38 protein-coding genes are annotated in these 41,267 nt (G+C 68.2%); 13 read left to right on the forward strand and 25 right to left on the reverse strand.

The annotated features are described in order from the left end of the window. The 5 genes from INE98_RS03525 to INE98_RS03545 form a co-directional block, all read right to left on the reverse strand. Positions 1–620, reverse strand: a 620-nt coding sequence (locus INE98_RS03525; RefSeq protein ID WP_293536624.1) for a Clp protease N-terminal domain-containing protein, incomplete at its 3' end; no start/stop codon positions are given. Between the two features lie 5 nt (positions 621–625). Continuing rightward, positions 626–955 (reverse strand): ATP-dependent Clp protease adapter ClpS, encoded by a 330-nt coding sequence (gene clpS / locus INE98_RS03530; RefSeq protein WP_110449765.1) that lies wholly within the window; start codon positions 953–955, stop codon positions 626–628. A 159-nt stretch (positions 956–1,114) separates the two neighbouring features. After that, on the reverse strand, positions 1,115–2,392 hold the full coding sequence (locus INE98_RS03535) for a DNA polymerase IV (RefSeq protein ID WP_293536626.1): 1,278 nt from the start codon (positions 2,390–2,392) through the stop codon (positions 1,115–1,117). Then, positions 2,389–3,276, reverse strand: a complete 888-nt coding sequence (locus tag INE98_RS03540; protein ID WP_293536628.1) for an ROK family protein — start codon at positions 3,274–3,276, stop codon at positions 2,389–2,391. Before INE98_RS03540 ends, INE98_RS03535 begins: the two co-directional genes overlap by 4 nt. Then, complete coding sequence (locus tag INE98_RS03545; protein WP_293536630.1) at positions 3,273–3,965, reverse strand: hypothetical protein; 693 nt, start codon at positions 3,963–3,965, stop codon at positions 3,273–3,275. The genes INE98_RS03540 and INE98_RS03545 overlap by 4 nt, the downstream gene beginning before the upstream one ends. 83 nt (positions 3,966–4,048) lie before the next feature. Between INE98_RS03545 and INE98_RS03550 the strand changes: the two genes are divergently transcribed. Together INE98_RS03550 and INE98_RS03555 are read left to right on the forward strand one after the other, a co-directional pair. After that, positions 4,049–4,414 carry a response regulator gene (locus INE98_RS03550; protein ID WP_293536631.1) on the forward strand — a complete coding sequence of 122 codons (366 nt, stop codon included), beginning with the start codon at positions 4,049–4,051 and terminating at the stop codon, positions 4,412–4,414. Between the two features lie 3 nt (positions 4,415–4,417). Continuing rightward, positions 4,418–5,782 (forward strand): PleD family two-component system response regulator, encoded by a 1,365-nt coding sequence (locus INE98_RS03555; protein ID WP_293536633.1) that lies wholly within the window; start codon positions 4,418–4,420, stop codon positions 5,780–5,782. A gap of 72 nt (positions 5,783–5,854) precedes the next feature. Here the strand turns inward: INE98_RS03555 and rpmG are convergent, their stop codons facing one another. The 10 genes from rpmG to ruvX all read right to left on the reverse strand — a co-directional run bounded on the left by rpmG (position 5,855) and on the right by ruvX (position 17,199). Next, a complete protein-coding gene (gene rpmG / locus INE98_RS03560) occupies positions 5,855–6,022 on the reverse strand; it encodes a 50S ribosomal protein L33 (RefSeq protein ID WP_110449769.1) in 168 nt (55 codons plus the stop codon). Positions 6,023–6,107: 85 nt separating this feature from the next. Then, positions 6,108–6,821, reverse strand: coding sequence for an NUDIX hydrolase (locus tag INE98_RS03565; RefSeq protein ID WP_293536634.1), 714 nt, complete (start codon positions 6,819–6,821; stop codon positions 6,108–6,110). Positions 6,822–6,883: 62 nt separating this feature from the next. Then, a complete protein-coding gene (gene rnr, locus INE98_RS03570; RefSeq protein ID WP_293536635.1) occupies positions 6,884–9,199 on the reverse strand; it encodes a ribonuclease R in 2,316 nt (771 codons plus the stop codon). A 21-nt stretch (positions 9,200–9,220) separates the two neighbouring features. After that, positions 9,221–11,836 carry a type I DNA topoisomerase gene (gene topA / locus INE98_RS03575; RefSeq protein WP_293536636.1) on the reverse strand — a complete coding sequence of 872 codons (2,616 nt, stop codon included), beginning with the start codon at positions 11,834–11,836 and terminating at the stop codon, positions 9,221–9,223. A 95-nt stretch (positions 11,837–11,931) separates the two neighbouring features. Continuing rightward, positions 11,932–13,041, reverse strand: a complete 1,110-nt coding sequence (dprA, locus tag INE98_RS03580; RefSeq protein WP_293536637.1) for a DNA-processing protein DprA — start codon at positions 13,039–13,041, stop codon at positions 11,932–11,934. Continuing rightward, a complete protein-coding gene (gene plsY / locus INE98_RS03585; RefSeq protein WP_293536639.1) occupies positions 13,038–13,694 on the reverse strand; it encodes a glycerol-3-phosphate 1-O-acyltransferase PlsY in 657 nt (218 codons plus the stop codon). The genes dprA and plsY overlap by 4 nt, the downstream gene beginning before the upstream one ends. A gap of 121 nt (positions 13,695–13,815) precedes the next feature. Beyond that, complete coding sequence (gene pyrC / locus INE98_RS03590; protein WP_293536641.1) at positions 13,816–15,117, reverse strand: dihydroorotase; 1,302 nt, start codon at positions 15,115–15,117, stop codon at positions 13,816–13,818. Next, a complete protein-coding gene (locus tag INE98_RS03595) occupies positions 15,114–15,695 on the reverse strand; it encodes a TIGR00730 family Rossman fold protein (protein ID WP_293536643.1) in 582 nt (193 codons plus the stop codon). Before INE98_RS03595 ends, pyrC begins: the two co-directional genes overlap by 4 nt. Further along, positions 15,695–16,672, reverse strand: coding sequence for an aspartate carbamoyltransferase catalytic subunit (locus INE98_RS03600; RefSeq protein WP_293536645.1), 978 nt, complete (start codon positions 16,670–16,672; stop codon positions 15,695–15,697). Before INE98_RS03600 ends, INE98_RS03595 begins: the two co-directional genes overlap by 1 nt. Before the next feature lie 47 nt (positions 16,673–16,719). Continuing rightward, positions 16,720–17,199, reverse strand: a complete 480-nt coding sequence (gene ruvX, locus INE98_RS03605) for a Holliday junction resolvase RuvX (RefSeq protein ID WP_293536646.1) — start codon at positions 17,197–17,199, stop codon at positions 16,720–16,722. 141 nt (positions 17,200–17,340) lie between these two features. Here ruvX and INE98_RS03610 point away from each other — a divergent pair, with 141 nt between their 5' ends. The 4 genes from INE98_RS03610 to INE98_RS03625 all read left to right on the forward strand — a co-directional run bounded on the left by INE98_RS03610 (position 17,341) and on the right by INE98_RS03625 (position 21,376). Then, entirely contained in the window at positions 17,341–18,189 is an 849-nt protein-coding gene (locus INE98_RS03610) for a DUF6544 family protein (protein WP_293536648.1), read from the forward strand. A gap of 30 nt (positions 18,190–18,219) precedes the next feature. Further along, positions 18,220–19,260 carry an FAD-binding oxidoreductase gene (locus INE98_RS03615; RefSeq protein ID WP_293536650.1) on the forward strand — a complete coding sequence of 347 codons (1,041 nt, stop codon included), beginning with the start codon at positions 18,220–18,222 and terminating at the stop codon, positions 19,258–19,260. A 19-nt stretch (positions 19,261–19,279) separates the two neighbouring features. Further along, positions 19,280–20,449, forward strand: a complete 1,170-nt coding sequence (locus INE98_RS03620) for an acyl-CoA dehydrogenase family protein (protein WP_293536652.1) — start codon at positions 19,280–19,282, stop codon at positions 20,447–20,449. Between the two features lie 75 nt (positions 20,450–20,524). Beyond that, positions 20,525–21,376, forward strand: a complete 852-nt coding sequence (locus INE98_RS03625) for a transglycosylase SLT domain-containing protein (protein ID WP_293536654.1) — start codon at positions 20,525–20,527, stop codon at positions 21,374–21,376. A 6-nt stretch (positions 21,377–21,382) separates the two neighbouring features. On the opposite strand, the gene INE98_RS03630 is transcribed toward INE98_RS03625, so the two are convergent. Then, positions 21,383–22,579, reverse strand: coding sequence for a CoA transferase (locus INE98_RS03630; protein WP_293536655.1), 1,197 nt, complete (start codon positions 22,577–22,579; stop codon positions 21,383–21,385). 173 nt (positions 22,580–22,752) lie between these two features. Between INE98_RS03630 and INE98_RS03635 the strand changes: the two genes are divergently transcribed. Both INE98_RS03635 and INE98_RS03640 read left to right on the forward strand, forming a co-directional pair. Continuing rightward, a complete protein-coding gene (locus tag INE98_RS03635; RefSeq protein ID WP_293536675.1) occupies positions 22,753–23,298 on the forward strand; it encodes a DUF2336 domain-containing protein in 546 nt (181 codons plus the stop codon). A gap of 47 nt (positions 23,299–23,345) precedes the next feature. Then, entirely contained in the window at positions 23,346–24,131 is a 786-nt protein-coding gene (locus tag INE98_RS03640; protein ID WP_293536656.1) for an NUDIX hydrolase, read from the forward strand. Between the two features lie 15 nt (positions 24,132–24,146). Here the strand turns inward: INE98_RS03640 and INE98_RS03645 are convergent, their stop codons facing one another. From INE98_RS03645 to INE98_RS03655, 3 genes are all read right to left on the reverse strand, one after another. Further along, the gene (locus INE98_RS03645) at positions 24,147–24,587 is read right to left on the reverse strand and encodes an Hpt domain-containing protein (protein WP_293536657.1); all 441 of its coding nucleotides are present in this window, start codon (positions 24,585–24,587) and stop codon (positions 24,147–24,149) included. An 82-nt stretch (positions 24,588–24,669) separates the two neighbouring features. Then, positions 24,670–25,446 carry an NAD kinase gene (locus tag INE98_RS03650; protein ID WP_293536677.1) on the reverse strand — a complete coding sequence of 259 codons (777 nt, stop codon included), beginning with the start codon at positions 25,444–25,446 and terminating at the stop codon, positions 24,670–24,672. A 21-nt stretch (positions 25,447–25,467) separates the two neighbouring features. After that, entirely contained in the window at positions 25,468–26,550 is a 1,083-nt protein-coding gene (locus tag INE98_RS03655; RefSeq protein WP_293536658.1) for a DUF2336 domain-containing protein, read from the reverse strand. 146 nt (positions 26,551–26,696) lie between these two features. Here INE98_RS03655 and glpK point away from each other — a divergent pair, with 146 nt between their 5' ends. Both glpK and INE98_RS03665 read left to right on the forward strand, forming a co-directional pair. Then, positions 26,697–28,196: a glycerol kinase GlpK gene (gene glpK, locus INE98_RS03660; protein ID WP_293536659.1), complete on the forward strand. Its 1,500-nt coding sequence runs from the start codon at positions 26,697–26,699 to the stop codon at positions 28,194–28,196. A gap of 113 nt (positions 28,197–28,309) precedes the next feature. Continuing rightward, positions 28,310–29,080, forward strand: a complete 771-nt coding sequence (locus INE98_RS03665; RefSeq protein ID WP_293536661.1) for a class II aldolase/adducin family protein — start codon at positions 28,310–28,312, stop codon at positions 29,078–29,080. 236 nt (positions 29,081–29,316) lie between these two features. On the opposite strand, the gene INE98_RS03670 is transcribed toward INE98_RS03665, so the two are convergent. The 5 genes from INE98_RS03670 to INE98_RS03690 form a co-directional block, all read right to left on the reverse strand. Next, on the reverse strand, positions 29,317–30,291 hold the full coding sequence (locus INE98_RS03670) for a nitronate monooxygenase family protein (RefSeq protein WP_293536662.1): 975 nt from the start codon (positions 30,289–30,291) through the stop codon (positions 29,317–29,319). A gap of 150 nt (positions 30,292–30,441) precedes the next feature. Beyond that, positions 30,442–31,083, reverse strand: a complete 642-nt coding sequence (locus INE98_RS03675; RefSeq protein WP_293536664.1) for an MBL fold metallo-hydrolase — start codon at positions 31,081–31,083, stop codon at positions 30,442–30,444. 221 nt (positions 31,084–31,304) lie between these two features. Beyond that, on the reverse strand, positions 31,305–32,312 hold the full coding sequence (locus tag INE98_RS03680; RefSeq protein ID WP_293536666.1) for an NADP-dependent oxidoreductase: 1,008 nt from the start codon (positions 32,310–32,312) through the stop codon (positions 31,305–31,307). Positions 32,313–32,341: 29 nt separating this feature from the next. Next, the gene (locus INE98_RS03685) at positions 32,342–33,319 is read right to left on the reverse strand and encodes a zinc-binding dehydrogenase (protein WP_293536667.1); all 978 of its coding nucleotides are present in this window, start codon (positions 33,317–33,319) and stop codon (positions 32,342–32,344) included. A 372-nt stretch (positions 33,320–33,691) separates the two neighbouring features. Continuing rightward, positions 33,692–35,089, reverse strand: coding sequence for a carotenoid oxygenase family protein (locus INE98_RS03690; RefSeq protein WP_293536669.1), 1,398 nt, complete (start codon positions 35,087–35,089; stop codon positions 33,692–33,694). Positions 35,090–35,326: 237 nt separating this feature from the next. Between INE98_RS03690 and INE98_RS03695 the strand changes: the two genes are divergently transcribed. From INE98_RS03695 to INE98_RS03705, 3 genes are all read left to right on the forward strand, one after another. After that, entirely contained in the window at positions 35,327–35,995 is a 669-nt protein-coding gene (locus INE98_RS03695) for a TetR/AcrR family transcriptional regulator (RefSeq protein WP_293536670.1), read from the forward strand. Positions 35,996–36,353: 358 nt separating this feature from the next. After that, on the forward strand, positions 36,354–37,517 hold the full coding sequence (locus INE98_RS03700) for an efflux RND transporter periplasmic adaptor subunit (protein ID WP_293536672.1): 1,164 nt from the start codon (positions 36,354–36,356) through the stop codon (positions 37,515–37,517). Next, positions 37,514–40,756, forward strand: coding sequence for an efflux RND transporter permease subunit (locus INE98_RS03705; RefSeq protein WP_293536674.1), 3,243 nt, complete (start codon positions 37,514–37,516; stop codon positions 40,754–40,756). The genes INE98_RS03700 and INE98_RS03705 overlap by 4 nt, the downstream gene beginning before the upstream one ends. Positions 40,757–40,762: 6 nt before the next feature. On the opposite strand, the gene INE98_RS03710 is transcribed toward INE98_RS03705, so the two are convergent. Next, on the reverse strand, positions 40,763–41,267 hold a 505-nt coding region (locus INE98_RS03710), incomplete at its 5' end, for a c-type cytochrome (RefSeq protein ID WP_367120161.1).

The raw sequence follows: 41,267 nt of genomic DNA on the forward strand, positions 1-41,267 counted from the left end.
CAGAGGATCTGAATGCAGCGCTCGACTTCAGCCGAACGACCGATCAGGGGGTCGACCTTGCCCTGCTTGGCCTTCTCGTTGAGGTTCACGCAGTAGGCGTCGAGGGCCTCGCCGCCCGTCTTGACCGCCGCCTTCTCCTCCTCCTCAGAGCCCTTGACCGGCTTGGCCTCGCTGGCGCCAGCCTTCTTGGCGATCCCGTGGGCGATGTAGTTGACCGCGTCATACCGCGTCATCTCCTGCTCCTGCAGGAAATAGGCCGCATGGCTCTCGCGCTCGGAGAAGATGGCGACCAGCACGTTGGCGCCGGTGACCTCATCGCGTCCGGAGGACTGGACGTGGATCACGGCCCGCTGGATCACCCGCTGGAAGCTGGGGGTGGGCTTGGCGTCCTCGCCATCGTCGACCACGAGGGACTTGAGCTCGTTGTCCACGTAGTTGGTGAGGGTGGTCTTCAGGACATCGAGGTCGACGTCGCAGGCTTTCATCACCCCGACGGAGTCCTCGTCCTCGGTGAGGGACAGGAGCAGATGCTCCAGGGTCGCGTATTCGTGCTTCCGCTGGTTGGCGAAGGCGACGGCCCTGTGCAGGGACTCTTCGAGCTGGCGCGAGAATGACGGCACGGTCGCTAGTCCTTTTCCATGGTGCACTGCAGGGGGTGCTGGTGACGGCGGGCGGTGTCGATCACCTGCGCCACCTTGGTTTCGGCGACTTCATAGGTATACACGCCGCAGACCCCGACGCCCGTCTGATGGACGTGCAGCATGATCCGCGTCGCCTCTTCACGCGACTTATGGAAGTACTGCTCCAGGACGTAGACCACAAACTCCATCGGCGTGTAGTCATCGTTCAGGATCAGGACCCGGTACATCGACGGCCGCTGGGTGCGTGTCTTGGTCTGGGTGATCACCGCAGAGCGATCCCCCGTGCCCTGATCCCCCTGCTTACGCTCGGCCATCCCCATCCACTCCTCGGGCGCCCGCAGACGGCGTCCTCCAGACTCAGATTAGATATGCCAACCCCTCAGGAATGAAAGAGGCTTCACAGAGCCGCGCGGCCGGGCGCAGGCCGGCGCCCGGGTTTTCCACACCTGCGTTGGAGGCCGAACGGCGCTGGGTCAGTCCCGACCCCGGGGTCGACGGCTCGCAAGATCACGACCAGATCCAAGGGCCGATGGACCGAATCGCGCCCGGATCGCGTCGGCGGCGCGTTCAGCCGCCAGGGCGCGGGGATCGTCAGCTGCGAAAAGGTCTGCCGACCCGGCGGAGTCCGAGAGGTCCGACAGGCCCACCCCGACCAGACGAAAGGCCCGCCCGCCGCCCGTCGACAGCTCCGTGGCCAGGAGCAGCCGGGTCGCGGCGATCAGGGTTCGCGCAGTTTGCGTGGGCGCCTCCAGGGTGCGTCGTCGGGTCAGGATCCGGAAGTCCGCTCCCTTGAGCTTCAGGGTGGCGACACGGCCCGCCTGGCCTGCGGCGCGCGCCTGCCGGGCCACCCGCTCGGCAAGGTGGACCAGATGGCCATCGAGGTCCTCCGGTGTCCGTAGGTCGGCCTCGAAGGTGGTCTCCGCGCTGATCGACTTGCGCGCCTGCCCGGGGTTCACGCCGCGGGCGTCCTCGCCCCGGGCCATGGCGTGGAGGCGCAGGCCGAACTCCCCGAACCGTGCGGCGAGGGTGCGGACATCGGCGCGGGCGAGCTGCCCGATCCGTTCGAACCCGGCCCGCTCCAGGCTCCGCGCCATCACCGGCCCCACCCCCGGGAGCAGGCGGACAGGCCGCCCGGCCAGGAAGTCCTGCGCCTCCGCGGCTCCGATCACCGAGAATCCCCGGGGCTTGTCCAGGTCAGAGGCGATCTTGGCCAGGAACTTGTTCGGTGCGAGCCCCACCGAGACGGTCAGGCCTGTTTCAGCCTCGATCCGCGACTGCAGGCGGGCCAGGGTCAGGGCGGGCGGGGCGCCGTGCAGGCGCTCGGTCCCGGACAGGTCCAGCCAGGCCTCGTCCAGGGACAGGGGCTGAACCAGCGGTGTGAGGTCGCGCATCATGTCCATGAGGCGACGGCTCTCCGCCCGGTAGCGCGGGAAGTCCGGCGGCAGGACCACCGCCTGGGGGCAGGCGGCCAGGGCCTTGAACATCGGCATGGCCGAGCGGACGCCGAAGGTCCGGGCGATGTAGCAGCAGGTCGTCACCACCCCGCGCCGTCCGCCGCCGACGATCACCGGCCGGTCCCGCAGCTCGGGCCGGTCCCGCTTCTCCACCGAGGCGTAGAAGGCGTCGCAGTCGATGTGGGCGATGGACAGCCCGTCCAGCTCAGGATGGGCGGCCATCCGCGGCGAACCACAGGCGGGGCATCGCGCCGCCGGCGGGGCCGGCGTCAGGCAGTCGCGGCAGAGGGCCTTCACCGGTCCCACAGCCAGGCCGCCCCGCGGACGCCCGAGGAGTCGCCGAACCTCGGCCGGACCACCGCGCAACGCCAGTCGTCGGCGAAGACGTGGGGGCGGATCCGGGCCTCCAGGCCTTCCGCCAGGCCCGGGATCCCGCCGACGCCGCCGCCCAGGATGATCACTTCCGGGTCCAGCAGGTTCACCACCCAGCCCAGCCCCCTCGCCAGGCGATCCGCATGACGGTCCAGTGTTGCGGCGGCGTGGGGGTCCCCTCCCGCCGCCTGCAGGGCCACCGCCTTCGCCGTAAGCGACCGGCCGTCGTCCCTGGCGAGCCCCGGTCCGGACAGCCATGTCTCGAGGCAGCCCCTTCGGCCACACCAGCAGGCCGGTCCCGGCCTCTCCGGGGCCTCGGGAGCGGGCAGGGGGCTATGTCCCCACTCGCCGGCGATGCCGTTGGCGCCGCCGACCAGGCCGTCGCGCAGCCACAGCCCGCCCCCCAGCCCCGACCCCAGGATCACGGCGAAGACCGATCCCGCGCCTTCAGCCGCGCCGTCCCGGGCTTCGGAGGTCGCGAGACAGTCCGCGTCGTTGGCGTAGCGCACCGGCCGTCCCAGCCGCCGGGCGAGATCTTCCGGGAAGGGCCTTCCGTTCAGCCAGGTCGAATTGGCGTTGCGGATCCAGCCGGTGCGAGGGTTGACGGATCCCGGGCCGCCGACCCCCAGCCGCTCGGCCTGCGCGCCGGCCTGCCGCTCAGCCTCCTCCAGGGCCTCGGCGACGGCCTCCAGGCCCGCCTCGTAGCCCCCGGGCGTCGGGCGCCGCACCCGGGCGAGGAAGCCGCCCTCCGGCGCGAGAGCCGCCGCCTCGATCTTGGTTCCGCCGAGGTCGAGCCCGAAGGCGATCATCGGGCCTTGGGCTCCAGCGCCGCGAGGATGGCGGTCTCAAGCGCGTCCCAGCCGTCGACGCGGGGATGCAGGTCCGGCCGGCTCGGCGCCATCGGGCGAAGCCGGATGTCGGCGACGGTCTGGAACCGGGAGATCTCGGGGCCGTGCTCGGCGACGGAGTCGAGGTTCGGAATCATGTCGTCGATGAAGACGCACGGGCCGTCGGCCTGCGCGGCCAGCCCCGCCGCCACCGGGCCCTTCAGGCCGCTGTTGACAAGCAGCGGATAGTCCATGCCGTGGGTCTTCAGCCATCGCCTCCGCCCCTCCAGCGCCTGGCCCGGCGCATTGGTCAGGATCACGATGTCCGCCCGCCGGGACAGCCGCGCCAGCGCCTGCGGCCCGCCTTCCGCCACCGGCATGTCCTCAACGGCATCCCGGAAGAAGGTCTGGAAATGCGCCTGGCCGGTCTCGATGTCGATGTGCCGGTCCTCGCCCGGCCGGTAGATGTTCTGGAACAGGGCGAAGCGATCAAAGCGCATTTCAAAGCCGTGGGTCGCCAGGTACCGCGCAAACCCCTCCATGAAGAGGCCCAGCACCTCATCCACGTCGACGATCAGCAGCGGGCGGTCCGTACGGAGTCCCAGGTCCCTGAGGTCGGGTGTCGGGTGATCGGGCGAGGTAAATGTCATGATCAGGGGCTCGGCTAACACGTGCTTAAGGATATCCGTGGGATAGCCGTCTGCGAACGGTCTTCCGGACGGGTCCGGCGGAGCGATTTCAGGCTGGGAAACGGATGCCCAAGAAGGTCCTCATCGTCGAGGATAACGAGCTGAACATGAAGCTCTTTCATGATCTGCTCGACGCTCAGGGCTATCAGACCCTCCAGACCCGAGAAGGCCTGGAGGCGCTGACCATCGCCCGGGAAGAGCGGCCTGACCTCATCCTGATGGACATCCAGTTGCCGGAGATCTCGGGCCTAGAGGTGACCAAGTGGCTCAAGGAAGACGAGGAACTCTGTTCGATACCCGTGGTCGCCGTGACCGCCTTCGCCATGAAGGGCGACGAAGAGCGCATTCGCCAGGGGGGCTGCGAGGCCTACATCGCCAAGCCCATCTCCGTGTCGGGCTTTCTTGAGACCATTCGCCGGCTGCTGGACTAGGCCATGACCGCACGGGTTCTTCTGGTCGATGATGTGGAGGCGAGTCGCTGCGTCCTCGAAGCCAAGCTCGTCGCCGAGTACTATCAGGTCACGACGGCTCCGGATGGGGCGAGCGCCCTTCAGATCGCCGCCCAGGATCCGCCGGACATCGTCCTTCTGGACCTCCTGATGCCGGGCATGGACGGGCTGCAGGCCTGTCGTCTCTTCAAGGCGGATCCTCGTCTGAAGCACATTCCGGTTGTCCTCCTGACGGATCTCGACGGCCGTGAGGCGCGTCTCGAGGGACTTGAGGCGGGCGCCGACGAGTTTCTGTCCAAACCGTTCGATGATGTCGTCCTGTTCGCGCGCCTTCGCAGCCTGGCGCGGCTGAAGGTCATGATCGACGAGTTGCGGGAGCGTGAGGACACCAGTCGCCGTCTGGGCATGACCCCCATGCCGGGCTCACGCCTCGGGGCGTCGGGCGGCCGGATCCTGGTGATCGATGACGATCGGGAAGAGGCGATGGCCCTGGCCCATGACCTCGCCTCCGAGCATCGGCCGGTCATCGAGACCGATCCCGCCAAGGCGCTCCAGTCCGCCCGGGGTCCGATCGATCTGGCCGTGATCAATGTCGGCAGTACGAGCTTCGACGCCCTGAGGCTGGTCGCCGGGCTCCGTTCGGGGGATCACTCCCGCCAGGCGCCGATCCTCGCGGTCGTGAACCCGTCGGATCGCAGCCGGTTGCTCAAGGCTCTCGATCTCGGGGTCAATGATCTTCTTCCCCAACCCTTCGATCCCCTCGAGCTCCGCGTCCGGGTCCGGGCTCTGATCCGGCGCAAGCGCTATGCCGACTATCTTCGAGACACCGTCGCCCAGTCCATGGAGCTTGCGGTCATCGATCCCCTGACCGGGCTCAACAACCGCCGTTACATGATGGGTCAGTTGGACGTCCTGTTCGAGCGCCTCGCCCCCGGGATCGAGCCGGTCGCCCTCCTGATGCTCGACATTGATCACTTCAAGCATGTCAACGACACCTGGGGTCATGTCCTGGGCGACGAGGTTCTGCGAGAGGTGGCCGTTCGCCTCGCCGCCAGCGTCCGCGCCATCGACCTGCCCTGCCGCTACGGCGGAGAGGAATTCGTGGTCGTCATGCCTGGCACGCGCCTGAGCGATGCGGCGCGGGTCGCCGAACGTATCCGCGAGGAGATCTCCGGCAAGGTCTTCGTCTCTGGCGACCAGGAGATTCCAGTCTCGGTCTCCGTGGGGGTCTCCGCCAGCGACGGCGCTGAGGATCGCCCGGAGTCCCTGCTTCGCCGGGCCGACGAGGCGCTCTACGAGGCCAAGTCCGCCGGTCGCAACCGGGTGGTGATCCACACCCCTCGGAGTTGAGGCGAGGCTACCCGCAAACGAAAAACGCCCGGCCAGTGCCGGGCGCTTTCATGGTCGGAGGCCTTTGACGGCTTACTTGATCTTGCCTTCACGGAACTCCACGTGCTTGCGCGCAATGGGGTCGTACTTCTTCAGGACCAGCTTTTCGGTCATGGTCCGCGCGTTCTTCTTGGTCACATAGTAGAACCCGGTGTCGGCCGACGAGTTCAGCTTGATCTTGATGGAGGCGGGCTTCGCCATGGTCGGTCCTCGCGGGGCCGGGCACGCCGGCAGGGTTCGTAAAGAGCGCGGGAAAATACGAATCCCCGGCGCAAAGTCAATGTGCCTAGAGTTCCCGGGGCCGGGCGGGGCCCATGCGGAAGCGCATGTAGGGAATCGGCCGGTTCGGGTTGTCCAGGCGCTCCCGGGTCTCCTGGATCACGGCGCGCGTGACTGTGGGCAGGGGAAGCTCAAGGGCGTCCTCCAGCTCGAACCAGGCGATCTCTTCAAGTTCGCCGCAGTCCGGCTGTCGCTCCAGGCTGACCAGCCGTTCGGCGTCCGCCATGAGGAACCATGTGTCGAAGCGCTTGCCGACATTGGGCGGGGTCACCGCCCGGTAGATGATCGACAGGGCCTCAAGGTCCGGCTGCACGCCCTGTTCCAGGAACTCCCGCCAGGGGCCGGCGATCGGACGCGGCTCCGTGGGGCGGCCCAGAAGCAGGCCCGCCTCTTCCCAGGTTTCGCGGATGGCCGCCTTGCCCAGGGCGCGCCCCTTGGTCAGCGGCATGTAGGCTTCGAACTTGCCCGCGACCTCGGGGCGAAGGTCCGTCGCGGCGGGAGCGCGGAAGTCGGCCCGGTCAATCCGACCGCCCGGGAAGACCCAGAGGTTGGGCATGAAGTTATGCCCGCCATGCCGCTTGCCCATAAGGACCCGGGGTCGGGGCCCATCCCTGCGGATGATGAACAGGGTGGCGGCGTTGCGCGGACGGACGGCCTTGGCCCCCTCCGGGCGCATGGGCGTACGTTCAACTGTGCGGTCGGGTTGCAAGGCGTCGGTCATCTGCGGAGTTTAGGCCTTGCCGTCCCTGCCGCAAGCGCGACCTCACGGAAACCTTGAGGTCCTCATCGCCGCCTTCCCTTGCGCACACCCGGCGGAGGTCCCCCCTTCCTCCGGGCGTCCATGGCCCCCGGGCGCCGCGGCCCGCGCCCCCGGGGCGGAGGCGGGGTCCCCTGCACGGGGTCGCTCAGCATGTCGAAGAGCAGCCCTCCGGTCACCGGCGTCGCCTCCACCAACCGTACCTCGACAGGCAGTCCAAGGGGCCAGTGGGCGCCGGACCGCTCGCCCACCAGGGCGTGCGACGTCTCGTCGTGGACGAAGAACTCGCCCCCAAGGCGCGAGATGGGAACGAGGCCGTCGGCGCCGGTCTCGTCCAGGCGGATGAACAGGCCGAACCGGGTGACGCCGCTGATCCGCCCGGTGAAGGTCGCGCCGACCCGGTCGGCGAGGAAGGCGGCGACATAGCGATCGATGGCGTCGCGCTCCGCCGCCATGGCCCGCCGCTCCGCCGCCGTGATCATCTCGGCGGTGCCCTTCAGCTGGGCGATGTCGCGGTCGGTCAGGCCGTCCTCCCCCAGTCCCAGGGCGCGGATCAGGCCCCGGTGGACGATGAGGTCGGCGTACCGGCGGATCGGCGAGGTGAAATGGGCGTAGCGGTCGAGGTTCAGGCCGAAGTGGCCGATGTTGTCGGTGTCGTAGATGGCCTGCATCTGGCTGCGCAGCACCACCTCGTTGATGATCGCTGCGCTGGGGCTCTCGCGGGTCTCTTCCAGCAGTCTGTTGAACCGGTCGGTGCGGGGCGCCTCGCCCTTGGACCAGGGCAGGCCCAGGGTCGCCAGGAAGTCGGCCAGGGCGTGGACCTTCTCCTGGCTGGGGGTGTCGTGGACCCGGTAGATCAGCGGCGTCTTGCGAGCCTCAAGGGTCTGGGCGGCGCAGACATTGGCCTGGATCATCATCTCTTCGATGAGCTGGTGCGCAGGCAGCACCGCCCGCGCCCGGATGGCGGTGATCTGGCCCTCGGCGTCCATCAGGATCCGCCGCTCGGGGCTCTCGATGGCCAGGGGAGAGCGTCTGCGCCGCGCCGCCAGCATGACGGCGTAAGCGGCGTAGAGGGGCTTCAGCACCCCGTCCAGGAGCGGCCCGGTGGTATCGTCCGTCTGTCCGTCGATGGCCGCCTGCGCCTGCTCGTAGGAGAGTTTGGCCGCAGACCGCATCAGGCCCCGGACGAAGCGGTGACCTGTCTTCCGCCCGCTGGCGTCAAAGACCATCCGTACCGCCAGGCAGGCCCGGTTCTCGCCGGCGCGGAGGCTGCAGAGCCCTGCAGAGAGGCGCTCCGGCAGCATGGGCTCCACCCGGTCGGGGAAATAGACGCTGTTGCCCTTGTCCCGGGCGGTGCGGTCCAGAGCCGAACCCGGCCGGACATAGGCGGCGACGTCGGCGATGGCCACCCACACCACCCAGCCGCCCGGGTTGCCCGCGTCTGCGTCGGGTTCGGCGTAGACCGCGTCGTCGTGATCCCGGGCGTCCGGCGGATCGATGGTCACGAGGGGCAGGGCGCGCAGGTCCTCGCGGCCGGAGAGGTCCGCCTCGCGGGCGGCCTCCGCCTCGGCCTCTGCGGCCTCGGGGAAGCCGGTGGGTATCCCGTGGGCGTGGATGGCGATCAGGGAGGCGGCCCGCGGATCGTCCTCCCGGCCTACGCGCTCCAGGATCTCGCCGCGGTGGAGGCCGAACCGCCTGCCTCCGGGGGTCAGGCGGGCCACCACCAGGTCGCCGTCCCTCAGGCCCGTCGGGCCCGCGCCCTCGATGAGCACCTGGTCCTTCGAGCGCCGGTCGACAGGCTCGACCCGGACCTGCCGCGCCGACTTGCGCACGACGCCAAGCATCCGGTGGACGGCCGCGCCCAGGCGCTTGATCAGCCGGGCCTCGACCTCTCCCGCCTCGGTCCGCTCAAACCGGACCAGAAGGCGGTCGCCGACGCCGGGAGCCCCGGCGGCGGCCTCGCTGGGGTCCGGCGCAAGGCGCACCAGTGGGGCGTCCTCGCCCTTGGTCAGGCGAACCATCAGCTCGCCGTCCGTATCCCGTTCGATCACCTCGGCGACGCCGACCGGCGGTAACTCGCCGGGAAGGGCGACGCCCTTGCGTCCGCGACGGCCTAGCTCGCCGGAGTCCTGCAGGTCACGCAGCATGTCCCGCAGGGCGATCCGGTCGGCGCCCTTCAGGCCAAAGGCGCGGGCAATGTCGGACCGGTCGGCCTCCCCGGACTCACGGATGAAGGCGATGAGGGTGGCGCGGTCCGGCAGGCCCTGCGGCGGGCGGCTTGTGGATCGGGGCGCACGATGGGCGCCGCGGCCGGGGCCGCGAGGGGGGCGGGGTCTTGCCATGCAGGCAGACTAGACCGGTTCTCAGGATTCCGGTGAGGACTTCCTGACGGCCGCGCCCCTGGGCTTGGCCGCCGCTTTCGCCTTTGCCTTCGCCTTCGGGGCCGCCTTCGCCTTGGCCGGCGCCTTTGGCCTTGCCGCCGTCTTCGCCGTGCCCTTGGCGGGCGACTTGCCGGCGCGGGCGGCGATCAGGGCCACCGCGGCCTCCAGGGTCAGTGTCTCGGCGTCCTCGCCCCTGGGGATGTTGGCGTTGGTCGTCCCGTGCTTGACATAGGGGCCAAAGCGGCCGGCGAGGATCCGCACCGGCGCGCCGTCCCCGGGATGGGCGCCCAGTTCGCGCAAGGCCGCCGCCGCGCCTCGGCCGCCCCGCCCGCCGGCCTTCTTCTCGGCCAGCAGGCTCACGGCCCGGTTGACGCCCACCTCGAAGACTTCGTCTACGCCCGGCAGGTTGGCGTACACCCCCGCATGCTGGACGAAGGGCCCATAGCGCCCGATCCCGGCCAGGATGACGCCGCCATCCTCCGGGTGCAGGCCCACCTCGCGGGGGAGGCGCAACAGACGCAGCGCCTTTTCGAGGTCCATGGCCTCAGGCGACCAGCCCTTCGGAAGGGAGGCGCGCTTCGGCTTCTCTCCCTCGCCCAGCTGGACGAAGGGCCCGAACCTGCCGGACTTCAGGAAGACGGTGAGGCCGGTTTCCGGATCGGTCCCCAGCTCGCGGTCGCCCGAAGGCGCGTCGCCTTCCTCGGAGGGCGGCCCGAACTTCCGCGTGTAACGGCATTCCGGGTAGTTGGAGCAGCCGATGAAGGGTTCGAACCGGCTGGGCTTGAGCGAAAGCTCGCCCGTCCCGCACTTTGGGCAGGTCCTGCCCCCTTCGCCGGGGAAGAGGAAGGGGCCAAGGGTGGTGTTCAGGGCCTCGATGACGTCGCGGGTGGGCTGCTTGAGGACCTCGGCGGTGGCCGGCTGGAACTCGCCCCAGAACTCCCGGAGCAGGGCCTTCCAGTCGAGGTCGCCGGCCGAGACCTGGTCCAGCTTCTCCTCCAGCGCCGCCGTGAAGTCGTACTCGACATAGCGGTTGAAGAAGGACTCCAGGAAAACCGTGACCAGGCGCCCCTTGTCCTCCGGGATGAAGCGGTTCTTGTCCATCCGCACATAGCTGCGGTCCCGCAGGACCGACAGGATGGAGGCGTAGGTCGAGGGCCGGCCGATCCCGAGTTCCTCCATCTTCCGGACCAGGCTGGCTTCGGAATAGCGCGGCGGCGGTTCGGTGAAGTGCTGGTCGGCCTTGGCCTTGCGCACCTGCGCCACGGCGCCCTCGTTCAGGACCGGCAGGCGGCCCCCTTCCTCGTCCTCGGGATCGTCCCGTCCCTCCTCGTAGACCTTGAGGTAGCCGTCGAAGAGGATGACCTGACCCGTCGCCCTCAGGCCGGTCCGGCCATCGGGGGTGGAGAGGTCCACCGTCGTCCGCTCGATCCGGGCCGACTCCATCTGCGAGGCCAGCATCCGCTTCCAGATCAGCTCGTAGAGGCGGCCGAGGTCGCCCTCCAGCCGGAGGGAGCCAGGGTTCCGGGCGAGGCTGGTGGGCCGGATCGCCTCGTGGGCCTCCTGGGCGTTGCGGGCCTTGGTCCGGTACTGGCGCGGGGCCTCCGGAAGATAATCCCCCCCGAACAGGCCGGAGATGACCTGCCGGGCCTCCTGCAGGGCCTCGGGCGCCGACTGGACGCCGTCGGTCCGCATGTAGGTGATCAGGCCGACGGTCTCGCCCCCGATGTCGATGCCCTCGTACAGCTTCTGGGCCGCCTGCATGGTGCGCTGGGCCGAAAAACCGAGCTTGCGCGCCGCCTCCTGCTGCAGGGTTGAGGTGGTGAAGGGCGGGGCGGGCGATCGACGGGCGGGCTTCTTCTCCACCGCGGAGATGGTGAAGGCCCCGGCCTCCACCGCCTTGAGGGCCGCGTCTGCGGCGCCGGCGTCGGGCAGGTCGAACTTGGCGAGCTTACGGCCCTCGTGCACCGCCAGCCTGGCGGTGAAGGGGGCGCCGGCGGAGGCCATGTCCGCCTCGACGGTCCAGTACTCCCGGGTGACGAAGCGCTCGATTTCGATCTCGCGGTCGACGACCAGCCGCAGGGCGACGGACTGCACACGTCCCGCCGAACGGGCGCCCGGCAGCTTGCGCCAGAGGACAGGCGAGAGGTTGAAGCCCACCAGGTAGTCGAGGGCCCGGCGGGCCAGGTAGGCCTCCACCAGCTCCATGTCGATCTGGCGCGGCGACTTCATCGCCTCGGTCACCGCCGACTTCGTGATGGCGTTGAACACCACGCGCTCAACAGGCTTGTCCTTCACCGCCCGCTTCTGACGCAGCACATCCAGGACGTGCCATGAGATGGCCTCGCCCTCGCGGTCCGGGTCGGTGGCCAGGATGATGCGATCGGACGCCTTCGCCGCCTCGGCGATTTCCGACAGGCGCTTTGAGGCCTTGGCGTCGACCTCCCAGGACATGGCGAAGTCCTCGTCCGGGCGGACCGAGCCATCCTTGGGCGGCAGGTCGCGGACATGGCCATAGCTCGCCAGGACCTTGTAGTCTGACCCCAGGTACTTGTTGATGGTCTTGGCCTTGGCGGGGCTCTCGACGATGACGAGGTGCATGCAGTTCCTTGGGGGCCGCTGGCCCTGTGAAGGGGGCGGAAAGTGGGCTGCGGAAGGGCCGGCTGTCAACTTGGCCCGGTCGGGAAGCTGCAGGATCAGGCGAGGGCCGCCCCGCCGCCGGCGGTGAAGACGACCTCTCCGGCCAGCTCCAGCTCGGCGAGGGCGGCGTTGACTTCCGAGGTGGACAGCCCGGAAAGGCGAACGATTTCATCACGGGCGGCGGGAGAGGGCGACAGGAGATGCAGGACCCTGTCCCGGGTCGTGTCCCGTCCGGGGCCATCGGTTTCCAGCCCGACCTGAGCCGGCGGGTCGAATTCCAGCCCCGGATCCGACAGTCCGTTCAGCCCGGAGAGGGTCCGGAGCACGTCCTCCGCGCCTTCGCAGACGGCGGCGCCCTGCCGGAGCAGGTCGTTGCCGCCACGGGAGCGGGGGTCGAGGGGCGATCCGGGGACGGCCAGCACTTCGCGGCCCATCTCCGCGGCCAGCCGGGCGGTGATCAGGGAGCCGGACCGGAGTTCGGCCTCCACGACCACAACGGCGCGGGAGAGGCCGGCGATGATCCGGTTGCGGCGCGGGAAGTCCGCCGCCGAGGCCGTCCGGCCGGGCGGGGCTTCGGAGACAATGCATCCGCCGGCCTCGAGGATCTCCTGGTAGAGATCGGCGTGCTGAGGCGGATAGACGTCGTCCACGCCTCCAGCGAGGACCGCCGCCGTGCCGGTCTCAAGAGCGCCGCGGTGGGCGGCGCCGTCGACGCCCCTCGCCAGCCCCGAAATGACGGTCAGACCGGCGGCGCCCAGTTCTCCGGCCAGGGCTCCGGCGAACCGCAGGCCGAGGGCGGAGGCCGCCCTGGCTCCCACGACGGCGACGCAGGTCCGCTCGAGCGGCCGGATATCGCCTAGCACCCAGACCAGGGGCGGCGGTGGGTCGAGGGCGGCCAGGAGCGGCGGGAAGTCAGGATCGCAGGCCAGGAGGAGCCGGGCGCCCAGGGCGTCCCCGGCGGCCATTTCCGCTTCACCGGCGCTCACCGAGGCCGTAGAGAGGGGGCTGACCCGTCCCGAGCGTCTGGCGAGGTCGGGCAAGGCTTCCAGTGCGAGGCTGGGATCGCCGAAACGCCTCAAGAGTTCGCGGAAGGTCACCGCGCCGACGCTGGGCGTTCGCGCCAGCCGCAGCCAGTCTCGTCTGAAGGCGGCTGGCCGCCCCGTCACGGGGCCCCGGCGGGAGGATCTGCAGGCTTGCGCGCACCGCCGATGCGGGGCTCTTCGCCCTTGAGGATACGACGCAGGTTGTCCTGGTGGCGCACGTAGATGAGGGCGCCCATGAAAAGGGTCAGGGTGACGAGGGCGTGGGGAGACTGGAAGACGAAGAGGGCGAAGATCGGGGCGAGGGCCGCCGCCGTCAGGGCGGCCAGGGACGAAATCCGGAACAGGGCGGCTGTGACCAGCCAGGTCGCCGCCGCGGCGGCGCCCACCGGAAAGGACGCCGCCAGCAGGGTGCCGAAGAAGGTCGAGACCCCCTTGCCGCCCTTGAATCTCAGGAACACCGGGAAGAGGTGGCCGAGGAAGGCCGAGCCCGCCGCCAGGGCCACCATCATGTGGCGGGTCGCATCGGGCGCCCCGCGGGTGAGGAGATAGGCGCCCAGCACCGCCAGCGCGCCCTTGCCGCCGTCCCCGAGAAGGGTGAGCAGGGCAAGGTCCTTGCGGCCGGATCTCAGGACATTGGTCGCTCCGATATTGCCCGAGCCGATCTCGCGCGGATCGCCGGCGCCGGCCAGCTTCATGCTGATCACGCCGAAGGGCGTCGATCCCAGGAGATATCCTCCGACCATGACGGCGGCGATGACGAGAGGTTCGTTGGGCATCAGGGCGGGCTCCTCAAACAGCCCGTGCAGTTTAGGTCGCCGCCACCCCCGCGTCACCCTCGCGAACCAGACAAGCACGGCCCGGCGTGTTCGTCAAATGTTCTCTCGCCCCAGGGCGGGCTCAGGACCGGAACACGGACCTTCCGGCGACAAAGGTCCCCTGCACGGCGCCCTGCAGCCGCCTGCCGTCGAAGGGCGTGTTCCGGGAGCGGGACTTCAGGACATCCGGGTCCACGACGACCGGCGCATTGAGGTCGCACAGGACGAGATCCGCGGGAGCGCCCCTGGAGAGCCGCCCGCAGGGCAGGCCCAGCAGATCGGCCGGCCGCACGGTTACCGCGGCGATGAGGTCCATCAGGGAGATCCGGCCCTCATGGTGGAAGGTCAGGAGGGCGGAGAGCAGGGTCTGCAGTCCGACAGCCCCCGGGGTCGCCTCCGAGTAGGGAAGGCGCTTGTCCTCGGGCGGGGCCGGGGCGTGGGCCGAGACGACCACGTCGATCAGGCCACTGGACAGGGCCTCGATCACAGCCTGTCGGTCTCCCTCGCTGCGGACCGGAGGATCCAGCTTGAGGAAGGTGCGGTAGTCGCCGATGTCGATCTCGTTGAAGGTCAGGTGATTGATCGAGGTCGAGGCGAAGACGGGCAGGCCGCGCCGCTTGCCGCGTTCCAGCGATTCCAGGGCGCAGGCGGTGGTGACCTGGTCGGCCAGGAGGCGCGCGCCGGTCATCTCCACCAGGGCGAGGTCCCGCTCCAGCATGATCTTCTCCGCCTCGGGCGGGGCGCTGGGCAGGCCCATCCGGCCGGCGAACTCCCCGGAAGTGGCGGCGGCGCCCTCGCTCAGCCAGGGATCGGCGGGGCGGTGGGCCACCAGCATGCCGAATCCCTTCGCATAGGCGAGCACCCGCCGCATGACCTTGGAGTTCATGATCGGGCGATCGGCGTCGGTGACATAGACGCAGCCGGCCTCGGCCATCAGCCCGATCTCGGCCATGCGCTCGCCCAGGCAGCCCTGGGTCGCGGCGCCGGCGGGCAGGATGTTGACCAGGCTGGAGTCCCGCGCCCGGCGGCGGATGAAGTCCACCACCGAGGCCTCGTCGATCACCGGATCCGTGTCGGGCTGGACCACGAAGGTCGTCACGCCGCCCGCCGCCGCCGCCTCGGAGGCCGAGCGCAGGGTCTCGCGGGTCTCGAAGCCCGGCTCGCCGGTCTTGGCGCGCAGGTCGACGAGACCCGGGATCAGCAGCGACCCTCCCGCGTCGATGACCTCATGGTCCGGGCCGACTGCGCCCGGATCGGACCCGGCCACGACGGCCTCGATGACTCCGTCCCGGGCGAAGAGGGCCCCGCTGGCGTCGAGGCCGGACGCCGGGTCGAGAATCCGCGCGTTCAGGATGGCCAGGGGGCGGTGGGCGGAGGCGCTCACAGCTGGAACCTTTCGAGCCACTTCTCCTGGGCCGGCGCGACATATCCGGCCAGGTGTTCCAGCAGCTGCGCCGGGTCCTCGCCGAAGACCAGCATGTCGCGGTGGGTCTCGCGTACGAAACCCTCCTCGACGGAGTGGTCGAGGAAGCGGCGCAGGGGATCGTAATAGCCGTCGACATTCAGAAAGGCCGCCGGCTTGGCGTGGATGGCCAGCTGGCCCCAGGTCCAGATCTCGAAGACCTCCTCCAGGGTGCCGGCGCCGCCGGGCAGGGCGATGAAGGCGTCGGAGAGTTCGGCCATGCGCGCCTTGCGCTGGTGCATGGTCTCGACGATCTCGAGCCGGGTCAGGCCCTCGTGCTCCAGCTCCTTGCGCGCCAGGGCCCGGGGCAGGACCCCGAACACCTCGCCGCCGGCGGCCAGGGCGGCGTCGGCCGCGGCGCCCATCAGGCCGACCTTCGAGCCGCCGAAGACCATGGCCAGCCCCTGCTCCGCCAGGATCCGGCCGGTTCGCGCCGCCGCCTCGGCATAGACGGGGCGGAAGCCCGGGCTGGAGCCGCAGAAAATGCACACGGCGCGCATCAGGCGTTCTCCAGCCGTGCGGCCAGGGCGGCGAGTATGGCCATCCGCGCGGCCACGCCCATCTCGACCTGGTCCTGGATGAGCGAGACGGTCAGATCGTCGGCCACGTCGGAGTCGATCTCGACGCCCCGGTTCATCGGGCCGGGATGCATGACCTTCACGTGATCGGCGGCGGCGCCCAGCTTCTCGCGGTCCAGGCCCCAGAAGCGGAAGTACTCGCGCGGGGAGGGGGCGAAGGCGCCGTCCATGCGCTCCAGCTGCAGGCGCAGCATCATCACCACGTCGCAGCCGGCGATGCCCTGGCGCATGTCGTTGAAGACCTGCACCCCCCAGCGGTCGGCCTGGGCGGGGATCAGGGTGGGCGGGCCCACCAGCCGGACCTCGGCGCCCATCATCTGGAGCAGGCCGACGTTCGAGCGGGCGACCCGCGAGTGCAGGATGTCGCCGCAGATGGCCACCCGGAGCCCCGCAATGCGGCCGAAGGCGCGGCGCATGGACAGGGCGTCCAGCAGGGCCTGGGTGGGGTGTTCGTGCTGTCCGTCGCCGGCGTTGATCACCGAGCACGACACCTTCTGCGCCAGCAGGGAGGCCGCGCCCGAGGCGGCGTGCCGGATCACCAGGATGTCCGGCCGCATGGCGTTCAGGGTCACCGCCGTGTCGATCAGGGTCTCGCCCTTGGCGATGGAGGAGCCGCCGGGGCTCATGTTGATCGTGTCGGCGCCCAGCCGCTTGGCGGCCAGCTCGAAGGAGCTCTGGGTCCGGGTGGAGTTCTCGAAGAACAGGTTGATGAGGGTCCGGCCCTTCAGCAGGTCGAGCGACTTGGCCGCCTGCCGGTTCAGCCTTACGAATCCCTCCGCGAGGTCCAGCAGGGCTGCGACATCGACGGGGTTCAGGTCGAGAACGGAGAGGAAATGCCGGCGGGGAAACGGGAAGGTTCTTCCCAGGACCTCGTTCAGACCGTGTTCGATGCCGCTCATTAAAGCGCCGTCTTAGGCGGCTTTCCCGCGCAAGCCAAGGAAAAGGCTCAGGCGCCGCTCAGGACCCGGAGCCGGTCCAGCGCCGCATCCAGGATCCAGGCCGCTGCGGCGCGGTCCACGACCTCGGCCCGCTTGCCCCGCGACAGGTCGGCCTCGCCGATCAGGGTGCGCTGGACGGCGGCGGTGGACAGCCGTTCATCCTGGAAGACGATGCGCAGGTCGGGGCGCAGGCGCAGGAGGTTCCGGCCCAGGGCGCGGCAGGACTGACAGCGGGGGCCCTCCGTTCCGTCCATGTTGAGTGGCAGGCCGATCACCAGGATGTCGGAACCGCGTTCGTCCATCAGCCGGAAGAGGGCCTTTGCATCGTCGGTGAACTTCGTCCGGCGGATGACCGAATGGGGGGTGGCGAGGGTCCAGAGAGCGTCGCTGAAGGCGACCCCTAGTGTCCTCTCACCGGCATCCACACCCGTCAGGGGGGTGGTCCGGGTGCGTTCCGTCAGGAGGTCGCCGAGGTCGATCACGGGCATGTCGCCTCCTACGCCTAAAGCCGTCCGGCCTCCAGTCCATACCGTCTGCTCAGATCCTCGCCGCCGCGACCGTCGCCCAGCCCAGACCCCTGGGGATGATCCCGACTGGCGCCCGTCCGGCGATCGCGGCAGAGATCCGGCATGATCTTGCTGTGGCTCCTTCTGGGCGGAATCGCCTGTTCGCTTCTGGGACTGTCGGCCCTCCGCGTCCTGGACGCGCGGGACGACCGGGCCCAGTGGCGAAGGCTCGCCGCCCTGCAGCCGGCCGATCCGGTCCGGTTTGATCCGCGCAGGGTCGAGGGGCTGCCGGAGCCCGCCCGGCGGTTCTTCGGCTTCGCCATCGCCCCGGGGACGCCCCTGCTGACCGTCGCCGAGCTTCACATGGGGGGCGAGTTCAGCCTCGGCCCGCCAGACAGGCCCGTCTACCAGCCGATGGACGCCCGCCAGATCCTGGCCGCCCCGGAGGGCTTTCTGTGGACGCTCCGACTGCCGAACGGAGTGTCCGGGTCCGACTTCGGCTCGCCCGCCCGCGGCTGGACCCGGTTCCGGATCTTTGGCCTCGTCCCGGTGGCCCGGCTGGGCGGCGCCCGGGATCACACCCGCGCCGCCTTCGGGCGCTATGTGGCCGAGGCCCTCTTCTGGACCCCCGCCGCCCTCCTGCCGCGGCCGGGAGTGACCTGGGAGGCCCTCGGCGAGGACGCCGCCCGGGTGACCGTGACCGCCGGCGACCTGTCCCAGGCGGTGGACGTGCGCCTCGACGCCGAGGGCCGCCCCCTCGTGGTCGAGTTCCAGCGCTGGAGCGACGCCAATCCCGAACGCCGCTACCGGCTGCAGCCCTTCGGCGGTTTCCTCTCCGACTTCCGGGAGGTCCAGGGGTTCCGCGTGCCCTTTGCGGTGGAGGCCGGATCGATGTTCGGAACCGAGCGCTACTTCCCCTTCTTCCGCGCCCGGCTCAAGTCCGTACGGTTCCCCCCTTCGCCCCACCCTTGATTTCCCCGCCGGAATCCGGCGCCTGAGAGCATGTCCTCGACGTCGCCCTTTTCGGTCCGTGTCGTTGGCGCCGGCGTGTTCGGCCTGGCGACGGCCCTGTCGCTGGCGGAAGCCGGGCTGAAGGTGCGGGTCGTGGCGGATGTGGAGCCGGGGCGGACGGCCTCGGGCGTGGCGGCGGGCATGCTGGCGCCGGCCTTCGAGACCCTTCTTGATCCGCCGGGGGGCGATGCCCTGGACCTCCTCCTCACCGCCCGCGACCTCTGGCCCGAGCTGGCGGCGCGGCTGGGCCTGACCCTCGACCGGAGCGGGACGGCGGCCACGGGCGGGGCGGACTGGACGGACCGGCTGGAGGCGGGGTTCCGGGCCCGGGGGCTCCGGATCGGCCGGGTGGGCCGTTCGGAGATGGAGGCCTGGCTTCCGGGGCTGAACCCCCGATACGCCGGGGGGCTCCTGACCCCCGAGGACTGGCGGATCGAGCCCCGGGTCGCCCTCGCCGCCATGGCGGCGCGGCTGGCTGAGCTTGGCGGAATCCTTGAGCGGCGGCGGCTGGCGCCGGAGGACCTGCGAGGGGAGACCGGCCCGGTCGTCCTGGCCACCGGCGCAGACCCCGCCCTGGGAGCGGCGGCGCCCGAGCTGCAGGGGCTGGCTCCGATCAAGGGGCAGATCCTCTGGCGGGGCGACCTGCCGCCGCCGGCCCGGGTGATCCGGACCGAAGGCGCCTATGTCCTGGGGTCGGAGGGCGGCGTGCTGGCCGGGGCGACCATGGAGCCCGGACGGCGCGACCTGACGGCGGACGCCGGGGCGCAGGCGGGGTTGCGGGCCGCGGTCGGGGCGCTCCTGCCCGATGCGCCCCCGGAGGGCTGGAGTGCGCGCGCGGGCGTTCGGGCGGCGTCCGCGGACGGCCTGCCCCTGGCCGGGTCCGCCTCGCAACCCGGCGTCTTCCTGGCCGTCGGCGCCCGCAGGAACGGGTGGCTCCTGGCCCCGCTGGTCGCCAAGATTGTCACCGCGGCGGTGACCGGCGAGGATGCCGGGCCCTGGGCGGTGCGACTCGATCCCGCCCGGTTCGGGTGAGGGCGGAGAGCGGCGGCCGATGACGGGGTTCGACTTCACGGAGGCGCAACTGGAACTGCGGGAGGGCGTGCGCCGTCTCTGCGCGGGCTTTGACGCCGATTACTGGCGCCAGGTCGACGAGACCGGCGACTTTCCCGAGGCCTTCGTGTCCGCCATGGCGTCCGGAGGCTGGCTGGGCGCGGCCATGCCAGACGCCCTGGGCGGGGCCGGCCTGGGACTGACCGAGGCCGCGCTGATCATGCAGACCGTGGCCGAGTCCGGGGCGGGTTTCTCAGGCGCCAGCGCGGTGCACCTGAACATTTTCGGGCCCATGCCGATCGTGAAGTTCGGATCGGACTCCCAGAAGGCGCGCGCCATTCCGCGGCTGATCGAGGGGCGCGACCGGATGTGCTTTGCGGTCACCGAGCCGGACTCCGGCCTGGACACGGCGAGCCTGACCACACGCGCCGAGAGACGCGGAAACGGCTGGGTGATCAACGGGCGCAAGGTCTGGACCACCATGGCCCAGCGGGCGAACAAGATTCTGATCATCGCCCGGACCACGCCGCGGGACGCCGTGAAGAGGCCGACCGAGGGCCTCAGCCTGTTCTATACGGACTTTGACCGCAGCCGCATCACGGCCACGGTCATCCCCAAGATGGGCCGCAAGGCCATCGAGTCGAACAGCGTCTTCATCGACAATCTCGAGGTTCCGGCCGAGGACCTTGTGGGAGAGGAGGGCAAGGGCTTCGCCTACCTTCTGGCGGGCCTCAACCCCGAGCGCGTACTGATCGGCATCGAAGCCGTGGGCCTGGGTCGCGCAGCGCTGGCGCGGGCGGCGGACTATGCGCGGGAACGGCGGGTGTTCGGCCGGCCGATCGGGCAGAATCAGGGGATCGCCCATCCCCTGGCCCGGGCCTGGATGGGGCTGGAGGCCGCGAGCCTCATGGCCTTCCGCGCCGCCGCCCTGTTCGACGCCGGAAAGCCCTGCGGGGCGGAGGCCAATGCGGCCAAGTACCTGGGAGGGGAGGCGGGCTTCGCCGCCTGCGAGGCGGCGGTCCTGACCCACGGGGGCATGGGCTACGCCAGGGAGTACCATGTGGAGCGATATTTCCGGGAGGCGATGATCGCCAGGATCGCCCCCGTGAGCCGCGAAATGATCTGCAATTTCATCGCCGAGCAGGTTCTGGACCTGCCCCGGAGTTATTGATATTAATGTTTCCGTAACCCCGTCTAAACAGGTATGGTTAAGCACCCGTTTACCATACCGGGGCAGGTTGCGGTCATGTCGATCAGTGGAATCAGATCCGCCGTCCAGACCATCATCCAGCGCGCGAGCGCTGCGACCGGAGTCGATTCCGGATACCTGATGAAGACCGCCCAGCGGGAAAGCAGCTTCAATCCCGCCGCCCGGGCCTCCACCTCCACCGCCACCGGACTTTTCCAGTTCACCGAGCAGACCTGGCTCGCCACGCTCAAGCAGTTCGGGGAACGCCACGGCTACGGCGCCTATGCCGACCAGATCCGCCAGAACGGGGAGGGGCGCTATGTGGTGGCGTCCGGGGCGCGCCAGACGGTTCTCGACCTCCGTCTCGACGCCCGGGCCGCCTCGGTGATGGCGGGCGAGTTCACCTCCCAGAACGCCGCCTACCTGAAGGGCCGGATCGGCAGGGACCCCTCGCCCGGGGAACTCTACATGGCCCATTTCCTCGGGCCGGTCGGATCGGCGCGGTTGATCGAGGCCCTTGAGAGCCAGCCCATGGCCCCGGCGGCAAGCCTGTTCCCGGACGCCGCCCGGGCGAATCCGACCATTTTCTACAAGGGTGGCCGAGCCGCCACCGTCCAGGAGCTCTACGCCAATCTCGCCCGGACGGGGGCCGTGCCGCCGCCGCCGCCGAACTCGGAGATGGCCGACTTCATCCAGGTGGCGAGCAGTTCCCGCGCCAAGGACGTCGAGCGTGAACAGGAGGTCCTGATGGCCATGATCCTGGGCGACTCCCGCGATGACGTCGGCGTCGGTCCCGGTTCCCGCCTGGGAGGCTCGCTGTTCTCGACCGAGATGCTGCGGATCCTGTCTGAGGCCTCAGTAAGCGGCGCCCAGCAGCCCCGCCGGAGCGAAACGTCCCTCCTGAGCTGACCCCGGTCAGGCCGCCGCGCCGCTGGCGTAGAGGGCCTCGATCTCCTCCGCCGAATACCCGAGTTCGGACAGGACCTCTCGCGTGTGTTCGCCTAGTCCGGGGGGTGAGGGGCGCAGGGACAGGTCGGCGCCGGGAAACCGCGCCGGCGCCGCTGGCGAGCGGAACCGGCCGCCATGGCCGTCTTCGACCTCGACCCATCCCCCGGCGGCGGCGACCTGGGGGTCGGCGACGACCTGGGCGGGTGTCTGCACGGGCGCCCAGACAAGGTCCTCAGCGTCAAGGCGGGCGCGGACCTCCTCGAAGGTGAAGCCCGCGAAGGCGGCCTCAAGCTCCTGGACGAGGGCGGAGCTGTTGATGCGGCGGGAGCGTCCGCTGGCGTACCGTTCGTCGTCGGCGAGGTCCGGCCGGCCGCAAGCCCGGGTCAGGGCCTTCCAGTCGGCGCCCCCGCCGCGGGGGTTCAGGACAAACCAGTGATCGTCCGAACTGCGGTAGAAGTTGGCGAGAGGATCGAAGGGGTCGGTCCTGGGCCGGTTCGACGCCAGCCGGCCAAAGGCCAGCTGGACCGCCATGTCCGAGGAGACGGTGTAGACCCCCGTGGCCAGCAGCGAGGTCTGAACCAGTCGCCCGCGTCCCGTCCGGCCCCGCTCGTAGAGCGCGGCGAGTATGGCCGAGACGGTCGCCATGGAGGTGGTGTGGTCCCCCACGCCGGTGCGGAGGATGAAGGGGTCGGTCCCCTTTGGGGCATGCATGCGGGCCACGCCGGAACGGGCCCAGAAGGCGGTGACGTCGAAGCCGGGAAGATGGGCGTCCGGTCCCTCGAGGCCGTAGCCGGTGACCATGGCGTAGACGAGGCCCGGATTGTCCTTGCGGAGGGTCTCTTCATCGAGGCCGGCGCGCTTGAGGGCCGCCGGGCGGACATTGGTCAGGAACACATCCGCCGTGGCCGCCAGACGGGCGAGGGCGTCCCGACCTTCGGGACGTGAGATGTCCAGGACAATGGCGCGCTTGCCGCGGTTGTCGACGGCGAAGGTCGGGTTTCCGGCGACAGCGTTCTTGGTGTCGGCGAAAACATGCCGCATGGGGTCGCCCTCGGGACGCTCGACCTTGATGACCTCGGCCCCCCAGTCGCCGAGTATCCCCGCCGCGCCCGGAGCTGCGATATACGACGCAAACTCTATGACTTTCAGACCGTTAAGCAGCATTTCCGGATCTCATCCCCCGTGTACTCCGACCGGCGCGAAGAACGATTCGCCGGCGGCGGCCGTTGAATTTCCACTAAACCTGACGCGACATTAGTCGAAGCCCTTGTGAGGTTCGAGCATCCGTCGAAGGCGGATGTCCGGAGAAGCGTCAGGAGGCCGTTATCCGCACTATTCTGAACGGCGGGGCGTCCGACGAGCGTGCGGAGGCCGCCGGGCAGGTCTGCCTGACCATCGAGCGGACGACGATCGACCTGGTCGACCAGGCCGGCCTGTCCGGGGATCCGGCGCGGTTCGCGGCCCACCTGAACAAGCACGAGCGCCTGACCCCCTCCCTCCTGCTGCGGGCCCTCGCCAACGGCCATATGACCTTCTTCGAGCACGGCCTCGCAGAGCTGGCCCGGGTTCAGCACCGGGGCGCCCGGCTGATGGTGCACGACGCCGGTCCCCTCGGACTGCAGGCGCTGTACGAGAAGGCTGGCCTGCCGATGCGGCTCTACCTTGCGTTCCGGGCCGGTGTGGACGCCTGGCGCGCCCTTGAGGCGGAGGGCGGGGGCCTGGACCGCGCTCGCCTTCAGGCGAGGATGCTGGAGCGCTTCCTGAGCTGTGAGGCGGTGAAATACAACGTCCTGCAGGAAGACGTCGTCTACCTGATGGAGCGTCTTGACCAGACGCTTGAAACGGCGCCGTCACCGCAGGAGGAGCGTCTCGTCTCGGTCTGAGACGGTCCCCCTTGCCAGCCTGCGCGCCTGCGCCTCATCATGCCGCCATGACCGAGATCGCCCCCGACAGCGCTATCAAGCCCGCCGCCACGATCCTCCTGCTCCGGGATGATCCCGAGTTCGAGGTGCTGATGGTGAAGCGCCACCATCAGATCGACTTCGCTTCGGGAGCCCTGGTCTTTCCGGGTGGCAAGAGCCACGAGAGGGATCACTCCGAGGCCTGGGCGCAGTACGCCCTGGGGTTTGAGGCCCATGACGACGTGCAAAGGCCGCTGCGGATTGCGGCCATCCGGGAGGTCTTCGAGGAGGCCGGAATCCTTCTGGCCCGAACAGCCGACGGCGACATGTTCCGGGGCGAGGCCGCGCCGATGGATATCCGCAAGGCGGTCGATGCCGGCGACCTGGCCTTTCTCGATGTCGTCCGGGATCTAGGGGTCCGCCTCGATCTCTCCGCCCTGACCGTCTTCGCCCGGTGGATCACGCCTCCTCTTACGCCCAAGCGGTTCGACACCTGGTTCTACGCGGTCAAGGCCCCGGCCGATCAGCTGGCCGCCTGCGATGGGCGGGAAACCGTGGACGCCGAGTGGATTTCGCCGCGAAGAGTGCTGGACCTGGCCGAGAGCGGCGCCCGCAAGGTCATCTTCCCCACCCGGATGAACATCCAGCTGCTGTCGGAGGCCTCGAGCGCCGATGACTGCCTTGGGCGCGCCCAGGAAAGGAGGCTGGTGACCGTTCAGCCCCGCATAGAGGATCGCGCCGGGGGGAAGGTCCTGACCCTGCCGCCGGAAGCCGGCTACGGTCTGGTCGCCGAACCGCTCGAGCGGGTGATGTAGCCGGCCGCAGAGGCCTTACTTTCGGGGATTGAAGCTCTCGACCTTGTCCGCCAGTTCCTTCACGAGGACCCGTCCGATGGCGTCGTCCTCGGTCTTGATCTGGTCCCGGGCCGCAGCCTTGATCGCTTCCACATGCGCCAGAGCCAGTTCCAGAGGCGCCACCATCCTGCGTTCCGGAGTGTCGATCAGCCGGCAAAGGGTCCCGGCGATCTGGGAAATGATCGGATATCCATAGGTCGTACCGAGGCCTTTCAGGTCATGGGCCCGGTGATAAAGCGCGTCCATGGTTTCCGCCGTGCGTCCCATCGACCGGACCGCAGACATGGCGGCGTCGAGACGCGTCACCTCCCTTTCCAGCCATTGCTGGAAATTCACGGACATGGCGGCGAGAGCCGCCTCCGCCCGGGCGACGGCGGCCATGTTGATCTTCGGAGGTTTCGGGAGAGTAGGCGGCATGGGACTCCTTCCAGTGCCTAACCAGGTCAGGATATCACTGTGCGGAGTCTATCCGGAGCCGGTTAACGACTGGTGCAGCCCGTTACACCGAGAACTGTTCCGCCAGAACACGCTCCTGCAGGCCGCGGCCTGCATCAAAGAGCATGGTCATGGAGACGTCCCGGTCCTCTGTCACCAGCACCTCGACAACATCCCTGACCTCAAAGTTGTCGGCGACGGCGCTCACGGGGCGTTTGTCCGCCTCCAGAACCTGGAAGCAGACCTCGGCGGCATGCGGCAACAGGGCGCCGCGCCATCGCCGAGGTCTGAAGGCGCTGATGGGGGTCAGGGCGAGGACGCGCGCCTCCAGCGGAATGATTGGACCGTGCGCAGAGAGATTGTAGGCCGTGGAGCCGGCCGGGGTGGACACAAGGGCGCCGTCGCAGGACAGCTCCGCAAGGCGGACCTTCCCGTCGATGAGGATCCTCAGCTTGGCCGTCTGCCGGGTCTGTCGCAGAAGCGAAACCTCGTTGATCGCCATGGCGGTGAACCGCCGCCCTGCGGCGTCCCTCGCCGTCATGGTGAGCGGATGGATCTCCGCCCGCTCGGCGGCGGCGATGCGGGCGTGCAGATCCTCGGGTGCATAGTCGTTCATCAGGAAGCCGACCGAGCCCCGATTCATCCCGTAGATCGGGATCCGGCGCGCAATCGGCAGATGCAGCACCTCAAGCATGAACCCGTCGCCGCCCAGGGCCACAATGACATCAGCTTCCGCCGGGTCGACACTCCCGTAGGCGGCGGCGAGGCGCTCTCGCGCCTCCAGGGCTTCCGGCCGATCGCTGCTCAGGAAGGTCAGTTTCGGCCGGCCGGGCGGGAAGATTGGGGACACGAGCCTGCGATCTCAAGTCTGAGCGATCGTCTTGCGGAAAAGTCCGCCGGCCGACCTGGCGCTGACCCTGGCGAATGTCTGGATCGCCGCCTTGTCGGCCTCCCAGCCTCCGGCTGGGAGCCCTTCGTTGAGGCTGCGGACCTGGGCCAGAAGGGTGGGAAAGATCGTCCGGTCCACCCCGACGGCGGCGCAGGCCAGGGCAAGGGCCTCGGGGTTGTTGGCCTTGAGGGCCAATTTGACCTCGCGGACCTCAAATCGGCCCAGGGCGGCGAGGGCGGCTACAAACAGCGACAATCTCTGATCCTTGAGGGCCTTCACGAGGTAGCTCGGGCGTAACTGGCCTGCCATGTCCATCTTGGCGATCAATTGTCGATCGCTGCGTTCCTGCTCGGATTCCTCGGGAGTTCTCTCCTTGCCGACCGCCGATGGACTGCCCGTCCTCGCCTGCTGGATTGAGACGGCGATGGCGGTGTCCAGCGCCTTGGTGTCGAGATCGAAACGATCGGCAAGGGACTTGCGAAGTGTGGCGCCCACCCAGGCGTACAGGTAGCCCGCCAGTTCATCCGTCAGCCGGGGGTGCGCCGCGAGGGGGTCCTGAAGAGTGGGGACCTTCTCCGCAATCCGGACAAGTTCAAGAAGGTGAAGTTCCGAAACCCGGGCGGTTTCGTTCTCGGCCAGGGCGGTCATCACCTCCGGCGTCGCCGCCTTGAGGATGGCCTCCACCACCGTTGGGCTGATCTGCGGACGCCGGGCGACCTCGATCTGATGCTCGAGGGTGGCCTCGACGAGGATCCGGATCAGGTCCGGGTCCTCGAGGATAGGGCTGCGGGCGATGATCGGCCGCGCAATCTCGATGTCGTCGAAGGCCAGGATGTTGAGGAGGGCGGAAGGCGCCCAGTCGGCCTCCGAAATGTTCTCGGCGAGTCGAAGGCGGATATCGTACTCCGCCTGGAAGACGAGGTCGAAAAAGACCTGGGACAGAAGCGCCTGAACCCGCGGGGTCCGGAGTTCATCAGCGCTCTCGTTGCAGAGGTCCACCAGGCGGATAAGCAGGCGCTCGCGGTCCGCCACGTTGCGGCTCTTGGCGAGGGCCATGATCTCGTCCACCCTTTCGCCCAATGAAGCACCCCCAAGGTGGACCCGAAGCCCTGAAGCCTGGCGCGTAACCCGGGCCAAAGCCGCAGCGATAACCGCCGCGTTTCAGTGTATAGCTTACAGTGGATGGAATGTTGAGCGATGTCATGTCTTTCCCGTTCATTCTGAGCCTTGATCAGGGCACAACCTCGACCCGGGCGATCCTCTTCAGCTCGGAGGGGAAGGAGATCGCGAGCGCATCCGAGCCTCTCGAGCAGCATTATCCCGCCGACGGGGAAGTCGAGCACGACGCCGGCGAGATCTTTTCCGCGTCGGTCAAGGTTCTCCGGGCGGCGCTCCAAAGGGCCGGCGCTCAATCGGGCCAGGTGGCGGCCCTGGGCGTCACAAACCAGCGGGAGACGGTGGTGGTCTGGGACCGGCGCACCGGAGAGCCGGTCGGCCGGGCCCTGGTCTGGCAGGATCGCCGGACGGCGCCGGCCTGCGAGGCGCTGCGCTCGAGGGGGGCGGAGCCTCGTGTGACGGCCCTCACCGGCCTGCTCCTCGACCCCTACTTCTCGGCCACAAAGCTCGCCTGGATCCTGGACAGCCAGCCGGGGCTGCGCGCCAGAGCCGAAGCGGGGGAGATCCTGGCCGGGACGATGGACTGCTGGGTGATCTGGAAGCTGACGGGCGGGGCGGTTCACGCCACGGACGCGACCAATGCTTCCCGCACCCTTTTGTACGACATTCACGCCCAGGACTGGTCCGACGAGCTGCTGGACCTCTTCCGGGTTCCCAGGGCGATCCTGCCCCGGGTCCTGGATTGTGCGGATGACTATGGCCACACCCTTCCCGAGCTGCTGGGCGGGCCTGTCGCGATCCGCGGGGTGGCCGGCGACCAACAGGCTGCGCTGATGGGGCAGGGCTGCATCCGGCCCGGCGAGATGAAGGCCACCTATGGTACGGGCTGTTTTCTGCTCGTGCACACGGGAGAGGCGGCGCCCCGGTCCTCGGCGCGGCTGCTGACGACGGTGGCCTCGCGCATCGGCGGTCGGGTGAGTTATGCGCTGGAAGGCTCCATCTTCGTCGCCGGCGCAGCTCTGCAGTGGATCAACGAGGGACTGGAGGTCCACGGGGGCGGCGCCGGGGTCGAAGCCCTCGCCCGTCGCGCCCGCCCGGGCCACGGCGTGATCCTCGCGCCGGCCTTCACCGGTCTTGGGGCCCCGTGGTGGGACCCCGACGCCCGGGGCGCCCTTCTCGGTATGACCCGGGATACGGGGCTGGCCGAGATCGCGGAGGCCGCATTCGACGCCGCCGCCTTCCAGACCCGCGATCTCATCGAGGCCATGCGGCTCGATGCGCCGTCGGCTTTTGGCCCGGGTGCGGAGCTCAGGGTGGATGGCGGCATGTCGCGGTCGGCCTGGTTCTGCCAGAAGCTGGCCGACCTGACGCGAGTGCCTGTGGGGCGGGCGTCCTACGAGGAGACGACCGCCCTTGGCGCCGCGCTTCTGGCAGGGCTTGGCGGCGGGGTCTTTCCGGACCTCCAGGCCGCCGCCGCCGCCCGCCCGCAGACCACGGGCCTGACGCCTTCGATTCCCGAAGCCGAGGCGGAGGCCGCCTATGCTCGCTGGCTCCGCGCCGTCTCCCGAATTCTCTCCGACCGCTAGCGCCGGATTCCGGAGGCGGCGGCTTCGGCGGGATCGGGTGCGTTTGACCGGCCTTGACCTTTGCCCTGCACAGGGCGACGCTGATCCCCTGAAATCAAGACTGGGAGGCCGTCATGGCGGATGGTTCGCTTGCGGGCGTTGTTTCGCTCAAGGGGAAGGTGAGCGACGAGGAGTGGCGGACCCGGGTGGATCTGGCCGCGCTTTACCGGCTGGCCGCCCTGCACGGGTGGGACGACATGATCTACACCCATATCTCCGCCCGCATCCCGGGGCCGGAGCACAATTTCCTGATCAATCCGTACGGCATGCTGTTCGACGAGATCACGGCCTCGTCCCTGGTGCGCATCGACGTGGAGGGCAACATCCTCCAGGAGACGCCTTATTTCATCAATCCGGCGGGCTTCACCATCCACTCGGCGGTCCACATGAACCGCGAGGACGCCCACTTCGTGATGCACCTGCATTCGGACCAGGGGGCCGCGGTGTCTTCGCAGAAGGAGGGGCTGTTGCCCCTGTCGCAGCACTCGCTGATCTGTCTTCCGCACCTCGCCTACCACGACTATGAGGGCATCGCGCTCAACCTCGACGAACGCGAGCGGCTGGTGGCGGACCTGGGCGACAAGTCGCTGATGCTGCTACGCAACCACGGCACCCTGGCTCTGGGCGAGAGCGCTGCGGAGTGCTGGAACGGGATGTTCTTCCTCGAGCGCGCCTGCAAGCAGCAGGTGATGGCCCTGTCCTGCGGCCGCGAGAACGTCCTGATCGCCCCCGAGGCGGCGCAGGAAGAGGTCCGTCGGCAGGTGGGGCGGGGGATCGGCGGCAAGCTGGGCTGGCCCGGCTGTCTGCGCAAGCTCGACCGCGAGATGCCGGGCTACGACGCCTGAGGCGCCGTCTCCCCTGAAGGCTGGAATCGGCTGCGCATAGCCCATAGTCCATAGCGAGGTCGCCGCGACCGCCCGCCATGTAAGGGCCCGGGTGTCTGCGCCCTCCGTGCGCAGATCGACGGCGGGACGGGGTGAGAGCCCGTTTGCCCGGGTGAATTAGACCTCGACCAGATGAACCATCCCTTTCTATCTGGCCGGAATCCAAACCCATCCCGGGCGGATGGGGGCGTCTCGCTTCAGCCGAGCAGCCTCGTCAGGCGGGAACGAATGACTTCTTCCGCCTCCGCCATGATGGAGTCGATCAGGTTCTTGCAGGTCGGGACGTCGTGGATCAGTCCGACCACCATTCCGCATGACCAGCCTCCGGCTTCCATATCGCCATCGACCATGATCCTTGGGTAAACGCCCGCCACTTCCTCTGCGACATCCGCGAAGGTCAGCTTCTCGCCAAGCGCCTGCTCTTTTTTCAACAGGCGCTCAACAGCTGAATTTTTGAGAACTCGCTCTGTGTTTCGCAACGGTCGCATGATCAAGCGGGTATCAAGTTCAGTGGCTGCAAGTATAGCCTGCTTTACGTTATCATGAACCGGCGCTTCCTGAGTTGCGATAAAGCGCGTTCCCATATTCACGCCGGCCGCCCCGAGGGCGAGGGCTGCTGCGAGTTGCGCTCCGGTGGCCATCCCGCCAGAAGCAACGAACGGGACCCGCAGTTCCTCGGCGGCCCTGGGAAGCAGAATGAAGTTGGGCACATCGTCCTCACCAGGGTGCCCCCCACATTCAAAGCCATCGACGCTTACCGCATCGCAGCCAATGGCCTCCGCCTTCAGGGCGTGGCGGACGCTTGTGCATTTATGGATGACCCGGATCCCCGCCTCTTTCAGCGCAGGGAGCCACTTCTGAGGGTTGTTGCCTGCGGTCTCGACCACCTTCACGCCACTCTCGATGATCACCCGGACGTAGCCGGGGTAGTCGGGCGGGGTGACCGACGGAAGAAAGGTCAGGTTGACTCCGAATGGCTTGCTGGTCATCGCCTTGCAGCGTTCGATCTCTGCGGCCAACGCCTCTGGTGAGCGTTGAGTCAGAGCCGTGATGATTCCCAGGCCGCCAGCATTTGACACCGCCGCCGCCATCTCAGCAAAGCCGACAAAATGCATGCCGCCCTGCATGATCGGATGCTCTATGCCGAAAAGCTCCGTGATTTCAGTCTTCATTTTGCGCCTCTAGATCTGGACGACGATCCAAGCCTGCTCTTTGAGCCCTCATGTGGCTTGATCGAAGAGGGTGGACTACGAACTCCATTCACTTCTGGTCGTTTCCCGCGCTCATGCGCGGTCTGTCGAGACCGGTTCAACCGCGAGCTGTCACCTTATCTTGAACTCCTTGATCACGGCTGCCCGATCAACCGGACCGCCGTGTCCGAGGTAGAAAACTTCAGCACCGCCCTCGATCAGAGATCTGATATTCGCTCGATTACGTTCGAGATCGGCCTGGAAGTAATGCTCGTGGGGTTGGGTCGGGTTCACCGCGCCGCCCATGCTGCCCCCGCGCATCATGTCGCCGACAAAGACTTCCCGGTCGTTCAGCTTGATCACCAGGGAACCCGGCGTGTGCCCCGGCATGACCACAGCCTTGCCGGCGACGCCCCAGGGCGAGAGATCGAGGCTGTTGGTAATCGGGATATCCGGCGAAAAAGGTTCAAACTTGAAGTCGACGACGCGCTTGAGAACCTCGGCCTCGAAGCTGGTCGGGCGAAGCTCATCATTCTTTCCCGCCGCCGCAATGGGGGCGTCTCCCGCGCCAAGCGCAATTCTTGCGCCGGTTATACGGCGCAGTTCCGCAGCCGCCCCGCCATGGTCGCCGTGGGCGTGGGTGAGCAGGATAAGCCCGTCCTTCAAGTCGACATTTTCGGCCTTGAGGGCGGCCAGTATCGCCGGACCATCCTTTGGCGATCCTGCGTCGATCAGCACGGGCTTGGCCGACTTGATCAGGTAGGCGTTCGACATGGGCAGCTTGATCTGGACAACCTCCGGCCCGGCGGCATCCGCCGACCGGATGGTTTTGGGAGGGGGCGATGCGCACGCCGGAAGCGAGAGCAGGGACAGGGCCAGAAGGGCCGCGAGGGGTCCATTGGAAAGGTTCATCTTGAGGCTCCGGTTGACGACCCCGGCTCACTTTGGCCGAGGCTGATGTTTCGAACTTGCAGCGCAGGGGAGGGGATGGACGTTCACATAACTCTCACCGCCATCTTTCCGCGGTTCTCGCCCCGGAAGAGCATTCCGAGCGCGACCGGGGCGTTCTCGAGTCCCTCAAGAAGGTGAAGCTCGGTTCTCAGCAGGCCCTCATCCCGCAGCCGCGCCAGGTCCTGCCGAGCCGCCGGCCAGCAGTGGAAGTGGTCGCCCACTGTGAACCCTTGCATGCGCGCCCGGTGCACGAGCATCTCGCCGAGATTTCCGATGGGATGCACGGGTTGGCCTGCCGTCTGTGAAATGCGACCGCAGATGACGATGCGCGCGAAGTCGCGGATATGATTGAGCGCCATCTCCAGGATGCGACCGCCGACATTGTCGAAATAGACATCCACGCCGTTCGGACAGGCTTCAGCCAGAGCGCGGTTCAGGTCGGTGTCGGACTGGCCATGGTCGACGGCTGCATCGAATCCGAACTCTCTCAGCACCATCTCGCACTTGGCGGCGCCGCCGCAGATGCCGACCACGCGGCAGCCATAGGCGCGGGCGATCTGGCCCACGAGCTGGCCGACCCCCCCTGACGCAGCGGATACAAGGACGGTCTCTCCAGACTTCAGCCCCGCGATCTCGAACAGACCCAGATGGGCGGTTACGCCAGGCAGTCCGAGAAGAGTCAGGTAGTCTTCCGGCGAACCGAGGCGGGCGTCCACCAGCCGGGCCTGTTCAGACGAGACCACAGGGTGACTTTGGAGGCCGAAGGTTCCTTCGACCCAGGCCCCGACGGCCAGACCGTCCGCCCGGCTCTCGACCACCTCGCCGACCGCCAGGGCCCGCATGACCTCGCCGAGCTTGACGCCGGGCGTGTAACCCGGGCGCTCGTCCATCCACACCCTCATCGCCGGGTCGATGGAGATGAAGCTCGAGGCGATCCGCACCTCTCCGGGCGCCAGGGCGCGTCCAGGCTCGTCGGTGAGCGTGAAGTGTTCAGGTCCGGGCAGGCCGTCTGGCCTCGACGTCAATCTCAAGACCCGGTTGGCGTTTTGCATCTTGTTCTCCCGTCTCGCGCCGCTGGGCCCTAAGGGCGGATGATGATCTTGCCGACAGCCGCACGGCTCTCCATGAACTCGTGCGCGGCGACGGCGTCCTTCAGCGCAAAGCTGGCCGCTATGCGCGGCTTGATCGCGCCCTCGGCGACGAGGCCATAGAGGTCCGACAGGGTCTGGCTCATGGCGCCCGGGCGCTCCATGACCAGGTCGAGGTGGAAGCCCGAGACAGACGCGCAGCGCCGCATCAGCGTCAGGGGAATGACGGGCGACGGGCGACCGCTGGCCAGTCCGTAGCTGACGGCCCGGCCAAAAGGGCCCAACAGACCGAGGCCGGACTCGTACAGTTCGCCCCCCACACTATCGAGAAAGATATCGATGCCGCCGTTGAGTTGGTCGGCGACTTTTTTGGGCCAATCCGGATCCGCAGGATCGAAAACAAGGTTGGCGCCGTCGGCCTTGGCCGCCTCGCGCTTTGCCTCTGTGCTGGCCAACCCGATCAGCATTCCGGCGCCGAAACGTCTGGCCAGCTGCAGGATGAGTCCGCCGCAGCCGCCGCCAGCGGCCGAAACGAGGACCGACTCTCCCTTCGCCATCCGCGCCATCGTGTTCAGCAAGTGGAATGCGGTGGCGCCCTGGTTGCTCACCGCAAGGGCGTCCTCCGCTGAAACCGTCGAAGGCACGATGGCCGCCACGTGGTCCGGAAGGAGGGCGTACTCTGCATATCCACCGCTTCGAGAGGGGTTCACACCAGCGACCCGGTCCCCAACCCGGCGCCCGCTGACCCCGGGGCCCACAGCGACAACCTCGCCGCAGACTTCAGAGCCCGGCGTGAAGGGAAGCGGCGTCGGTTCCAGGTAGCGACCCAGTCGCTTTCCGATATCGGAAAAGTTCAGACCGGCGGCCTCGACCTTGACAAGAAGGTCCCCGGGGCCGGGCGTCGGGGCGTCAACCTCCTCCAGCCGCAGGACGTTCGCGGGGCCGAGTTCATGAAACCGAACCGTCTTCATCAGTCTGACCTCCAGGTCCGCTGTAGCTGTCGTGACCGCCGGGCCAGTCGGGGCGAACCCGATCGGCTGGCAGGCCCGGTGGATCACTCAAGGAAGGGCGGAGCCGGGACCCCCCGCGTCTTCCCGTCGGCAATTCGGATATTATCTGCGTTACGTTAAGATAATTCCGGCTCTTTCTGTTCGTCGAGCGAGCTGGCGACTGGGCCGTCAACGGGCGCAAGACGGGAACACCCCTGTCGAGGGCTTTCAGAGCGCCGTCGCGCTCATCCTCGACCTGAAGGGGCGCGAGGCCCCGCAAGATCCAGCTCTCCGCCTGGGCGCCGCCCGTCGACAGGGACAGGTGAGCGCCCAGGAGATGCCTGCTGGGAAATCCTAGTCGGCGATCCAGCTTCCATGGAACCCGAACGGCACGCGAACGGGCAACTTGACGACCGCCTTTGGCGGACCCGCGAAGTCCTGGGCGTCGATGATCACCAGATCGGATGTGTTGGTCGGCGCGTTCCACACATAGGTCATGACCCAGCCCTCGCCTTCCTTTGCGGTGTCGGACTTCGGAACGAAGACGCACTCGGACCCGAAGCGGCCTGGCCCGAAATCGTGGGCAAGCTCAAGCCCGGTCTCCGTGTCGAAGCACATGGCCGACCCGCGATCCGTCTGAATGCCGGCGCCGTAGATGTAACGATGCTTCTGGCCTGTCAGCCGCTCGTCAATCCGGGGAAACTCCTGCGGCCTGCGCGAAAGCGCGGTCTTGGCGATCGAGGCCGACCCCGGGTCGAGGACCCATCGCGACAGGACTGGCGGGCCTTCGCCCGGCCCGTTCAGCGCTGTGTTGAACATGCTGCTGAACTCGACGAGATCGACGACAACCGTCCCGTCCGCCGCATCATAGGCGTTGGCCGTATGGAAGACGTAGCAGGGGGGGACATCGATCCAGATGACGTCCTCCGCCGCACCCTTCCTCGGCAACAGTCCCACCCGGGCGGGATGAGTCTCTGACCATTGATAGGGGAAGAGGTGTCCCCTCGCCGCGGCAGCATCATTCCAGACCACAGGAAGGTCGAAGATCAGAATGTAGCGCTGGGTCATGGCGAAATCATGCACCATGGGCCCGTCCGAGACGGGGATTGCGACCGAGCGGTTCACCTTTCCGTCGGTCCCGATCACGACGTGCCGAAGCTCGGACTTCACGCCCAGGTCGTAGGTGACCGCATGCCACTCGCCGGTCAGCGGATCGAGGTGAGGGTGGGCGGCGAAGGCGCCGTCGAGGGTGCCGGCGAAGTCCTCATAGCCGATCGTCTCCAGCTCATGGGTCAACGCCATGGCGGGAGGACCGGACTCCACGAGGGCCAGCGTCCTTCCGCCGAAGCTCTGGATGTGGGTGTTCACGACATCCACATTCGTGCGGGGCTTTCCGGCGGGGTAGGGGGCGCCGAGCCGGTCGCAGACAAGGCGGCTGCGGACGAAGCGATTGCGGTACCACTCAGCCTTGCCGGAGCGCAGGTAGACGCCGTGCACCATGCCCTCTCCGAGGAACCAGTGGTGGTTCGCCGGATCCGAGACTTCGATGGGGTTCGGTCCATTTCGAACGAACCGCCCAACGAGACCGGCGGGGACCTCGCCTGTCACCGGCAGGTCGAACGCCGTCACCTCTTCAAGAACCGGACCATAGGGTCCGATCAGATAGCTATTCCCGACATCAGCTGAAAACGGCGCCCGAAGGGGAGCCTTTGCAGCCGACTTCTCGGCAGGCGGGAAGGTTGTGTCGGTCATGGAAGCCTCCTTGTCGATGAGCCAAGAGAGCGTCATTATCTTTTGCATGTCAAGATAAAGAACGAACGGTTCTGATCTTGCACCCTGGTCCGGCCCTTGCGCGGTGCGTGATCCGGGATGGGCATCCCGCCCGCCCGGGGCTGCAGGGCGCTGGGACGTGTTGTCCCACCGCCCGGGGAGCGTTAGGTCGGACCCGGGCGTCTTCGAGACTATGAAATGACAAGGTCGAGGTTGGATGTGGAACGAGCTCAGCAGCCCGCCCGGAAGCGGCGAACAAACTACCGCAAGGATGGGTATCACCACGGCAATCTGGACGCCGCCCTGCTGGAGATCGCCACCCGCCTCATCGACGAGGAGGGGGTCGGCGCGGTCACCCTGCGCCGGGTTGCCGAGAAGGCGGGTGTGACCGCCACGGCGGCTCAGCACCATTACGGCGACAAGGAGGGTCTCTTACGGGCGATTGCATCCGTCTCGTTCAAAGACCTGCTATCGATATTAACAACTGCGTCCAAATATTCAGAAGATCCGGAATCTAATCTTCGTAGTGTCGTTGGCGCTTATGCGCGTTTTGCAGTGGCGAATCCTGAGAGATTTCGATTCATGTTCGAGGCGGGATACCTCGATCCGATTTTAAGTCCTGGATCTGCGAACTTGGGATTGGGCTGCTTCGACGTTTTGAGATTAACAGTCGATCGTTATCTCGGGCGTCACGTGGTCGCCGCGCCACTCTTTGTATGGTCCATGGGCCACGGCGTCGGCTCCATACTCAGTATATCAAGAATACCTTCTACCGATCGGCCCGGAAGAACCAACGACGATATCATCGACGAAATGGTGAATGTAACCATCGATGGCCTTCGTCAGTTCCAAAGGGGAAGCGGCGATATGCCGCTTCCCGATGATTGAATTCGAAAGCTCCCGCTCGTTATTGAAACGCTCATCTCGTGGAGATTCCCGATGCGGAGCCATGGAGGTGAGCATCACAGCCGCCGTGTTGGCTCGACTGAAAGAGGGGGAGCATCCCGTGTCGATGTCCGCCACTCCCCCAATCGAAGTCAGACCGGTGTCGCTCTTTCCACACGGACCCCGCGACTTCTTGTCGGGAGTTCGTCCCGCCTTGCTCCTCGACCCGGTAAGCGTGCCCGCGCCCGAATCGGGTCTTGGCCCAGGGTCCCGGGGTGGACGCCGCGACGGCCTCAGCCTAGAGAACGAGGGTGTTGTCTGACGCCCCAGGATTTGTCGGGGCTCCGGAGTTACCGCCCAAGTGCTCAGGCGCCATTTCTTTCTCGTCCTCGCGGTCGGCGTGGTCCTGCTGATGGCGGTGGCCGGCGGGCTAAAGATCCTGTCGGACGCCAGACCCGCCCAGGGGGGAGCTCCGGGCGCGGGCGGCGGGGGCGGCCCCCCCGGCATGGGACGCGGCGGACCCGGCGGGCCGAGGGGCGAGGTCCCCCGGGTGTCGCTGGTCAGTCCCGTCAGCCGCACCTTCACAGAGCGCCTCGAATTGCTGGGCGTGGCCAAGGGGCGCCAGTCCGTGACCCTCTCTGCGGCGACGACGCAGCTGGTCAGCCGGGTTCTCTTCACGCCGGGACAGACCGTGGCCCGTGGCCAGGTGCTGGTGGAGCTGAAGACCACCGAGCAGGACGCCGCCCTGGCCCAGGCCCAGGCCCGCGAGGTGCAGGCCCGCAGGGCGTATGAGCGCTGGCGGACGCTCGGGGAGCAGGGTTACGCCTCGACCGCCGCCGTCGACCAGTTCGAAGCCGCCTGGAAGACCGCCCGGGCCGACGTCGCCGCCGCCGAGGCGCGTCTGGGCGACCGGGTGATCCGCGCGCCCTTCGCCGGCGTGGTGGGGCTGTCGGACATCGCGCCCGGCGCCGTCATCAATCCCGGCGCCGCGATCGTCACCCTGGATGACCTCTCCGCCGTCCGGGTGGATTTCCAGGTGCCTGACCGCTTCCTTTCCGCCGTCCGCGAGGGCCAGGCCCTGACGGCGACGGTGGACGCCTGGCCGGACGCCCGGTTCAGCGGTCGCATCATCCGCCTCGACACCCGGATCGACGAGCGCACCCGCGCCCTGACTGCGCGGTCCGAGTTTTCCAGCGCCGAGGGGCGCCTGAAGCCGGGAATGATGCTGCGCGTCGGCGTGAGCCAGGGCTCGCGTACAGGTCTGGCCCTGCCGGAATCCGCCGTCGCGGTTCAGGGCGAGGGCGCTTCGGTCTTCGTGGTGGTCGAGGAGGGCGGCCGGATGACCGTCCAGCAGAAGCCGGTGAGGGCGGGCCTTCGACAGGATGGCTGGGTTGAGATCCTGGAGGGCGTCACCCCGGCGGATCGCGTCGTAGCCGACGGACTGAACCGCGTGCAGTCCGGTCAGCCGGTCCGCCCCGCCGGCGGTCCGCCAGCGGGAGGCGCCGCCCCGCGCAGGCCCGGATGACGCTGTCAGATCTCTCGGTCCGTCGCCCGGTTTTTGCGGCGGTCGGGGCGATCCTTCTCTGTGTTGTCGGCTTTGCGAGCTACTTTTCCCTGGCGGTCCGGGAGCTGCCGAGCGTCGATCCGCCGGTCGTCAGCGTTTCGACCAACTATCGCGGGGCCTCCGCCGAGGTGGTCGAGGAGCGGATCACCCAGCTGATCGAGCGCCAGGTCTCGGGCATCCAGGGCATCGACCGCGTGAACTCCACCTCGCGGGACGGCGGAAGCCGGATCTCGATCTCGTTCACCCTGGACCGTGACCTCGACGCCGCGGCCAACGACGTGCGCGATGCGGTCAGCCGGGTCACCCCCCTGCTGCCGGACCAGGCCGACCCCCCGCAGATCGCCAAGGCGAATGCGGACGACTCGCCGATCATGTTCCTCAGCCTGACGTCGACCACGCTCAACCGCCTCCAGCTGACGGATTATGCGAACCGCTACCTGGTGGAGCGCCTGTCGACCGTGCCCGGGGTGGCCCAGGTGGGGCTGGGCGGCGCCCAGGTCTACGCCATGCGCATCTGGCTGGATCCCATGGCGCTGGCGGCGCGCGGCGTGACCGTGGACGATGTCGAGGGCGCCCTCCGGGCCCAGAACCTGGAGCTTCCTGCGGGCTCCCTTGAGGCGCCGTCCAAGGACTTCACGATCCGGGTGGCGCGGGGCTATGCGACTCCGGAAGACTTCGCCCAGCTGCCGGTCACGGCGTCCGGCGCAAGCCGGTCCGCCGCCTCGGCCGCCGGACAGCAGGGCGCGCTGGGCTCTTCCGCCGCCGCCGCAGGCGCCGCCGCCTCGCCCCAGTCCGCGGCGGCGAGCGCCGCCAATCCCAACGCCTATGTGGTGCGCCTCGGCGACCTCGCACGGATCGAGGAGGGGCCGGACGAGCGGCGTCGGCTCTTCCGCTCCAACGGGAACGACCAGGTGGGGATGGCCGTCTTCAGGCAGTCCCAAGCCAATGATCTGGAGATTTCGGACGGCATCCGGAAACAGCTCCGCGAAATCAACCGCAGCCTGCCGCCGGGGACCAAGATCGAGGTGTCGGTGGACTTCACCTCCTTCACCCGCCACGCCCTCGAGGAAGTGTGGATCACCATGGGCATCGCCCTGGCCCTGGTGGCGCTGGTGAACCTCGTTTTCCTGGGATCCTGGAGGGCGGCGCTGGTTCCCTCCGTCGTTGCGCCGATCTGCATCCTGTCGACCTTCATCGTCCTCGCGGGCCTGGGGTTCTCGGTCAACCTGCTGACCCTGCTGGCCCTGGTGCTGGCCATCGGCCTGGTCGTCGACGACGCCATTGTGGTGGTGGAGAACATCCAGCGACGGGTTGATGAGGGCGAGCCGCCGCTTGTCGCCGCCCAGAGAGGCGCCCGTCAGGTCTTCTTCGCGGTTATCGCGACCACTGTCGTCCTGATCTCGGTCTTTGCGCCGCTGATGTTCATGCCGGGGTTCACCGGCCGGCTGTTCGTCGAGCTGGCCGTGTCGGTGGCGGCGGCCGTGGTGTTCTCCGCGCTCCTCGCCCTCAGTCTGTCACCTATGCTCGGCTCGGTGCTCCTTCGCCCCGCACGGACGGGAGGGGCGATGACCCGCGCGGTGAACACCGCAATGGGCGCGCTGAAGCGATCCTATCAGAGCTCGCTGGAGGCTCTGCTGGCGCCTCGCCGGATGATCCTGTCCTCTGTTTCGGCGGGCGGCCTGATCCTGGCGATGGGCGTGGTGGCGGCCGGACTTGCCGTCATCATCCCCAAGGAGCTTGTTCCGATGGAGGACCGGGGCCGGGTGGACATCTCCATCCAGGGACCGGAGGGGGCGGGCTATGACTACATCCTGCCGGCCTCGCAGGAGGTGGAGAAGCGGCTCCTCTCCCTTCTGAAGGAGGGGGTGATCGAGAGGTACACCCTCAGCGTCCCGAGCTTCGGACGCAGCCAGTTCAGCTCCGGGGGCGCCAATGCGGGCCTGCCCGACGAGCGGGTGAACGATGTCACGTCCCAGGAGCTCGCCGCCCAGCTGAACCGGGAGTACGCCGCCGTCACTTCGGCCAGGGTCATCGCCTCCGTCCGTCCGTCCATCCAGCGAGGCGGCGGCGGGGGGGGATCCAGCGTGAGCGTCATCCTGCTGGGGGATGAGTACCCGCAGATCGAGCAGGCCATCCAGCCCTTGATGGCGGCGGCGCGGAACAATCCGGGTCTCTCCCGCCCGCGCCTCGACTATGAACCCACCTCGCCGAGGCTGCTGGTCGAGGTTGATCGCGAGAAGGCCGCTCAACTAGGCGTGTCGGCCCAGGCGGTGGGTCGGGCCCTGGAAACGCTCTTCGGATCCCGCAGAACGACAACCTATATCCGGGGCGGCCAGGAATATGACGTCATCCTGCAGGCCGACCGGCCGCAGCGCATGAATGAGTCGGATCTCAGGAACGTCTATGTGCGCGCGGCCTCGGGCGCCACGGTGCCGCTGTCGGCGGTGGTGACGACGGAAATCCAGGGCGACACCCCGAGCCGTGACCGGGTGGACCGGCTCCGGGCGATCACCCTCTCGGTCCAGCTGAACCCGGGCTATACCGTCGGCGAGGCGGTCAACTTCTTCCAGGCGGAGATCGACAAGCGGCCGGGAATGGCGGTGAAGTGGGGCGGCCTGGCGCGGGATTACCTGGAGGGCGGCGCGGCGGTCTACGGCGCCCTGGCCCTGGCCCTGATCCTCGTCTTCCTGGTGCTGGCGGCCCAGTTCGAGAGCTGGGTCCATCCCCTTGTGATCATGCTGACTGTTCCCGTTGCAGCCCTCGGGGGTCTCTTTGGTCTTCTGATCAGCGACTCGACCCTGAACACCTACAGCCAGATCGGCCTGATCATGCTGGTGGGCATTGCAGCCAAGAACGGCATCCTCATCGTAGAGTTCGCCAACCAGTTGCGGGACGAGGGTCTTTCGGTCCGAGAGGCGGTGATCGAGAGTTCCGTTGTCCGGCTTCGCCCGATCATCATGACGTCCATCGCCGCCGCCGCCGGCGCGGTGCCGCTGATCCTCTGGGGCGGTGCGGGGGGAGAATCCCGGAAGACCATCGGCGTGGTCATCTTCTTCGGCGCGATCTTCTCGACCCTGCTGACGATCTTCATCGTCCCGATCTTCTACAGCCTGTTCGCGCGGTTCACCCAGCCGCCTGAGACCCGGGCCCGGAAGATCGAAGCCTACGAGATGGAGGAGGCGGCGCGCCCGGCGCCGTGACGCGGTCTATTTGGGCGCGCTGGTGTTGACCTTGAGCCAGGCGACCAGGGCTGCGCGATCCTCTGCCGACTTCATGCCGACATAGGCCATCTTGGTGCCCTCAACGAGACCGCGGGGATTCTCGATCCACTTGTCCATGGTCGCCGCATCCCAGACGAGACCGGAGGTCTTGAGCGCTTCGGAATAGTTGTATCCAGCCACCAGTCCGGCCTTGGCGTCAAAGGTCCCCCACAGGTTCGGACCCGTCAGATTGGCTCCGCCCGGGACATAGGTATGGCAGGACCGGCACATGGCGTAGAGCCTTTCGCCCCGTTCCAGGTCCGCGCTCCTGTAAGGCTCGGGGAGTTCGGCCAGGAGCGCCGCCTTCTGCTCGTCCGTGAGGACCACGGGCTCCGCCGCGGGCTTGGCGGCGCTGTCGGAAGCCGGGGAGCCTGCAGGCTGACCGCACGCGGCAAGGCCGAGGGCCGCCATGACAGCAAGGGCGGACAGGGATCTGGCTGCGGACATGGGC

The sequence above is a fragment of the Phenylobacterium sp. genome, from assembly GCF_020253645.1.
In the GTDB taxonomy this organism is placed as follows: domain Bacteria; phylum Pseudomonadota; class Alphaproteobacteria; order Caulobacterales; family Caulobacteraceae; genus Phenylobacterium.

Bases quoted from the DNA above. Each gene is read 5' to 3' on its own strand.
- clpS (WP_110449765.1), bottom strand. From the start codon at position 955: ATGGCCGAGCGTAAGCAGGGGGATCAGGGCACGGGGGATCGCTCTGCG.
- INE98_RS03540 (WP_293536628.1), bottom strand. From the start codon at position 3,276: ATGATCGCCTTCGGGCTCGACCTCGGCGGAACCAAGATCGAGGCGGCG.
- INE98_RS03550 (WP_293536631.1), top strand. From the start codon at position 4,049: ATGCCCAAGAAGGTCCTCATCGTCGAGGATAACGAGCTGAACATGAAG.
- INE98_RS03555 (WP_293536633.1), top strand. From the start codon at position 4,418: ATGACCGCACGGGTTCTTCTGGTCGATGATGTGGAGGCGAGTCGCTGC.
- rpmG (WP_110449769.1), bottom strand. From the start codon at position 6,022: ATGGCGAAGCCCGCCTCCATCAAGATCAAGCTGAACTCGTCGGCCGAC.
- INE98_RS03565 (WP_293536634.1), bottom strand. From the start codon at position 6,821: ATGACCGACGCCTTGCAACCCGACCGCACAGTTGAACGTACGCCCATG.
- rnr (WP_293536635.1), bottom strand. From the start codon at position 9,199: ATGGCAAGACCCCGCCCCCCTCGCGGCCCCGGCCGCGGCGCCCATCGT.
- topA (WP_293536636.1), bottom strand. From the start codon at position 11,836: ATGCACCTCGTCATCGTCGAGAGCCCCGCCAAGGCCAAGACCATCAAC.
- plsY (WP_293536639.1), bottom strand. From the start codon at position 13,694: ATGCCCAACGAACCTCTCGTCATCGCCGCCGTCATGGTCGGAGGATAT.
- INE98_RS03595 (WP_293536643.1), bottom strand. From the start codon at position 15,695: ATGCGCGCCGTGTGCATTTTCTGCGGCTCCAGCCCGGGCTTCCGCCCC.
- INE98_RS03600 (WP_293536645.1), bottom strand. From the start codon at position 16,672: ATGAGCGGCATCGAACACGGTCTGAACGAGGTCCTGGGAAGAACCTTC.
- ruvX (WP_293536646.1), bottom strand. From the start codon at position 17,199: ATGCCCGTGATCGACCTCGGCGACCTCCTGACGGAACGCACCCGGACC.
- INE98_RS03610 (WP_293536648.1), top strand. From the start codon at position 17,341: ATGATCTTGCTGTGGCTCCTTCTGGGCGGAATCGCCTGTTCGCTTCTG.
- INE98_RS03615 (WP_293536650.1), top strand. From the start codon at position 18,220: ATGTCCTCGACGTCGCCCTTTTCGGTCCGTGTCGTTGGCGCCGGCGTG.
- INE98_RS03620 (WP_293536652.1), top strand. From the start codon at position 19,280: ATGACGGGGTTCGACTTCACGGAGGCGCAACTGGAACTGCGGGAGGGC.
- INE98_RS03625 (WP_293536654.1), top strand. From the start codon at position 20,525: ATGTCGATCAGTGGAATCAGATCCGCCGTCCAGACCATCATCCAGCGC.
- INE98_RS03630 (WP_293536655.1), bottom strand. From the start codon at position 22,579: ATGCTGCTTAACGGTCTGAAAGTCATAGAGTTTGCGTCGTATATCGCA.
- INE98_RS03640 (WP_293536656.1), top strand. From the start codon at position 23,346: ATGACCGAGATCGCCCCCGACAGCGCTATCAAGCCCGCCGCCACGATC.
- INE98_RS03645 (WP_293536657.1), bottom strand. From the start codon at position 24,587: ATGCCGCCTACTCTCCCGAAACCTCCGAAGATCAACATGGCCGCCGTC.
- INE98_RS03655 (WP_293536658.1), bottom strand. From the start codon at position 26,550: ATGGCCCTCGCCAAGAGCCGCAACGTGGCGGACCGCGAGCGCCTGCTT.
- glpK (WP_293536659.1), top strand. From the start codon at position 26,697: ATGTCTTTCCCGTTCATTCTGAGCCTTGATCAGGGCACAACCTCGACC.
- INE98_RS03665 (WP_293536661.1), top strand. From the start codon at position 28,310: ATGGCGGATGGTTCGCTTGCGGGCGTTGTTTCGCTCAAGGGGAAGGTG.
- INE98_RS03670 (WP_293536662.1), bottom strand. From the start codon at position 30,291: ATGAAGACTGAAATCACGGAGCTTTTCGGCATAGAGCATCCGATCATG.
- INE98_RS03675 (WP_293536664.1), bottom strand. From the start codon at position 31,083: ATGTCGAACGCCTACCTGATCAAGTCGGCCAAGCCCGTGCTGATCGAC.
- INE98_RS03680 (WP_293536666.1), bottom strand. From the start codon at position 32,312: ATGCAAAACGCCAACCGGGTCTTGAGATTGACGTCGAGGCCAGACGGC.
- INE98_RS03685 (WP_293536667.1), bottom strand. From the start codon at position 33,319: ATGAAGACGGTTCGGTTTCATGAACTCGGCCCCGCGAACGTCCTGCGG.
- INE98_RS03690 (WP_293536669.1), bottom strand. From the start codon at position 35,089: ATGACCGACACAACCTTCCCGCCTGCCGAGAAGTCGGCTGCAAAGGCT.
- INE98_RS03705 (WP_293536674.1), top strand. From the start codon at position 37,514: ATGACGCTGTCAGATCTCTCGGTCCGTCGCCCGGTTTTTGCGGCGGTC.